This is a genomic window from Kitasatospora sp. NRRL B-11411 (genome assembly GCF_000721345.1).
GTDB lineage: Bacteria > Actinomycetota > Actinomycetes > Streptomycetales > Streptomycetaceae > Kitasatospora > Kitasatospora cineracea.
Window position 1 is genome coordinate 1 of record NZ_JOGH01000024.1, and the last position, 57,671, is coordinate 57,671.

At 72.5% G+C, this 57,671-nt stretch carries 49 protein-coding genes and 2 pseudogenes (1 of these 51 running past the window's edge); 30 read left to right on the forward strand and 21 right to left on the reverse strand.

The genetic code is table 11. The annotated features are described in order from the left end of the window. The 13 genes and pseudogenes from IH44_RS0114270 to IH44_RS0114330 form a co-directional block, all read left to right on the forward strand. The coding region (locus IH44_RS0114270; protein ID WP_030459898.1) for a SpoIIE family protein phosphatase at positions 1-2,608 on the forward strand (2,608 nt) is incomplete at its 5' end. A gap of 156 nt (positions 2,609-2,764) precedes the next feature. After that, positions 2,765-5,230: a SpoIIE family protein phosphatase gene (locus tag IH44_RS0114275; protein WP_369794948.1), complete on the forward strand. Its 2,466-nt coding sequence runs from the start codon at positions 2,765-2,767 to the stop codon at positions 5,228-5,230. 229 nt (positions 5,231-5,459) lie between these two features. Beyond that, complete coding sequence (gene typA, locus IH44_RS0114280) at positions 5,460-7,364, forward strand: translational GTPase TypA (protein WP_030459900.1); 1,905 nt, start codon at positions 5,460-5,462, stop codon at positions 7,362-7,364. Between the two features lie 355 nt (positions 7,365-7,719). Beyond that, on the forward strand, positions 7,720-9,345 hold the full coding sequence (locus IH44_RS0114285) for an ABC transporter substrate-binding protein (protein WP_030459901.1): 1,626 nt from the start codon (positions 7,720-7,722) through the stop codon (positions 9,343-9,345). A 141-nt stretch (positions 9,346-9,486) separates the two neighbouring features. Continuing rightward, positions 9,487-10,416, forward strand: a complete 930-nt coding sequence (locus IH44_RS0114290) for an ABC transporter permease (RefSeq protein ID WP_030459902.1) — start codon at positions 9,487-9,489, stop codon at positions 10,414-10,416. Further along, the gene (locus tag IH44_RS0114295; protein WP_030459903.1) at positions 10,409-11,359 is read left to right on the forward strand and encodes an ABC transporter permease; all 951 of its coding nucleotides are present in this window, start codon (positions 10,409-10,411) and stop codon (positions 11,357-11,359) included. Before IH44_RS0114290 ends, IH44_RS0114295 begins: the two co-directional genes overlap by 8 nt. Positions 11,360-11,376: 17 nt before the next feature. After that, positions 11,377-11,922 (forward strand): annotated as a pseudogene (locus IH44_RS48015) (ATP-binding cassette domain-containing protein); the annotation flags it as partial. A 180-nt stretch (positions 11,923-12,102) separates the two neighbouring features. Continuing rightward, the gene (locus tag IH44_RS48020) at positions 12,103-13,122 is read left to right on the forward strand and encodes an ABC transporter ATP-binding protein (RefSeq protein WP_030459986.1); all 1,020 of its coding nucleotides are present in this window, start codon (positions 12,103-12,105) and stop codon (positions 13,120-13,122) included. 151 nt (positions 13,123-13,273) lie between these two features. Next, positions 13,274-14,899, forward strand: a complete 1,626-nt coding sequence (locus IH44_RS0114310) for an ABC transporter substrate-binding protein (protein ID WP_030459904.1) — start codon at positions 13,274-13,276, stop codon at positions 14,897-14,899. An 82-nt stretch (positions 14,900-14,981) separates the two neighbouring features. Further along, complete coding sequence (locus tag IH44_RS0114315) at positions 14,982-15,908, forward strand: ABC transporter permease (RefSeq protein WP_030459905.1); 927 nt, start codon at positions 14,982-14,984, stop codon at positions 15,906-15,908. Between the two features lie 91 nt (positions 15,909-15,999). After that, a complete protein-coding gene (locus tag IH44_RS0114320) occupies positions 16,000-16,914 on the forward strand; it encodes an ABC transporter permease (protein ID WP_051816904.1) in 915 nt (304 codons plus the stop codon). Between the two features lie 17 nt (positions 16,915-16,931). After that, a pseudogene (locus tag IH44_RS41030) lies at positions 16,932-17,701 on the forward strand (ABC transporter ATP-binding protein). A 55-nt stretch (positions 17,702-17,756) separates the two neighbouring features. Continuing rightward, positions 17,757-18,776 (forward strand): ABC transporter ATP-binding protein, encoded by a 1,020-nt coding sequence (locus IH44_RS0114330; RefSeq protein WP_157852312.1) that lies wholly within the window; start codon positions 17,757-17,759, stop codon positions 18,774-18,776. 61 nt (positions 18,777-18,837) lie between these two features. On the opposite strand, the gene IH44_RS0114335 is transcribed toward IH44_RS0114330, so the two are convergent. The 10 genes from IH44_RS0114335 to IH44_RS0114380 all read right to left on the reverse strand — a co-directional run bounded on the left by IH44_RS0114335 (position 18,838) and on the right by IH44_RS0114380 (position 31,574). Continuing rightward, complete coding sequence (locus IH44_RS0114335) at positions 18,838-19,905, reverse strand: ABC transporter ATP-binding protein (RefSeq protein ID WP_030459908.1); 1,068 nt, start codon at positions 19,903-19,905, stop codon at positions 18,838-18,840. Positions 19,906-19,915: 10 nt separating this feature from the next. Then, positions 19,916-20,983, reverse strand: a complete 1,068-nt coding sequence (locus tag IH44_RS0114340) for an ABC transporter ATP-binding protein (RefSeq protein ID WP_030459909.1) — start codon at positions 20,981-20,983, stop codon at positions 19,916-19,918. Positions 20,984-21,047: 64 nt separating this feature from the next. Beyond that, entirely contained in the window at positions 21,048-22,025 is a 978-nt protein-coding gene (locus IH44_RS0114345) for an ABC transporter permease (RefSeq protein ID WP_030459910.1), read from the reverse strand. A gap of 82 nt (positions 22,026-22,107) precedes the next feature. Continuing rightward, the gene (locus IH44_RS0114350) at positions 22,108-23,874 is read right to left on the reverse strand and encodes an ABC transporter substrate-binding protein (protein WP_051816891.1); all 1,767 of its coding nucleotides are present in this window, start codon (positions 23,872-23,874) and stop codon (positions 22,108-22,110) included. Positions 23,875-23,963: 89 nt separating this feature from the next. Then, the gene (locus tag IH44_RS0114355) at positions 23,964-25,007 is read right to left on the reverse strand and encodes an ABC transporter permease (RefSeq protein ID WP_030459912.1); all 1,044 of its coding nucleotides are present in this window, start codon (positions 25,005-25,007) and stop codon (positions 23,964-23,966) included. Between the two features lie 497 nt (positions 25,008-25,504). Further along, positions 25,505-27,229, reverse strand: coding sequence for an ABC transporter family substrate-binding protein (locus IH44_RS0114360; RefSeq protein WP_035955106.1), 1,725 nt, complete (start codon positions 27,227-27,229; stop codon positions 25,505-25,507). A 188-nt stretch (positions 27,230-27,417) separates the two neighbouring features. Next, positions 27,418-29,682 (reverse strand): peptidoglycan binding domain-containing protein, encoded by a 2,265-nt coding sequence (locus IH44_RS0114365; RefSeq protein ID WP_030459914.1) that lies wholly within the window; start codon positions 29,680-29,682, stop codon positions 27,418-27,420. Between the two features lie 295 nt (positions 29,683-29,977). Next, entirely contained in the window at positions 29,978-30,433 is a 456-nt protein-coding gene (locus tag IH44_RS0114370) for a DUF6113 family protein (RefSeq protein ID WP_063759609.1), read from the reverse strand. Further along, complete coding sequence (mshB, locus tag IH44_RS0114375) at positions 30,430-31,317, reverse strand: N-acetyl-1-D-myo-inositol-2-amino-2-deoxy-alpha-D-glucopyranoside deacetylase (RefSeq protein WP_030459916.1); 888 nt, start codon at positions 31,315-31,317, stop codon at positions 30,430-30,432. Before mshB ends, IH44_RS0114370 begins: the two co-directional genes overlap by 4 nt. A 62-nt stretch (positions 31,318-31,379) precedes the next feature. Further along, positions 31,380-31,574, reverse strand: a complete 195-nt coding sequence (locus IH44_RS0114380; protein ID WP_030459917.1) for a DUF2304 family protein — start codon at positions 31,572-31,574, stop codon at positions 31,380-31,382. Positions 31,575-31,817: 243 nt separating this feature from the next. On the opposite strand from IH44_RS0114380, the gene IH44_RS0114385 reads away from it, so the two are divergent. The 5 genes from IH44_RS0114385 (at position 31,818) to IH44_RS0114405 (ending at position 37,627) form a co-directional block, all read left to right on the forward strand. Beyond that, the gene (locus IH44_RS0114385; RefSeq protein WP_030459918.1) at positions 31,818-33,935 is read left to right on the forward strand and encodes an alpha/beta fold hydrolase; all 2,118 of its coding nucleotides are present in this window, start codon (positions 31,818-31,820) and stop codon (positions 33,933-33,935) included. A 132-nt stretch (positions 33,936-34,067) separates the two neighbouring features. After that, the gene (locus IH44_RS0114390; protein ID WP_035955108.1) at positions 34,068-35,027 is read left to right on the forward strand and encodes an ABC transporter ATP-binding protein; all 960 of its coding nucleotides are present in this window, start codon (positions 34,068-34,070) and stop codon (positions 35,025-35,027) included. Further along, on the forward strand, positions 35,024-35,746 hold the full coding sequence (locus IH44_RS0114395; protein ID WP_030459920.1) for an ABC transporter permease: 723 nt from the start codon (positions 35,024-35,026) through the stop codon (positions 35,744-35,746). The genes IH44_RS0114390 and IH44_RS0114395 overlap by 4 nt, the downstream gene beginning before the upstream one ends. An 8-nt stretch (positions 35,747-35,754) precedes the next feature. Further along, positions 35,755-36,987 (forward strand): sensor histidine kinase, encoded by a 1,233-nt coding sequence (locus tag IH44_RS0114400; protein WP_030459921.1) that lies wholly within the window; start codon positions 35,755-35,757, stop codon positions 36,985-36,987. Between the two features lie 10 nt (positions 36,988-36,997). Continuing rightward, positions 36,998-37,627 (forward strand): response regulator transcription factor, encoded by a 630-nt coding sequence (locus IH44_RS0114405; RefSeq protein WP_030459922.1) that lies wholly within the window; start codon positions 36,998-37,000, stop codon positions 37,625-37,627. Positions 37,628-37,639: 12 nt separating this feature from the next. Here the strand turns inward: IH44_RS0114405 and IH44_RS0114410 are convergent, their stop codons facing one another. Together IH44_RS0114410 and IH44_RS0114415 are read right to left on the reverse strand one after the other, a co-directional pair. Next, complete coding sequence (locus tag IH44_RS0114410; RefSeq protein WP_030459923.1) at positions 37,640-38,509, reverse strand: transglutaminase-like domain-containing protein; 870 nt, start codon at positions 38,507-38,509, stop codon at positions 37,640-37,642. Positions 38,510-38,558: 49 nt separating this feature from the next. Next, positions 38,559-39,566 (reverse strand): GNAT family N-acetyltransferase, encoded by a 1,008-nt coding sequence (locus tag IH44_RS0114415; protein ID WP_030459924.1) that lies wholly within the window; start codon positions 39,564-39,566, stop codon positions 38,559-38,561. A 127-nt stretch (positions 39,567-39,693) separates the two neighbouring features. Here IH44_RS0114415 and fdxA point away from each other — a divergent pair, with 127 nt between their 5' ends. Then, positions 39,694-40,020, forward strand: a complete 327-nt coding sequence (gene fdxA, locus IH44_RS0114420; RefSeq protein WP_030459925.1) for a ferredoxin — start codon at positions 39,694-39,696, stop codon at positions 40,018-40,020. A 22-nt stretch (positions 40,021-40,042) separates the two neighbouring features. Next, a complete protein-coding gene (gene dapC, locus IH44_RS0114425) occupies positions 40,043-41,188 on the forward strand; it encodes a succinyldiaminopimelate transaminase (RefSeq protein WP_051816894.1) in 1,146 nt (381 codons plus the stop codon). Positions 41,189-41,280: 92 nt separating this feature from the next. Here the strand turns inward: dapC and IH44_RS49705 are convergent, their stop codons facing one another. Then, entirely contained in the window at positions 41,281-42,003 is a 723-nt protein-coding gene (locus IH44_RS49705; protein WP_051816895.1) for a hypothetical protein, read from the reverse strand. A gap of 344 nt (positions 42,004-42,347) precedes the next feature. Then, a complete protein-coding gene (locus IH44_RS0114435; protein ID WP_030459928.1) occupies positions 42,348-43,343 on the reverse strand; it encodes a hypothetical protein in 996 nt (331 codons plus the stop codon). Positions 43,344-43,537: 194 nt separating this feature from the next. Between IH44_RS0114435 and dapE the strand changes: the two genes are divergently transcribed. Both dapE and IH44_RS0114445 read left to right on the forward strand, forming a co-directional pair. Beyond that, positions 43,538-44,611, forward strand: a complete 1,074-nt coding sequence (gene dapE, locus IH44_RS0114440) for a succinyl-diaminopimelate desuccinylase (RefSeq protein ID WP_030459929.1) — start codon at positions 43,538-43,540, stop codon at positions 44,609-44,611. 123 nt (positions 44,612-44,734) lie between these two features. Continuing rightward, entirely contained in the window at positions 44,735-45,517 is a 783-nt protein-coding gene (locus IH44_RS0114445; RefSeq protein ID WP_030459930.1) for a TIGR00730 family Rossman fold protein, read from the forward strand. Between the two features lie 42 nt (positions 45,518-45,559). Here IH44_RS0114445 and folP read toward each other — a convergent pair whose 3' ends face one another. Further along, positions 45,560-46,372, reverse strand: a complete 813-nt coding sequence (folP, locus tag IH44_RS0114450; RefSeq protein ID WP_051816906.1) for a dihydropteroate synthase — start codon at positions 46,370-46,372, stop codon at positions 45,560-45,562. A 183-nt stretch (positions 46,373-46,555) separates the two neighbouring features. Between folP and IH44_RS0114455 the strand changes: the two genes are divergently transcribed. Together IH44_RS0114455 and IH44_RS0114465 are read left to right on the forward strand one after the other, a co-directional pair. Continuing rightward, on the forward strand, positions 46,556-47,059 hold the full coding sequence (locus tag IH44_RS0114455; RefSeq protein ID WP_063759610.1) for a DivIVA domain-containing protein: 504 nt from the start codon (positions 46,556-46,558) through the stop codon (positions 47,057-47,059). Then, positions 47,056-47,625: a DNA-3-methyladenine glycosylase I gene (locus IH44_RS0114465; RefSeq protein WP_030459933.1), complete on the forward strand. Its 570-nt coding sequence runs from the start codon at positions 47,056-47,058 to the stop codon at positions 47,623-47,625. The genes IH44_RS0114455 and IH44_RS0114465 overlap by 4 nt, the downstream gene beginning before the upstream one ends. Positions 47,626-47,737: 112 nt before the next feature. Here the strand turns inward: IH44_RS0114465 and IH44_RS0114470 are convergent, their stop codons facing one another. After that, positions 47,738-48,538: an enoyl-CoA hydratase/isomerase family protein gene (locus IH44_RS0114470; RefSeq protein ID WP_030459934.1), complete on the reverse strand. Its 801-nt coding sequence runs from the start codon at positions 48,536-48,538 to the stop codon at positions 47,738-47,740. A 292-nt stretch (positions 48,539-48,830) separates the two neighbouring features. Between IH44_RS0114470 and IH44_RS44255 the strand changes: the two genes are divergently transcribed. Then, positions 48,831-48,998 (forward strand): DUF3117 domain-containing protein, encoded by a 168-nt coding sequence (locus tag IH44_RS44255; RefSeq protein ID WP_014137929.1) that lies wholly within the window; start codon positions 48,831-48,833, stop codon positions 48,996-48,998. 145 nt (positions 48,999-49,143) lie between these two features. Here the strand turns inward: IH44_RS44255 and IH44_RS0114480 are convergent, their stop codons facing one another. Further along, on the reverse strand, positions 49,144-49,818 hold the full coding sequence (locus tag IH44_RS0114480) for an O-methyltransferase (RefSeq protein ID WP_369794946.1): 675 nt from the start codon (positions 49,816-49,818) through the stop codon (positions 49,144-49,146). A 247-nt stretch (positions 49,819-50,065) separates the two neighbouring features. Here IH44_RS0114480 and sigE point away from each other — a divergent pair, with 247 nt between their 5' ends. The 5 genes from sigE (at position 50,066) to IH44_RS0114505 (ending at position 53,878) form a co-directional block, all read left to right on the forward strand. Further along, positions 50,066-50,773, forward strand: a complete 708-nt coding sequence (gene sigE / locus IH44_RS0114485; RefSeq protein WP_078914669.1) for an RNA polymerase sigma factor SigE — start codon at positions 50,066-50,068, stop codon at positions 50,771-50,773. Continuing rightward, positions 50,770-51,639 carry a zf-HC2 domain-containing protein gene (locus IH44_RS0114490; RefSeq protein ID WP_051816896.1) on the forward strand — a complete coding sequence of 290 codons (870 nt, stop codon included), beginning with the start codon at positions 50,770-50,772 and terminating at the stop codon, positions 51,637-51,639. The genes sigE and IH44_RS0114490 overlap by 4 nt, the downstream gene beginning before the upstream one ends. Before the next feature lie 132 nt (positions 51,640-51,771). Next, a complete protein-coding gene (locus IH44_RS0114495) occupies positions 51,772-52,185 on the forward strand; it encodes a sec-independent translocase (protein WP_030459938.1) in 414 nt (137 codons plus the stop codon). 169 nt (positions 52,186-52,354) lie between these two features. Then, positions 52,355-53,044, forward strand: a complete 690-nt coding sequence (locus IH44_RS0114500) for a hypothetical protein (protein ID WP_107066530.1) — start codon at positions 52,355-52,357, stop codon at positions 53,042-53,044. Positions 53,045-53,065: 21 nt separating this feature from the next. Further along, positions 53,066-53,878 carry a hypothetical protein gene (locus tag IH44_RS0114505; protein ID WP_030459940.1) on the forward strand — a complete coding sequence of 271 codons (813 nt, stop codon included), beginning with the start codon at positions 53,066-53,068 and terminating at the stop codon, positions 53,876-53,878. A gap of 57 nt (positions 53,879-53,935) precedes the next feature. Here IH44_RS0114505 and IH44_RS0114510 read toward each other — a convergent pair whose 3' ends face one another. The 4 genes from IH44_RS0114510 to IH44_RS0114525 all read right to left on the reverse strand — a co-directional run. Next, positions 53,936-55,096 (reverse strand): Mrp/NBP35 family ATP-binding protein, encoded by a 1,161-nt coding sequence (locus IH44_RS0114510; RefSeq protein ID WP_030459941.1) that lies wholly within the window; start codon positions 55,094-55,096, stop codon positions 53,936-53,938. A gap of 56 nt (positions 55,097-55,152) precedes the next feature. Then, a complete protein-coding gene (locus IH44_RS0114515; protein WP_369794949.1) occupies positions 55,153-55,755 on the reverse strand; it encodes a DUF1003 domain-containing protein in 603 nt (200 codons plus the stop codon). A gap of 40 nt (positions 55,756-55,795) precedes the next feature. Continuing rightward, positions 55,796-57,082 (reverse strand): magnesium transporter MgtE N-terminal domain-containing protein, encoded by a 1,287-nt coding sequence (locus IH44_RS0114520; protein WP_030459943.1) that lies wholly within the window; start codon positions 57,080-57,082, stop codon positions 55,796-55,798. 129 nt (positions 57,083-57,211) lie between these two features. After that, positions 57,212-57,671: the 3' portion of a hypothetical protein gene (locus IH44_RS0114525; protein WP_030459944.1), read on the reverse strand. It continues 74 nt past the right edge of the window; 460 of the gene's 534 nt are visible here — the last part of the coding sequence; its start codon lies off the right edge, out of view; it ends in the stop codon at positions 57,212-57,214.

Here is a 57,671-nt window from a genome sequence, read left to right on the forward strand (position 1 = left end):
GCCGCCGACCGCCCCCGCCGCAGACACCGCCGGCCCCCCGGCCCGCGGCCGCCCCGCCCGGGCCTTCCCCGGCGGGGCGGAGCCGCCGCCGGGGGCCCGCTCCGACAGCGGCCCGACCCCCCTGCACCCCAGCCGCCGCACCGAGGGCGGCAGCCTGCTGGACGTGGTGCGGGTGGCCATCGTCATCCTGGACACCTCGGGCCGGGTGGTGCTGTGGAGCCCGGCCGCCGAGGAGATGCTCGGCTGGCCCAGCGAGGTGCTGGTCGGCCGCGCCGTCGACGAACTGATCCCGGACCCGGACCAGGCGCAGCGCACCCGCTCCGCCCTCCAGGAGACGCTGCGCCGCGGCTCCTGGCACGGCTTCACCGAGATCGCCGACCGGGACGGCCTGCCGGTCGAGGTGGAGGCCCGGCTCTCGCTGCTGGTCGACGGCGACGGCGCCCCGTACGTGCAGGCCGCGCTCACCGAGGCCGCCGCGCTGCGCGCCGTCGAGCGCGACCTCGCGGTCCGCGACGCGCTGTTCGAGCAGTCCCCGCTGGGCATCGCGGTGCTCGACACCGACCTGCGCTACACCGCCGTCAACCGCACCCTGGCCGACATGAACGGCCTGCCCGCCGAGGAGCACATCGGCCGCACCACCGGCGAGACGCTGCCCGAGCGCTCCGCCGACGAGATCACCGCCGTCCAGCGCCAGGTGCTGGCCACCGGCGAGCCGGTCATCGACGTCACGCTGGCCTCCCCGGCCACCGCCGGCTCCGGGTACCGGTCGATCTCCTACAGCCGGATGACCGACCGCTCCGGCCGGGTGCTGGGCATCTCCGGCACCGTCATGGACGTCACCGAGCGCTACCGGGCGGTCGCCAAGGTCGAGGGCGCCCGGCGGCGGCTGTCGCTGCTCAACGAGTTCGGCTCCCGGGTCGGCGACCTGCTGGACGCCTCGATGATCGCCCAGGAGCTGGCCGGCGCGGTGGTCCCCCGGCTCGCCGACTATGCCGGGGTGATCCTGCTGCAGGCCGTCGCGCACGGTGACGACCTGCCCCGGCACGGCCACGACCGGCACACCTCGCTGCTGCAGCTCGGCGTCGCCGCGATCCAGCACAGCCCCGCGGTGGAGACCATGCTGCGGCACGGCGCCCGGATCACCTTCGAGGAGGACTCGGTCTTCGGCCGGGTGCTGCGCAGCGGCGTCCCCGAGATGCTCTCCGGCGGCAACGGGCCCGAGGAGCTGTCCTTCCCCGGCGACCCCAAGGTCGAAGCCGCCCGCGAGCTCGGCGTGCACTCCCGGCTGGTGGTCCCGCTGCGGGCCCGCGGCATCGTGATCGGCCTGCTGGTGGTCAGCCGGGCCGGCTACCGCGAGGGCTTCGACCGCGACGACCTGGCCTTCACCGTCGAGCTCGCCGACCGGGCCGGCAGCTCGCTGGACAACGCCCGGCTGTACGCCCGCGAGCGCACCGCCGCGCTCACCCTGCAGCGCACCCTGCTGCCCCAGCAGGTCCCGCAGCCGCCCGGCGTCGAGGTCGCCTACCGGTACGTGCCCGGCTCCAGCGGTACCGAGGTCGGCGGCGACTGGTTCGACGTCATCCCGCTGCCCGGCGAGCGCACCGCCCTGGTGGTCGGCGACGTGATGGGCCACGGCCTGCGGGCCGCCGCCACGATGGGACGGCTGCGCACCGCGGTCCGGGTGCTGGCCGCCCTCGACCTGCCCCCCGAGGTGGTCCTGCGGCACGTCCACGAGCTCGCCGACGACCTCGCCCAGGGCCCCGACGAGGCCCTGCTCGCCACCTGCGTCTACGCGGTCTTCGACCCCGCCCGGCGCAGCCTGACCGTCACCAAGGCCGGCCACATCCCGCCGGTCCTGGTGGTGCCCGGCGCCGGCGCCGAGCCGGCCCGCTCCGGCGGCCCGCTGCCCGGCGGCGCCGGCCGGGTCCTCGACCTGCCCTCCGGCGCGCCGCTCGGCGTCGGCGGGGTGCCGTTCGAGTCCGTCGAACTGCGGATCCCGGACGGCAGCCTGCTCGCCCTGTGCACCGACGGGCTGGTGGAGTCCCGGGACAAGGACCTGGACGTGGGACTGGGGAGGTTGATCAGCGTGCTCGAACAGCCGTACGCCTCGATCCAGCAGGCGTGCGAGGCCGTCCTCGGCACCATGGAGCAGGGCCGCGAGCCCGACGACGTCGCCCTGCTGCTGGCCCGGCTCGGCGAGGGCCGGGCCGAGGAGCCCACCGCCGGCTGGACGCTGCCCGCCGAGCCGACCGCCGTCTCCCGGGCCCGCCGGCTGGTCCGCGGCACCCTGGCGGACTGGGGCGCCGAGGAGCTCACCGACACCGCCGAACTGCTGGTCAGCGAGCTCGTCACCAACGCCGTCCGGTACGCCAGCGCCCCGATCGGCGTCCGGCTCACCCTCGGCGACCTGCTGCTGGTGGAGATCTCCGACCCGCTGCCCGACCCGCCCCGGGAGCGCCACGCCGGGGCCGGCGACGAGGGTGGGCGCGGCCTCGAACTGGTCCGCCGGCTCGCCCTGCGCTGGGGCACCAGGGCCGAAGGGCTGGGCAAGGTCGTCTGGTTCGAGCTGTCGAACACCGGGGTTCAACCACCCGATTCGATGTTGTGACGTTGAAGGGCGTGTGCGCCCACGCCCGGATGATGAATACTCGGACAGCGAATACTCGGTCTTCTCGACACCGGATGGGCGCGGGTTGGAGGGGTCGGTCCGTTGAACAGCTTCCCGGCACGGAACGTGACGCACGGCAGCGGCAGTCATGCCGCGGTGCCGGAGCAGCCGGGTGCCCCGACGACCCCCGTCCCGCTGCCGCTCGGCTGGGGACAGGGCACCTCGGGCACCATCTACGACTACATCCGGGTGGCGACCTTCGCCATCGGCCCGGACGGCCGGATCGCGCAGTGGAGCGACCGGGCCGCCGAGTTCTTCGGCGTCCCCGCCGCCGAGGCGGTCGGCGCCGACCCGATCACCGCGTTCATCCCGCGCGAGATGTGGCAGCGCGGCCGGGCCCGGCTGGAACGCATCCTGTCCGGCGAGGAGTGGGTCGGCACCGCCCCCTACCGGGACCAGGCCGGCGCCGAGAGCCTCGCCGAGGTCTACGCGATGCCCGCCAGCGCCGACGGCTCCGCGACCTGCCTGGCCGTCGACCTCGGCCGGCTGCGCGCCATCGAGACCGACCTGGCCGCCTCCGAGGCCGTCATCGGCCAGACCCCCACCGGGTTCTTCCTGTTCGACACCGACCTCAAGCTGCAGCGGGTCAACGCCGCCTTCGCGGCCGGCGTCGGCCGCAGCCCCGCCGCCCTCCAGGGCCTCGCCCCCGGCGACGTGTTCCGCCCCTCCGACGCGGACCGGCTGCTGCTCGCCCTGCGCAAGGTCCTCACCGGCCAGGAGCCCGTCCTCGACCTGCGGCTGTCCGGCCCGGTCCGGGCCGCTCGCCCCAGCGCCGGCCGCGACGAGGACCAGCGCACCTGGGCCGTCTCGCTGTACCGGCTCACCGCCGCCGGCGGCCGCCCGATCGGCGTGGCCGGCCAGGTCCAGGACGTCACCAGCCGGCACATCGCCGAACGCGAGGCGGCCGGCGTGCGCCGCAGCCTCGCCCTGCTGAACGAGGCGTCCACCCACATCGGCTCCACCCTCGACCTGGAGACCACCGCCAAGGAACTGCTCGACGTGATCGTCCCGCAGTTCTGCGACGTCGCCACCGTCGACCTGTACACCGCGCTGCTCACCGGCGACTCCGCCCCGCTCACCGCCAACCCGGAGAGCGGCGAACTGCGCCGGGTCGCCGTCTCCAGCGTGGTCGGCAACGCCCCGTCCGTGCTCGGCAGCGAGCGGGCCGGCGGCGTCCGGGTCGCCGAGGCCGGCGGCACGCTCTGCTACCCGCCGCGCTCCCCGCACGCCCGCGCCCTGCGCACCGGCCGCAGCGTCGTCCCGCAGCCCGGGCCCGACCCGCTGCTGCGCTCCACCCTGGTGGTGCCGCTGGTCGCCCGCGACCAGGTGTTCGGCCTGGTCCAGCTCTCCCGGGCGATCGGCAGCGAGCCGTTCGACGCCCGCGAGGTCGCGATCGCCGAGGAACTCGTCGCCCGCGCCGCGGTCTGCGTCGACAACGCCCGGCTCTACCGCCGCGAGCACGAGCGCGCGCTGATCCTCCAGCGCAGCCTGCTGCCCCCCGGCAACCCGGCCGCCTCCGGCCTGGAGATCGCCCGCCGCTACCTGCCCAGCAACAACAACACCGAGGTCGGCGGCGACTGGTTCGACGTCATCCCGCTGCCCGGCAGCCGCACCGCCCTGGTGATCGGCGACGTGATGGGCCGCGGCCTGCGCGCCGCCGTCGCGATGGGCCAACTACGCACCGCCGTCCGCACCCTGGCGATGCTCGACCTCGACCCCGAAGAGGTGCTCTCCGCCCTCGACGAGATCGCCCGCGGCCTCGGCAACGACGAGGACCCGGACCGCTCCAGCGCCGAGGTCTACCTCGCCACCTGCGTCTACGCCGTCTACGACGCCGTCAAGCAGCGCTGCACCTTCGCCAACGCCGGCCACCTCCCGCCGGTCCTGCTCGCCCCCGGCCAGGGCGCCCGCACCATCACCGTGCCGCCCGGCCTGCCGCTCGGCGTCGGCGGCGAGCCGTTCGAGGAGGTCACCGTCGACCTGCCGGAGGGCGCCGTGCTGGCCCTCTACACCGACGGCCTGGTGGAGTCCCGCAAGCACCAGCTCGACGAGGGCATCGACGCCTTCCGGGCCGCCCTGGAGGCCGGCTCCGAGCGGATCGAGGAACTCTGCGACCAGGTGCTGGACGAGCTCAACCCGCACCACGGCGAGGACGACATCGCCCTGCTGATGGCCAAGGTCAAGGGCCTGCCCAAGGGCTCGGTCGGCGACTGGCGGTTCCCCTCCGAGCCGACCTCGGTCGCCAAGGCCCGCGAGGCCGCCTGCGGCTGGCTGCTGGAACGCGGCCTGGACGAGCTGGTCGACACCTCGGAACTGCTGGTCAGCGAGCTGGTCACCAACGCGCTGCGGCACGGCCGCGGCGAGATCCGGCTGCGCCTGCTGCGCGACAAGACCATGGTCTGCGAGGTCTGGGACGACGCCTACGCCCAGCCCCGCCAGCGCCGCGCCCAGGAGACCGACGAGGGCGGCCGCGGCCTGCAGCTCGTCTCGCTGCTGGCCGAGCGCTGGGGCAGCCGCCGCACCCCCAAGGGCAAGATCGTCTGGTTCGAACTGGCCCTCTGACCCGCCCGGCGGCGGCCCGGCGACGGCCGCCGCCACCGCGGTGCGTACCGGAAGCACCGCCGCCGGAAGGTGATCTCCACCGCTCCGCGGCCGCCCGTTTCGGCTCCATTGGGCCGTTCCCCGTACGATGGGGAGAAGCCGGGGCATGTGCCGTGCCCGGTGGGTGGACCGGTGAATGCTGACGCGGGCCGGGCACCGTGACCCACGATTCCGGGAGAATCAGCGCCGCATGCCCACGCGCAACGACATCCGCAACGTCGCCATCGTCGCCCACGTCGACCACGGCAAGACCACCCTGGTCGACGCCATGCTGAAGCAGGCCGGCGCCTTCGCCGCCCACCAGCACCTCGACGACCGGATGATGGACTCGAACGACCTCGAGCGCGAGAAGGGCATCACCATTCTCGCCAAGAACACCGCGGTCAAGTACCACCCCAAGGACGGTGGCGCGCCGATCACCATCAACATCATCGACACCCCCGGCCACGCCGACTTCGGCGGCGAGGTCGAGCGCGGCCTGTCGATGGTGGACGCGGTCGTCCTGCTGGTCGACGCCTCCGAGGGCCCGCTGCCGCAGACCCGCTTCGTGCTGCGCAAGGCGCTCACCGCCCGGCTGCCCGTCATCCTGTGCATCAACAAGACCGACCGCCCGGACGCCCGGATCGACGAGGTCATCAACGAGACCTACGACCTGTTCCTGGACCTGGACGCGGACGAGGACCAGATCGAGTTCCCGATCGTCTACGCCTGCGCCCGCGACGGCGTGGCCTCGCTGACCAAGCCGGAGAACGGCACCGTGCCGGCCGACTCCGACAACCTGGAGCCGTTCTTCTCCACCATCCTGGAGCACGTCCCGGCCCCGACCTACGACGCCGACGCCCCGCTGCAGGCGCACGTCACCAACCTGGACGCCGACAACTTCCTCGGCCGCATCGCCCTCCTCCGGGTCGAGCAGGGCGAGCTGCGCAAGGGCCAGACGGTGGCCTGGATCAAGCGGGACGGCTCGATCCAGAACGTCCGGATCTCCGAGCTGCTGATGACCGAGGCGCTCACCCGCAAGCCCGCCGAGGTGGCCGGCCCCGGTGACATCTGCGCCGTCGCCGGCATCGGCGACATCATGATCGGCGAGACCCTCGCCGACACCGAGAACCCGATCGCGCTGCCGCTGATCACCGTCGACGAGCCCGCCATCTCGATGACCATCGGCACCAACACCTCGCCGCTGGTCGGCAAGGGCGGCTCCGGCAAGGGCGCCGACGCCAAGTCCGGCGCCAAGGTGGACCGCAAGGTGACGGCCCGTCAGGTGAAGGACCGCCTGGACCGCGAGCTGATCGGCAACGTGTCGCTGCGCGTGCTGGACACCGAGCGCCCGGACGCCTGGGAGGTGCAGGGCCGCGGCGAGCTGGCGCTGGCCATCCTGATCGAGACCATGCGCCGCGAGGGCTTCGAGCTGACCGTCGGCAAGCCGCAGGTGGTCACCCGCGAGGTCAACGGCAAGACCCACGAGCCGGTCGAGCGCCTCACCGTGGACGTCCCCGAGGAGCACATGGGCGCCGTCACGCAGCTCATGGGCATCCGCAAGGGCCGGATGGACAACATGTCCAACCACGGCTCGGGCTGGGTCCGGATGGAGTTCGTGGTGCCGTCCCGCGGCCTGATCGGCTTCCGCACCGAGTTCCTCACCAACACCCGCGGCACCGGCATCGCGCACTCGATCCACGAGGGCTACGAGCCGTGGTTCGGCACCCTGACCACCCGCAACAACGGCTCCCTGGTCGCCGACCGCTCCGGCGTGGTCACCGCCTTCGCGATGACCAACCTGCAGGAGCGCGGCGTGCTGTTCACCGACCCCGGCACCGAGGTGTACGAGGGCATGATCGTCGGCGAGAACTCCCGCTCCGACGACATGGACGTGAACATCACCAAGGAGAAGAAGCTCACCAACATGCGCTCCTCCAACGCGGACGTGGCCGAGTCCATCGTGCCGCCGCGCAAGCTCTCGCTGGAGCAGTCGCTGGAGTTCTGCCGCGAGGACGAGTGCATCGAGGTGACCCCGGAGACCGTGCGCATCCGCAAGGTCGTCCTGGACGCCAAGGAGCGCGGCCGCACCGCCTCGCGCGCCAAGAAGGGCTGACACCCGCCCGGTTCCACCCCGTTCGGCCGACCGGCCGGCGTCCTCGCGGACGCCGGCCGGTCGCGTTTTCGGTGACGCTCCGTCATGGATCTCCGGACGCGGGGCGTTCGTTAATCGGACGTCACTGATCGTCATCCGTGACAACTGTCCGTTTCGCCCGTGTCTGACTATGTCTGCAATGTCCGTTTTCCGGGATTCATCCGTCGTTCATGTGACCAAATTGAAATCCGTATTGGTCATTTCCGTATCCGTGAGTGACCGATAGTGGGTGCAGTCGAGCTCGGGTCGAGGCTCCTGCGCAGGGGTGCGCGCCAGGCCGCGAGCGATCTGCAACACGATTTCAGGAGGCACACCCATGCGCGGTGCCAGCCAGGCCAAGTGGGTTGTCGCAGCCGTCGCGGTCGCCCTCGCCGCTACCGCTTGCGGCAGCTCTTCGGGCAGCTCCAGCACCGGGGCGTCCAACGCCCAGGGCACGTTCAGCTACCAGAGCACCGAGCCGCAGAACCCGCTCCAGCCGGCGAACGCCATGGAGGTCGGCGGCGGCCGCGTGATCAAGACCCTGTTCAAGGGCCTGGTGGACTACGACCCCAGCAACGGCCAGCTGCGCAACCAGGTCGCCGACAAGATCGAGACCACCGACGCGCAGAACTACACCGTCACCCTGAAGTCGGGCTGGACCTTCCACGACGGCACCCCGGTGACCGCCAAGTCCTTCGTGGACGCCTGGAACTGGTCCGCCAACGTCAAGAACAACCAGATCAACTCCGACTGGTTCTCCGACATCCAGGGCTACACGGACGTCCACCCGGACGCGGGCGACCCCACCGCCGCCACCATGTCCGGCCTCAAGGTCGTCGACGACACCCACTTCACCATCGCGCTGACCGGCCCGGTCTCGTACTTCGAGTACAAGCTCGGCTACACCGCCTTCTCGCCGCTGCCCGAGGTCTTCTTCACCGACCCGGCCAAGTACGGCCAGTCGCCGATCGGCAACGGCCCCTACAAGTTCGTCTCGTGGGAGCACAACAAGGCGATCACCGTCGCCGCCTACGACAAGTACGCGGGCGTCGACAAGCCGAAGAACGGCGGCATCGTCTTCAAGAACTACGCGCAGGCCGACGCCGCGTACAAGGACCTGATCTCGGACAACCTGGACGTGCTGGACCAGGTCGACCCGACCGACCTGTCCTCGTACAAGAACGACCTGGGCGACCGCGCCGTCGACCAGGCCCAGGGCGCCATCCAGTCGATCTCCTTCTCGCTGTACGCGGCCGACTGGAAGCCGGAGAACCTGGCGAAGGTCCGCCAGGGCCTGTCGATGGCGATCGACCGCGACACCATCACCAAGACGGTGCTCAACGGCTCCCGCCAGCCCGCCAACTCCTGGGTCGCCCCGGGCGCGATGGGCTACAAGGACAACACCTGCGGCGAGTACTGCTCGTACAACCCGGAGAAGGCCAAGCAGCTGATCACCGAGGGCGGCGGCGTCCCCGGCAACAAGATCACCGTCCTGTACAACGCCGACGGCGGCCACAAGGAGTGGGTGGACGCGGTCTGCAACTCCATCCGCCAGGCCACCGGCGTGGAGTGCACCGGCGACGCCAAGCCGGACTTCAAGTCCTCCCGCGACCTGATCAAGAACAAGAAGGTCGACGGCCTGATGCGCACCGGCTGGGTGCAGGACTACCCGCTGAACGCCAACTTCCTGCGCGACGTGTTCGGCACCGGCGCCGCGGCCAACGACGCCGGCTACTCCAGCCCGGAGTTCGACAAGCTGGCCGCCGAGGCGGACAAGGCCACCTCGGTGGAGAAGACCGCCGAGCTGTACCAGCAGGCCGAGGCCCAGCTGGCCAAGGACATGCCGGCCATCCCGCTCTGGTACTACAAGACCACCGCCGGTTACTCGAAGAACGTGCAGAACGTGAAGTACGACTCCTTCGGTGACCCGGTCTTCACCCAGGTCGAGGTCAAGCAGAAGTAAACGAGCCGGCACCGCACGGCTCGAACAGACACGGCCGGTGCCGTGCCCCGCCCCACCGGGCGGCCCGGCACCGGCCGTTGTCACGTCCAGAACTCTGACACCGGGACAGTCAGCCCGTCAGAGCAGTGAATTGGAGGCACGATGGGGCGCTATGTCGCAAGGCGACTGCTCCAGATGATCCCGGTGTTCCTGGGCACGGTCACGATCATCTTCTTCATGACCCGCTGGTTGCCCGGCGACCCCGCGGCAGCGATGTGGGGCGACAAGGCGGCCGACCCGGCCCAGCTCGCCGCGTTCAGGCACCAGATGGGACTCGACGTCTCTATCTGGCGGCAGTACCTCAACTACATGGGGGACCTGTTCACCGGCGACTTCGGCATGACCATGAGCGGTCGCAAGGTCACCGACGTGATCGGCGAGGCGTTCCCGGTCACCATCCGGCTCGCCCTGATGGCCTTCGTCTTCGAGCTGGTCGTCGGCGTCGCCATCGGCCTGCTCGCCGGCCTGCGCCGCGGCAAGGCGTTCGACAAGTCGACGCTGGTGCTGACCCTGCTGCTGATCTCGATCCCCGTTCCGGTGCTCGGCTTCATCTTCCAGAACATCTTCGCGATCCAGCTCGGCTGGGTCACCCCGACGGTGCAGGCGCAGCACATGACCCTGGACCAGCTGATCCTGCCCGCCGTCGTGCTCGGCTCGATCTCGCTCGCGTACGTCGCCCGCCTCACCCGGACCTCCGTCGCGGAGAACCTGAAGGCCGACTACATGCGCACCGCCATCGCCAAGGGCCTGCCCCGGCGCAAGGTGATCGGCACCCACCTGCTGCGCAACTCGATGATCCCGGTGGTCACCTTCCTGGGCACCGACCTGGGCGCCCTGATGGGCGGCGCGATCGTCACCGAGGGCATCTTCAACGTCCAGGGCGTCGGTAACGCGCTGTACCACGCCATCGGCCGCAGCGAGGGCGCGACCGTCTCCGGCTTCGTCGTGGTGCTGGTGCTGGTCTTCCTCTTCGCCAGCCTGCTCGTCGACCTGCTCTACGCGGTCCTGGACCCGAGGATCCGGTATGCCTGACCTGATCGAGAAGAACGCCCCCGCCGGGGACGGAGAGACCCCCGCCGAGCGGGTCGTCGCTCCCGAGGCCGAGCGGGAGAAGCCCCGCAGCCTCGGCCTGGACGCCTGGCACGACCTGCGCAAGCGCCCGGTCTTCATCATCTCCGCGGTGCTGATCGTCCTGCTGGTGCTGTTCGCCATCGCCCCCAGCCTGTTCACCTCGGTGGACCCGCGGGCCGGCGACCTGCGCAACCACTACCTGGCCAAGCCGAACTACCTGCACTTCTTCCAGGCGGACTGGTTCGGCTACGACGGCCAGGGCCGCTCCATCTACGCCCGGATGATCTACGGCGCCCGCGCCTCGGTGGTCGTCGGCATCTGCGTCACCGCCGGCGTCACGCTCCTCGGCGGCCTGCTGGGCATGATCGCCGGCTACTACGGCGGCTGGGTCGACACGATCGTCTCCCGCTTCACCGACATGGTCTTCGGCATCCCGCTGCTGCTCGGCGCCCTGGTCATCCTGAACGCCTTCCACGTCCGCACGGTCTGGTCGGTGGTCTTCGCCCTGGTCATCCTCGGCTGGACGCAGATGACCCGCGTGATGCGCGGCTCGGTGATCACCGTCAAGCAGTCCGACTACGTGACCGCGGCCAAGGCGCTCGGCGCCGGTACCGGCCGGATCATGTTCAAGCACATCCTGCCGAACGCGATCGCCCCGGTGATCGTGGTGGCGACCATCGCCCTGGGCGGCTACATCGCCACCGAGGCCACGCTGAGCTTCCTCGGCATCGGCCTGCAGGACCCGACCATCTCCTGGGGCATCGACATCAACTCGGCCCAGAAGGTCATCCGCCAGGCACCGTTCGCACTGTTCTTCCCGGCCGGCATGCTCAGCGTCACCGTGCTGGCGTTCATCATGCTCGGCGACGCGGTGCGCGACGCCCTCGACCCGAAGCTGCGCTGAGAGAGGCGGCCCGCATCATGACCACCGCACTTGAGAAGACCACCGCTGCCAAGGACCGTCCGGCCCCCGGCACCCCGCTGCTCGAAGTCCGCGACCTGCACGTCGAGTTCAAGACCCGGGACGGCGTCGCCAAGGCCGTCAACGGCGTCAACTACTCGGTCGCGGCCGGCGAGACGCTGGCCGTGCTCGGCGAGTCCGGCTCCGGCAAGTCCGTCACCGCGCAGACCATCATGGGCATCCTCGACATGCCGCCCGGCCGGGTCACCGCGGGGGAGATCCTGTTCCGCGGCCAGGACATGCTGAAGATGTCGGGCGAGGAGCGCCGGAAGATCCGCGGCCGGAAGATCGCCATGATCTTCCAGGACGCGCTGTCCTCGCTCAACCCGGTGCTCTCGGTCGGCTACCAGCTCGGCGAGATGTTCCGCGTGCACGAGGGCGCCTCCAAGAAGGAGGCCAAGGCCAAGGCCATCGAGCTGATGGACCGGGTCCGGATCCCGGCCGCCGCCCAGCGGGTCGGCGACTTCCCGCACCAGTTCTCCGGCGGCATGCGCCAGCGCATCATGATCGCCATGGCGCTGGCCCTGGAGCCGGACCTGATCATCGCGGACGAGCCCACCACCGCTGCGACGTCGCCACCGACCTGTGCCGCACCGAGATCCCCGCCCTGCACCAGGTCACCGACCGGGAGGGTGCGGAGCTCGCCGGGCGCAAGAGCGCCTGCCACCTCTGGAAGGAGACCCTCCATGGCTGAGCCCATCCTGGAGGTCCGCGACCTGGTCAAGCACTACCCGCTGACCCAGGGCATCCTCTTCAAGAAGCAGGTCGGCGCGGTCAAGGCCGTCGACGGCATCTCCTTCACCCTGCACAAGGGCGAGACGCTCGGGATCGTCGGCGAGTCCGGCTGCGGCAAGTCCACGCTGGCCAAGGTCCTGATGAACCTGGAGCGGGCCACCGCCGGCCAGGTCTTCTACAAGGGCGAGGACATCTCCCGGCTCTCCGGCTCCGCGCTCAAGGCGGTGCGCCGCAACATCCAGATGGTCTTCCAGGACCCGTACACCTCGCTGAACCCCCGCATGACGGTGGGCGACATCATCGGCGAGCCGTACGAGATCCACCCCGAGGTCGCGCCCAAGGGCGACCGCCGCAAGGCGGTGCAGGACCTGCTGGACGTGGTCGGCCTGAACCCCGAGTACATCAACCGCTACCCGCACCAGTTCTCCGGCGGCCAGCGCCAGCGCATCGGCATCGCCCGCGGCCTCGCGCTCAAGCCGGAGGTCATCATCTGCGACGAGCCGGTCTCCGCGCTCGACGTGTCGGTGCAGGCCCAGGTGATCAACCTGCTGGAGCAGCTCCAGACGGACTTCGAGCTCTCCTACATGTTCATCGCGCACGACCTCTCGATCGTCCGGCACATCTCGGACCGGGTCGGCGTGATGTACCTCGGCAAGATGGTCGAGATCGGCACCGACCTGGAGATCTACGACCACGCCACCCACCCGTACACCCAGGCGCTGCTCTCCGCGGTGCCGGTGCCGGACCCGGCGGACCGGGAGAAGCGCGAGCGGATCATCCTCTCCGGCGACATCCCCTCCCCGGCCAACCCGCCGTCGGGCTGCCGCTTCCGCACCCGCTGCTGGAAGGCGGAGGAGCGCTGCTCCACCGAGCTCCCGCTGCTGGCCGTCCCCGAGCTGCTGGCCGGCGGCGCCAAGCACGAGTCGGCCTGCCACTTCGCGGCCGAGCGGGAGTCCGCCGCGGCGGCGTGACACCGCCGAGCAGCGCCGAGGGGGCACCGGGAGACACGCCCGGTGCCCCCTCGGCGTTCCTCCCCCGTCCGGCCCTACTGCGGTCGCGTCGCAACTGCACGGCCCTTCTCATGAGGTGAGATGCGTCATACACCCTCGAGGAGGAAGCTCCATGCCTGCAGGCACCCGTGTGCGCTGGGCCGTTGTCAGTGCGACGTCCGTGGCCCTGGTGGCCACGGGCTGTGGCAGCAGCGGCGGCGGTTCCGGCGGCGGCTCGTCCGACACCAGCAAGACCTTCACCTACCAGAGCAGTGAGCCGCAGAACCCGCTGCAGCCGGCCAATGCCAACGAGACCGGTGGCGGACGCATCGTGCAGAACCTGTTCAAGGGCCTGGCCGACTACGACCCGTCCAACGGCAAGCTGCGGATGCAGGTCGCGGACAAGATCGACACCAGCGACTCGCAGACCTACAACGTGACGCTGAAGTCGGGCTGGACCTTCCACGACGGCACGCCAGTGACCGCGAAGAGCTTCGTGGACGCCTGGAACTGGGCGGCCAACACCAACAACAACCAGATCAACAGCTCCTGGTTCTCCGACATCGAGGGCTACAAGGACGTCCACCCGGAGAGCGGCTCGCCGACCGCCGACAAGATGTCCGGCCTGACCGTCCAGGACGACACGCACTTCACGATCAAGCTGAACAACAAGGTCTCGTACTTCCCGTACAAGCTGGGGTACGTGGCCTTCTCGCCGCTGCCGGAGGGCTTCTTCAAGGACCCGGCGGGCTACGGGCAGAAGCCGGTCGGCAACGGGCCGTACGAGTTCGTGAGCTGGGACCACAACTCGCAGGTGGTCACCAAGACGTTCGCCAACTACCAGGGCGTGGACAAGCCGAAGAACGGCGGCGTCGTCTTCAAGATGTACACCACCGCCGAGGCCGCCTACGCGGACCTGCAGTCGAACAACCTGGACGTGATGGACCAGGTGCCGCCGTCGGCGCTGGCGAACTACAAGAACGACCTCGGCGACCGGGCGATCGACGCCCCGCAGGGCGCGATCCAGAACATCGGCTTCACCCTCTACCAGGCCGACTGGCAGGGCCAGGACAAGGCCAAGGTCCGGCAGGGCCTGTCGATGGCGATCGACCGCGACACCATCACCAAGACGGTGCTCCAGGGTTCGCGCAAGCCGGCCACCGCCTGGGTCGCCGAGGGCGTCGAGGGCTACAAGTCCGGTACCTGCGGCGACTTCTGCACCTACAACGCCGACAAGGCGAAGCAGCTGATCGCCGAGGGCGGCGGCGTCCCCGGCAACGCCATCAAGATCACGTACAACGCGGACGGCGGCCACAAGGAGTGGGTGGACGCGGTCTGCAACTCGATCCGGCAGGCGACCGGGGTGAACTGCAGCGGCGACCCGAAGACCGACTTCAAGACCGCCCGCGCGGCGATCACCGGGCACCAGATCAACGGCCTGTTCCGCACCGGCTGGGTGCAGGACTACCCGCTGAACGCCAACTTCCTGGCGGACGTCTACCGCACCGGCGCGGCCTCGAACGACACCGGCTACTCCAGCCCGGAGTTCGACAAGCTCGCCAACGAGGCCGACCAGGCGGCGTCGATCCAGGACACCGCGACCGGCTACCAGAAGGCCGAGGCCCAGCTGGCGATCGACATGCCGGCCATCCCGCTCTGGTACTACCGGACCAACTCCGGCTTCTCCACCAAGGTGCAGAACGTCACGTTCGACTCCTTCGGCAACCCGGCCTGGACCCAGGTCGAGGTCAAGGGCTGACCGTGCCCGGCGCCGGCCCCGTCCTCCCCGCACGGAGGGCGGGGCTCCGGTACTACGTCACCCCTTCGGAGGGAGGGCTCCCATGGGCCGTTACGTGCTACGCCGCGTGCTCCAGATGATCCCGGTGTTCTTCGGGGCCACGCTGCTGATCTTCCTGATGGTGTACAGCCTGCCGGGCGACCCGATCGCCGCGATGTTCGGCGACAAGGCGGCCGACCCGGCACAGGTGGCCAACCTGCAGCACAAGTACTACCTCGACCAGCCGCTGTGGAAGCAGTACCTGCACTACATGAACAACATCTTCCACCTGGACTTCGGCACCAGCTTCACCGGCCGCCCGGTCTCGGAGATCATGGCGGACGCCTTCCCGGTGACCATCCGGCTGGCCCTGGTCGCCTTCTTCTTCGAGATCTTCATCGGCCTGCCGCTGGGCCTGATCGCGGGCCTCTACCGCGGCAGCGTCGCCGACACCCTGGTGCTGCTGCTGACCCTGATCGTCATCTCGATCCCGGTCTTCGTGCTCGGCTACATCGCCCAGACGATCTTCGCCATCAACCTGGGCTGGGTGACGGCGACCGTCCAGGACTCGCGGGACATCAGCCAGTTGATCCTGCCGGGCCTGGTGCTGGCGTCCCTGTCGCTGGCGTACGTGGCCCGGCTCACCCGCACCTCGATCGGCGAGAACCTGCGCGCCGACTACATGCGCACCGCGGTGGCCAAGGGCCTGCCGCGGCACACCATCATCGGGCGGCACCTGCTGCGCAACTCGCTGATCCCGGTGGTGACCTTCCTGGGCACCGACCTGGGAGCGCTGATGGGCGGCGCGATCGTCACCGAGGGCATCTTCAACATCGCCGGCGTCGGCAACGTCCTCTACAAGGCGATCAGCCAGAAGGAAGGACCGACGGTCGTCGGCATCGTCACCGTGCTGGTGCTGGTCTACCTGGTCGCCAGCCTGGTCGTCGACCTGCTGTACGCCGTCCTGGACCCGAGGATCCGCTATGCCTGACCGGAACGGGGACATCCCCGACGACCACGACCCGCTGCGGAACATCCAGCCGACCGACAGCGACCACCTGGACTACGTGGGGCAGCAGGGGATGGCCGTCGAGCAGCAGACGCTGATCGAGCCCGACCCGGCCAAGCGGGAACAGGCCCGCAGCCTGTGGGGCGACGCCTGGCGGGACCTGCGCAAGCGGCCGACCTTCATCATCTCGGCGGTGCTGATCCTGCTGCTGATCGTGATCGCCGTCTTCCCGGGGCTGTTCACCGACACCGACCCCCGGGCCGCCGACCTGACCAACAACTACCTGCGCAAGCCCGACTACACCGACTTCTTCGGGGCCGGCTGGTTCGGCTACGACGGGCAGGGCCGCTCCATCTACGCCCGGGTGCTCTACGGGGCGCGGGCCTCGATCACCGTCGGCATCTGCGTCACCCTGGCGGTGACCGTCCTCGGCGGGCTGACCGGGATGACCGCCGGGTACTTCGGCGGCTGGGTCGACGCGGTGCTCTCCCGGCTCACCGACATCTTCTTCGGCATCCCGCTGCTGCTCGGCGCCCTGGTGCTGCTGAACGCGTTCGCCACCCGCAACGTGTGGTCGGTGGTCATCGCGCTGGCCGTGCTCGGCTGGACGCAGCTGGCCCGCGTGATGCGCGGCTCGGTGATCACCGTCAAGCAGTCCGACTACGTGGTCGCCGGGCGGGCGCTGGGCGCCGGCACCGGGCGGCTGATGTTCCGGCACATCCTGCCGAACGCGATCGCCCCGGTGATCGTGGTGGCGACCATCGCGCTGGGCGGCTACATCACGGCGGAGGCCACGCTGAGCTTCCTCGGCATCGGCCTGCAGGACCCGACCATCTCCTGGGGCGTGGACATCTCGTCCGCGCAGAAGGTGATCCGGCAGGCGCCGTTCGCCCTGTTCTTCCCGGCCGCCGCGCTCTCCGTCACCGTGCTGGCCTTCATCATGCTGGGCGACGCGGTGCGCGACGCCCTCGATCCGAAGCTGCGTTGAGCGAGGGGACAAGGCACATGACCACCGCCGCCGACCAGGCCCGCACGGCCCGCGAGGAACCCTTCACCGGGCCGCTGTTGGACGTGCGGGACCTGCACGTCGAGTTCAAGACCCGGGACGGCGTCGCCAGGGCCGTCAACGGCGTCAACTACACCGTCAGCGCGGGCGAGACGCTCGCCGTGCTGGGCGAGTCGGGCTCCGGCAAGTCCGTCACCGCGCAGGCCATCATGGGCATCCTGGACATGCCGCCGGCCAGCATCCCGCAGGGGGAGATCCTGTTCCGCGGCCGGGACATGCTCAAGATGCCGAAGGACGAGCGCCGGAAGATCCGCGGGCAGAAGATCGCCATGATCTTCCAGGACGCGCTCTCCTCGCTCAACCCGGTGCTCACCGTCGGGTACCAGCTCGGCGAGATGTTCCGCAAGCACCGCGGCGACAACCGCAAGGACGCCAAGGCCAAGGCCATCGAGCTGATGGACCGGGTCCGGATCCCCGCCGCCAAGGAACGGGTCAACGACTACCCGCACCAGTTCTCCGGCGGCATGCGCCAGCGCATCATGATCGCCATGGCGCTGGCCCTGGAGCCGGACCTGATCATCGCGGACGAGCCCACCACCGCCTGCGGATCCCGCCGGGCTGCGCGTTCAACCCGCGCTGCCCGCGGGCCCAGGACATCTGCCGGCAGGAGGTGCCGCCGCTGGCGCAGGTGACCGACGACGGCGGGACGCCGGTGGCCGGGCGGCGCAGCGCGTGCTTCTTCTGGAAGGAGACCCTCCGTGACGGTTAACGGTGCCACTCCGCTCGGGGCGACCACCCCCGAGGAGGTCGCGTTCGCCCAGGACGTGCCGCGCGGCGAACCCATCCTGGAAGTGCGCGACCTGCTCAAGCACTTCCCGCTCACCAAGGGCATCCTGTTCAAGAAGCAGGTCGGCGCGGTCAAGGCCGTCGACGGCGTCTCCTTCGACCTGATGCAGGGCGAGACGCTCGGCATCGTCGGCGAGTCCGGCTGCGGCAAGTCCACGCTCGCCAAGGTGCTGATGAACCTGGAACCCGCCACCGCCGGGTCGGTGAAGTACAAGGGCGAGGAGATCTCGCACCTGAGCGGCTCCGCGCTCAAGGCGGTGCGGCGCAACATCCAGATGGTCTTCCAGGACCCGTACACCTCGCTGAACCCCCGCATGACGGTGGGCGACATCATCGGAGAGCCGTACGAGATCCACCCCGAGGTGGCGCCCAAGGGCGACCGCCGCAAGGCGGTCCAGGACCTGCTGGACGTGGTCGGGCTGAACCCGGAGTACATCAACCGGTACCCGCACCAGTTCTCCGGCGGCCAGCGCCAGCGCATCGGCATCGCCCGCGGCCTCGCGCTCAAGCCGGAGATCATCATCTGCGACGAGCCGGTCTCGGCACTGGACGTGTCGGTGCAGGCGCAGGTGATCAACCTGCTGGAGCAGCTGCAGAGCGAGTTCAACCTGTCGTACATGTTCATCGCGCACGACCTCTCGATCGTCCGGCACATCTCCGACCGGGTCGGCGTGATGTACCTCGGGCGGATGGTCGAGATCGGCACCGACCTGGAGATCTACGACCACGCCACCCACCCGTACACCCAGGCGCTGCTCTCCGCGGTGCCGGTGCCCGACCCGAGCGCGCGGGAGCACCGGGACCGGATCGTGCTGACCGGCGACGTGCCCTCCCCGGCCAACCCGCCCTCCGGGTGCCGGTTCCGGACCAGGTGCTGGAAGGCGCAGGAGAAGTGCGCGAAGGAGGACCCGGCGCTGACCGTGCGGGACTGGCTGGAGGGGCGGGCCCGGCACGACTCGGCCTGCCACTTCGCCGGCGAGCGGGAGAACCTGGTCTGAGGCAACGGCGAAGGGCCCCACCGCGGAGCGGTGGGGCCCTTCGCCGTACGCGGCCGGGGGCTCAGACCTCGGCGCGCTGCGCGGGGACGGCCGGCGCGGCCTCCTCGGGGAAGTGGCAGGCCGTCAGGTGGCCGCCGGCGTTGCCGGAGAGCTGGATCAGCGGCGGCTCCTCCACCGAGCACTTCTCCTGCGCCTTCCAGCAGCGGGTGCGGAAGCGGCAGCCCGACGGCGGGTTGACCGGGGAGGGCACGTCGCCGGTCAGGCGGATGCGCTCGCGGTCGTCGTCCGGGTCGGCCTCCGGGACGGCGGACAGCAGCGCGTGGGTGTACGGGTGCCGGGGGGACTCGTACAGCGACTTGCGGTCGGCGATCTCGACGATCTTGCCGAGGTACATCACCGCGACGCGCTGCGAGAAGTGCCGCACCACCGACAGGTCGTGGGCGATGAACAGGAAGGCGATGCCCAGCTCGCGCTGCAGCTCCTGGAGCAGGTTGACCACCTGCGCCTGGATCGACACGTCCAGCGCCGAGACCGGCTCGTCCGCGACGATCAGCTTCGGGCTCAGCGACAGCGCGCGGGCCACGCCGATGCGCTGGCGCTGGCCGCCGGAGAACTCGTGCGGGAAGCGGTTGTAGTGCTCCGGGTTGAGGCCGACCGTCTCCAGCAGCTCCTGCACCCGGCGCTGCACGCCGCCCTTCGGGTTGATGCCGTTGATCTCCATCGGCGCGCCGATGATCGAGCCGACGGTGTGCCGCGGGTTCAGCGAGGAGTACGGGTCCTGGAAGATCATCTGGATCTCGGACCGGATCGGCGCCAGCGCCTTGCGGTCGGCGTGCGTGATGTCCTGGCCGGCGTAGCGGATCTCGCCGCCGGTCGGCTCCAGCAGCCGGGTCACCAGGCGGCCGGTGGTCGACTTGCCGCAGCCGGACTCGCCGACCAGGCCCACCGACTCGCCGGGGAAGACGTCCAGGTCCAGGCCGTCCACCGCGTGCACCGCGCCGACCTGGCGCTTGAACAGGAAGCCGTCCATCACCGGGAAGTGCTTCTGCAGGCCCTTGAGCGACAGCAGCGGGTCGCCGGGGGCGACGGCGGCCGGGGAGGCCGGCTTGAGGGTCAGTTCGTTGCTCATGGTGTCCCTCTCAGCCGAGCCGGGGCTTGATCTGGTCGATGAAGATGTCCTGCCGCTGCGCCGCGTTCAGGTGGCAGGCGGCGGCGTGCCCGGTGGCCGGGGAGAGCGCCGGGCGCTCCGAGGTGCAGCCGCCGCCGATGACCTGCTCGCGGTAGTCGCAGCGCGGGTTGAACGGGCAGCCGGACGGCAGGTTGATCAGGCTCGGCGGGGTGCCGCGGACCGGCCGCAGCGGCACGTCCACGTCGCCGGTCAGGCTCGGCATCGAGGCCAGCAGGCCCCATGTGTACGGGTGCTGAGGGGCCTTCAGCACCTCGCGGACGGTGCCGCGCTCCACGGCCCGGCCCGCGTACATCACCATGATGTCCTGGGCGGTCCGGGCGACCACGCCCAGGTCGTGGGTGATCAGGATGATCGCGGTGCCCATCTCCTGCTGGAGGTCCTTGAGCAGGTCCAGGATCTGGGCCTGCACGGTGACGTCCAGCGCGGTGGTCGGCTCGTCCGCGATGACCAGCTTCGGGTCGCAGACCAGCGACATGGCGATCATCGCGCGCTGGCGCATGCCGCCGGAGAACTGGTGCGGGTAGTCGTCGACCCGCAGGGTGGGCTGCGGGATGCCGACCTTGGTCAGCATCTCGATCGCCCGGTCCCGGGCCTCCTGCTTGGAGGCGCCGGTGTGCTTGCGGAAGGTCTCGCCGATCTGCTTGCCGATGGTGTGGAACGGCGACAGCGCGGTCAGCGGGTCCTGGAAGATCATCGACATCTTCTTGCCGCGGAGCTTCTCCAGCTCGCGGTTCGAGGTGCCGATCAGCTCCTGGCCGTCCAGCTTGATCGAGCCGGTGATCTCGGTCCGGTCCGGGTTGTGCAGGCCCAGCACGGCCAGGTTGGTCACCGACTTGCCGGAGCCGGACTCGCCGACGATGCCGAGCGTGGAGCCCGGGGCGACGTCGAAGGAGAGGTTGTCCACGGCCCGGACCACGCCGTCCTCGGTGCTGAAGCGGACCGAGAGGTCGCGGACTGAGAGGAACGGCGTGCCGCCGCTGCCGGCGGATGCCTCCTCGGGCTTGGCCAGGGTGGTCATGGACTGGGCTCCTCGGTGCGGTACGTGAGGTCGGGACTGCTGCTGGTCGGCCGGGGTGTGGCCGTCAGGCCAGGCGGATGCGCGGGTCGATCAGGGCGTAGGCGGCGTCGACGATGATGTTGAAGAAGACGATCAGGGTGGCGGCCACCACGGTGACGCCGACCAGCAGCGACAGGTCGGAGTCGTTGAAGGACTGGATCGCCAGCTGGCCCAGGCCGTGCAGGCTGAAGGTCGTCTCGGTGATGATGGCGCCGCCGAGCAGCACGCCCAGGTCGATGCCGAAGACGGTGACGATGGTGCCCATCGCGCCGCGCCAGGCGTAGCGCATGAAGACCGAGGTGCCGGACATGCCCTTGGCCCGGGCGGTCCGCACGTAGTCCTCGGACAGCTGCTCGACCATCGAGGAGCGGGTCATGCGGGTGTAGTTGGCGGTCCAGATCAGCGACAGCACGATCCACGGCACCAGCAGGCCGCCGGCCCAGCCGATCGGGTCCTTGGTGAACGGGACGTAGGTCGGCAGGTCCAGCAGGTCCGTGCTGTAGCAGAGCACCCAGAGCGCGAGCGGGCCGGCCACGTAGATCTGCATCGAGGAGGCCAGCAGCGAGAAGGAGCTGGCGATCTTGTCGGCGGCCTTGCCCTGCTTGTGCGCGGCCAGCATGCCGGTGCCGATGCCGAAGACCAGGAAGATCACGGCGGAGCCGACGGTCAGCGACAGGGTGGTCGGGAAGCGGTCCGCGAGGATGCCGCCGACCAGCTCCTTCTTGTCGAAGGAGTAACCGAAGCACGGGGCGCCGCAGTGCACGCCGTTGAAGGTGCCGCCGGTGAAGATGGTGCTCAGCCAGTTCCAGTACTGGACCGGCCACGAGTGGTCGAAGCCCATGTCGTGCCTGATCAGGGCGAGGTTCTCGGGCGTGCAGGTCTTGCCGCAGTAGAGCCGCGCCGGGTCCGCCGGGATCGCGAAGAACAGCGCATACGTGACCATCGAGACGATCAGCAGGATGACGAGAGCGCCGAGGGTTCGGCGGACGAGGAATCGGAGCATCGGACGGGGCTCTCCTGATCGGGGCGGGACACCGGCAGATCGTGCCGGTGCCCCGCCGTGAGCTACTGCTCGGTGACGACTACTACTTGACGTAGATGTTGAGCGGGGACTGCAGGCCGGCCAGGGTGTCGAACTTGACGCCGCCCAGGCCCGAGCCGTAGAGGCTCAGCGAACGCTGGTAGACGTCCGGGATCGAGACCGCCTTGTCCTGCAGCTTCTTGTCGATCGCGGCCCAGGCCTTGCCCTGCTCCACCGGGTCGGCGACCTTCACCGCGGCGTCGATCGCCGAGTTGATCTCCGGGTCGTTCAGGTGGGCGTAGTTGGAGGCACCGTCGGCGATGGCGCGGCCGTCCCAGACCGGCTGCAGCGAGGTGTAACCGGTCGGCCAGTCGGCGCCCCAGCCACCCCAGTACAGGTCGTACTCGTTGTTGGTCAGGCCGATGGCGTCGTAGTAGGTCTTCGAGTCCAGCGGCTTCGGGACGAACTTGAAGCCGGCCTTCTCCAGCGCGTCGCGGATCGCCTCGGTGACCTTCTGCTGCACCGGGGTGTTGTTGTACGCGTAGACGATGGGGGTGCCCACCGCGTTCGCCTCGGTCAGCAGCTGCTTGGCGGCGTCCGGGTCGCCCTGCGGCTTCTTGAGGATGCCGTACGGGTCGTAGGACTCGTAGCCCAGGACGGTCGGGCTCATGTACGCGGTGGCGTAGTCACCGTAGGAGGTGCCGCCCTGCAGCTGGCGGGTCTGCTGGTGCGGGAACGCCTTGATGAGCGCCTCGCGGACCTTCTGGTCCTTCACCCGGGTGTTGTTGATGTAGTAGTAGTCGACGTACGGGGTCAGGCCCTCGAGGGTGCGGGGCTTGAGCTTCTCGTCGGCCTTGACCTGGTCGATGTAGGTCGTGTGGACCTGGTTGTGGAACGAGAAGGCGTTCTTGTCGTCGCCGTTGTCCGCCATGAAGCGCTCGGTGGACTGCTGGGCCTGGACACCGAAGGTCATGTGCCACTTGTCCGGGTAGGCGTTCCGGATCGGGTCGGTGGCCGGGTCCCAGTTGGGGTTGCGCTCGAGGTCGAGCGAGCGGTCGGTGACGTGCTCGACGATCTGGTACGGGCCCGAGGAGAACGGCTTCTTGTCGTACTCCTCCTTGGTGTCGTTGGCCCGCGGCACGATGCCGTAACCGGTCATCGCCAGGGTGAAGTTGGCGTCGGTGTGGGCCTCGGGGAAGGTGATCACCACGGTCTTGTCGTCCGGGGTCTGCACCGAGTCCAGGCTCTTGCCGCCGTAGGGGCCCTCGTACGCCTCGCGGTACTTGTCGCCCGACAGCCAGGTCTGGATGTAGGTCGGGCCGGACTTGATGAACGAGGCGTAGGTGCGCTCGATCGAGTACTTGACGTCCGCCGAGGTGATCGGGGTGCCGTCCTGCCACTTCACGCCGTCCTTCAGCGTGAACTTCCAGGTCTTGCCGCCGTCGGTGGTGGTGCCGGTGTCGGTGGCGAGGTCGCCGACCAGCTTCTGCGAGCCGTCCGCGGCGGTCTTGTAGCCCGTCAGCTGACGGGTGAACAGCAGCGAGACCTCGCTGTTGTAGTTCATGTAGATCTGGGCCGGGTCGAGGTGCGAGAAGTCGTCGCGGTCGATCATGTTGACCGTGCCGCCCTTCTTCGCACCCGGCTCGGCGACGGCCGGACCCTTCGAGTCGTCGGCGGTGCCGACCGAGATCGTGGTGGTCTTGACCGGGGCCTTGGAGGCGCCGGCCTTGGTGCCGTCGCTGTTGCTGTGGCCGCTGGAGCACGCCGTGGTGACGGTCAGGGCCCCGGCCACGAGAATGGCGGCCGCGAGCCGCGTCTTGCGAGAGCTCATCTTCATCCTGCCTGGGATAGTTGTGCGGAAATCTTCGTGGGTGTGCCCGGGGCCTGGCTTACCCGTCCCCCCGGAGTCTTGAGGACCTGTCAGCGGTTGGTCTTCGGGTCGAACGCGTCCCGGACGGAGTCGCCGAGCAGGTTGAAGGCCAGAACGAACACCACCATGGCGAGGCCCGGGAAGAGCAGGAAGGTGACGTCGGTCCGGAGGTAGTTGGCGGCGTCGGCGATCATGCGGCCCCAGTCCGGGGTCGGCTCGGAGACACCCACGCCGAGGTAGGAGAGGCCGGCCTCGGCGGTGACGAACGCCGGCAGCGCGAGGGTGGACTGCACCAGGATCGGGGTCCACAGGTTGGGCAGGATCTCCTTGAAGATGATCCGCATCGGGGAGGCGCCGGTGACCTTGGCGGCCTCGATGAACTCCCGCTCGCGGAGCGACAGCGACACACCGCGCAGGATGCGGGCCAGGCCCATCCAGCCGAGCAGCGACAGCACGGTGGTGACCGCCACGAAGGGCAGCCAGCCCGGGTTCTTCTCGTTCGGGCTGACCAGCAGGCTGGTGACCACCGGCATGCAGGCGATCAGGAAGATCTGCGACGGGAACGACATCAGGACGTCGATCACCCGGCCGATGAAGTAGTCGACCTTCCCGCCCAGGTAGCCGGCCGCGATGCCGAGCGCGACACCGATCACGGTGGTCAGCAGCGAGGTGGCGACCGCGATGATCAGCGAGGTGCGGATGCCGTAGATCAGCAGGGTGAGGACGTCACGGCCGAGGCCCGGCTCGAGGCCGAACCAGAAGTCGCCGCTCATGCCGCCGTTGGGGCCGGTGGGCAGGCCCGAGTCGGTCAGCAGGGACACGTCGTCCTGGCCGTAGTGCGTCTCCGGGTTCTTGCCGTACAGCATGGAGATGACCGGGGCGAGGATCGCCACCGCGACGAAGAACAGCACGATGCAGGCGCTCACCACCCCGGTGCGGTCACGGAGGAAGCGGCGCCACATCAGCTTCCCGGGCGAGAGGCCGCGGAAGCCCGGATCGGCGGGCGTGTCGGCCGTGGCGTTGTCCGCGTGGTCCGACGTCGACCCGGGACGGGAGGTGTTCCCGTCCGTCGTGGCCCCAGTAGGCGTCGTCATGGTGCTAAAGCTCCCGACCGTGGTCCGTGCAGAAGCAAGGAGTAAGAACTTGGATGAATGGACTCTTGCAAGTCGTTTATCGAACGTCAAGAGTTCCCCAGTTGTCGGGGGCCCATTTCCTCCTTCGTGCTGGAATGTCAACCACTTCGTAGTTCTCGGACTCTTGACATCGACTCAGCGAGACGGTCAAAACCGGACAAACCCGAGCATGTGGCGTTCACATGTCCGTAACGATGCACGGTCAGCTCCGTTATCTGGACGCCGAGTTCGAACCCGTGATCACTTGACGCGCGTAGATCAAGTGTCCGTTTTGGCGGCCTTCAGGGCAAATGGCAGTCGCAATTGAGTGTCCGATTATCGGACATCGCTGTTTTCGGGCATGGCGGGGCGAATTCATGGGTAGGGGTCACCCAATTCGGGCGGCCCGGGGGGAGTCGCCCGACTGGCATTTTCTCGCCATTGGCGAGACTTCGCCGCGGCCGTTACTGCCGCGGTTGTTACTTCATCAGCCCGATGTTCTCGTAGACCACATCGCCGAGCCCGGTGGCGCCGATGTTGGCCAGCTCCTTGCGCACCCCGTAGATGGCCGGCCGCTGGTACAGCGGGACCAGTCCGGCGACCTGCCAGGCCTCGGTGTCGGCGCGGTTGAGCGCCGCCGTCTCGTCGTCCACCGTGTCGGCCTTCGCGGCGTCCGCCATCGCCTTGTCCAGCGTCTTGCTGCCGACCTGGGCCCAGTTGGAGCCGGAGTCCTGCTGGAAGGTGCTGATCGAGTTGGAGACCGGGAAGGGCGTGCCCAGCAGGGAGAAGGAGGTCAGGTCGAAGTCGTGCTTGTAGATGTAGCCGTCGAAGTACTCGCCGGCCGGCACGGTCTGCACCTGCACGGTCACCCCGACCGCGGCCAGCATCCGGGTGACCTCCTCGCTCTCGTTGGCGGCCAGGTTGTTCGCGGCCGGCGCCACGTAGCGCAGCACCAGCTCCTTGCCGTCCTTGCCGCGCACGCCGTTCGGGCCGGCCTTCCAGCCCAGCGAGTCGAGGGTGGCCCGGGCGGTGTCCGGGTCGAAGCGGCTCAGGCCGTTCGAGTTGTCCTGGTAGCCGTGCTGGGAGGGCACCAGGAAGTGGTTGTTCATCGGCACGTACGGCCAGTCCAGGCCGGCCAGGTCGGTGCGGGTGATCTCGGCCCGGTCGATCGCCTGGATCAGCGCCTGGCGCACCCGGGCGTCCTCCAGCAGCGGGCTCCTGCCGTTCAGCACCAGCTGGCGCAGGTTGGGGCCGCCCGCCCGGCGGACCTCGCCGCCCGCGGTGGACCGGATCAGCTTGTAGCCCTCGGTGTTGGGGCCGTTGTTGTAGAAGTCGACCTCGCCCTTGGCGAACGCCTCCGGCATCGCGCCGGTGTCGTACGCCCTGAAGACGATCTTGTCCAGCAGCGGCTTGTCACCCCACCAGCCCGGGTCGGCGACCGCGGTGACGGTGCGGGTCTTCGGGTCCATCGAGCCCACCTTGAAGGGGCCCGCGGTGACCGGGATGCGGTTCTTGAAGGAGGTGTTGAACAGCTCGGGGGTGGAGACGTACCGCTCGGGCAGCAGCGGGGCGTTGCCGGCGTTGTTGAACATCGCCTGCCACTCCGAGTACGGCTCCTTGAAGGTCATCACGGCCTGGTAGTCGTCCTGGCCGCGGACCACGCTCTCCACCTGGTCGAAGCCGTTGGTGGTGGCGGTCTTGTACGCCGGGTCCTGGCCGCCCAGCGCCTGCCAGTTCGCGCGCAGGTCGCGCCAGGTGATCGGGGTGCCGTCGGACCAGTGCGCCTTCGGGTTCAGCGTCCACACCACGACCTGCTTGCCCTGCTGCAGCTCGCTCCTCACGTCGGTGAGGTACGCCGGGTTCGGGGTCTGCACGCCGCCGGCGTCGGAGCGCCAGAAGGTCGGCAGCAGCGCCTTGACCACGTCGTTGGTGGACGCCTCGGAGCCGTCCGCCTGGACCGGGTTCCACTGGGTGGAGTACTGGTCGATCGCCCAGGTCAGGGTGCCGCCCTGGCGCAGCTCGGCGCGCGGCCGGGCGTTCATCTCCTGCTGGGTCATCCGCGGCGCGTCGCCGCCCGCCCCGGCCGCGGCGGCCGGGGGAGCGCCGGCGGCGGAGCCCGCGGTGGAGCTGCACGAGCAGAGCGCGACGGACAGCGCCGCCACCGTGGCGGTCAGGGCGAGCGGGAGGAAGCGGGGTCTCGGCACGCGGCACATCTTGCGTACCGGTGAACTGACTTGTCGACCTGCGGCGGATCAAGTATTGGTAACGCGACGTGGCCGCCCGGTTGCGGCGTCCGTTTCGTCCCGTTCCGTGACGCCAGTGGCGAGGATTCGCCAGCGCGGCCGGGGCGCCCGGTGGGGCACCCCGGCCGCGCCGGTGCGGTGACGGAGCGTCAGGCCGGGATCTTGACCGTGCGGTCCTTGCCGGTCTTCGAGACGCCCTGGCCGATGGCGTCCGCGACGTCCTGCGCGGTGATCGGCCCCTGCTGGCCGTTGTGGGTCGTCTTCACCTTGTCGAAGACGGTGCCGACGGCGGCGGCCAGCTTGTCCAGGTCCCACTTGAGGACCACGGTGCCGGACGCGTCCGGGGCCAGCACCAGCGCGTCGGCGGCGGTGTTGCGGCCGAAGGCGAACTGCTTGCCGCCCGCGGTGACCGTGACGTTGCCGTTCAGCACCTGCTTGCCCAGGTCGTCGGCGGCGGCCTGGAGCGCGTCCTGGCCGACCTTCGGCTGCGCGTCGGCCACCGGCAGCGCCACCTCGGTGTCCGCCTGGCCGGCCGCCCGGCCGCGGTACGCCTGCTCGACCAGGTCGGCGGCGGCCGCCGAGTCCAGCGCCTTGCCGCCCGCGCCCGGGACCACCTCGGTGCCGCCGCTCTTGGTGAACCGGACGTAGCCCTCCTGGAGGCTCTGCCCGGACTTGGCGCCCAGGTCGTCCAGCGCGGCCTTCAGCTTCGCCCGGTCGACCCGGACCTGCGGCTCGACGGCCTTGGCGCTGCCGGTCAGCGAACCCAGCACCTCGACCGGGTTGTAGCTGTGCTTGGTCAGCGCGTCCACCGTCGCCGTGGTGTCGAAGCTCAGCCCGGCGCTGGCCGGGTCCAGGGTGGCCGACTGGTCGCCGATCTTCACCCGGATCGGCTGCTGCCCGGCCTTGCCGACCGAGCCGTCCAGCGCGGTCACCGCCTGGTCGCGGGAGTCGCCGCCGATGTCGGTGCCCAGCACCGTGGTGCCCTTGGGGATGTCCGACTGGTTCATCATCAGGCCCGCGCCGTACACGGCCGCGCCGAGGAACAGCACGCCGCCGAGACCGGTCACGACCAGCTTCCGGCCCCGGCCGCCCTTCTTCCGGGCCGCGGGCTCCTCCTCCTCGGCGGCCTCCCGGGCCGCAGCCGCCGCGGCCGCCGCCTCGGGCGACGGCTCGCGCTTGGGCGTCGCGGCCCGCGAACCGCCCGGGAACGGCTGCGCCGCGGGCAGGTCGGCGAACCGGCCGCCGCTGCCGTCGCCGGCCGGGCGGGACTGGGCCTGCGCCGGGGACTGGGACTTCGGCTCCTCGGCGAACGGGTCGCCGCCGTTCGGGGACTTCAGGAACAGCTGGGTGGTCGGCGGGTCCGATATGGCGGCGCCCGGGGCGGGCTCCTCGCCGGTGACCGGGTCGAAACCGCCGATCTGGGTGTCCTCCGGCTCCCCGGCGGCCCCCGTCGCCCCGGGGCGCTGCTCGCCGCGCGGACCGGGACCGGCGGCGAACGGGCCGGCCTGGGCCTGGCCCTGGCCGGGGCGCGGGGCGGTGAACGGGTCGTCGGCGGCGGCCGCCGCCCGGTTCGCGCGGCGAGCAGCGTCCTGCGGGTGCTGGGCCTGGGCCTGCCGGCCCGGCTGCTGGGCGAACGGGTCCTGCGCGAACGGGTCCTGCGGGCCGGGCGCGGCCATCGGCTGCTGCTGGGCCCGGCCCGGCCGGCCCGGCTGCTGCCCGAACGGGTCCTGGGCGAACGGGTCCTGCGCGGCGGCGGCCTGGAACGGGTCGCCCTGCTGCGGCAGCGGGTGGCCGCCGGTGCGCGAGGACACCGCCGGGTCGGCCGGGGCGAACGGCGAGGCGGGCGCGCCGGACGGGCGCGGCGCAGGCTGCTGGGCGGCCTGCGGGGCCCCCGCGGCGGGCTGGGCCGGCCCCGCCGGGGCGGCGGCCGGGGCGGGCTCCGGACGGCCCTTCTGGCGCGGCTTGAACCACTCGCCGGTGGAATCCGACTCGGACGCCTTCGCCGCGGCCTTGGGCGCGGCCGGCTCCTGCCACTCCGGCGGCAGGGTCGGCGGGGTGCCGGTGCGGCCCCCGCTGTCCATCACGCCGAGCACCGGGTCGCCGGCGCCGCCGCGGTGGCGCGGCCCGGACGGCTCGGCGGGCTGCTCGTCCTTGACCTTGCTCTGCACCACGACCGGCGGGATCGGCCGGGAACCGGGGATGTTGATCCGCACCCGGGTGGTCAGCGTGGTCTCCGTCGTCTTCGGCGCGTCGGCCTCGTCGGCGCGCGGACCGGGAGCGGTCCGTCCGGCGGCCGGGTCCGCGCCGAGCCCACCGGGCACACCGGTGCCGTACGGCGGGGTGCCCGACGGGTACGCGTCGGGGCCGCCGCGGCGGGGCTGCGGTTGGGCGTTGTCAGATTCGCGGCTGCTCAATGCTGCTCTGCTCCGGGTTCGCGGCCGGGCCGGCCGGGCCGTCCGCTGCGTATGGGGCGGGTGACCACCGGACGACGGCGTGCGGCCGTGCGGCGGGCTACCGGCCCCGGGGACATCAGCTGTTCACGTGTCGGCTGCGGCGAGCGCCCCCGCCACGCGAGTGGTGCCGAAGCTACCGTCCGACCCGGCCGGGCCGGACGGTGGGGTGGCCCGCCGGGGCACCACCTTACCGACAAGGGTTCCGGGCCGGAGGACGACCGGGGGATCCCCTTGGTCCGGATCACCCCGGTATGCGCTAGCGGTCGCCGCCCCTGACGGTCCGTCGGGGCTCCGGCGCCGGTACGCCGAACAGGAAGCCGGAGCGGGTCGGCAGGGTCGCGCAGACCACGCCGAGCACCGCGCCGCCGAACAGGTACAGGTACGCGGACGGCGTCGCGGAGAGCACCAGGTCACCCTCCGGGCGGGGCGCCAGCAGCACCGCCAGCACCAGGAACCAGCCGCCCAGCGCGCACCCCGCGCCGAGCTTGGTGCCGGTCGCCCGCAGCCCGCCGTAGAACAGCCCGGCGCAGGCCGCCAGCGCCAGCACCACGCCGAAGCCGCCCCACAGGGTCTGCACGAAAGCTCCGCACACCGACACCGCGGCGCCGAGCAGGAACAGCAGCACGTACACGGCGACCCGGACGCCGCGCGGCGGCATCCGCTCGGCCAGGCGCTGCTCGCGGGTGCCGAGCAGGGCGTGCAGGAACCTCACAGCTCCACCCCCGCGAACAGGTCGGTCTCCGGGGCGCCGGGGCCGAGCGCGCCGCGCACCAGTTCGTAGTGCTCGGTGGCCAGCAGCGGCTGCCCGAGGTGGTTGCTGAGCGCGAAGTGCCGCCCGGCCACGGTGATCTGGGTGGCGTGCGCGCGCATCGCGGCGGCCTTCGCCCCGGCGTGCGCGGCGTTGTCCAGGACGGTGGTGACCGTCCGGTCGTCCACCACGCCCGGGATCTGGTCGACCGGGGCGGTGCCCTCGAACGGCGCCTCGGCGGCGGTGGTGGCCAGCGCGGCCTCGATCACCGAGCGGGGCATCCGGTTGTAGTAGACCTTGGCGATCCGCCAGGGCGCGCCCAGCTCCGGGCCGAAGGCCGGGTCGGCGGCCAGCTCGTAGCCGCGCAGCGCCACCCGGTGCGCCTGGATGTGGTCGGGGTGGCCGTAGCCGCCGTTCTCGTCGTACGTCACCAGCACCTGCGGCCGGACCTCGCGGATCACCGCGGCCAGCAGGCCGGCCGCCTCGTCCACGTCCGCCCGCCAGAAGCAGGACGGGTCGTCGTTGTCCGCGACGCCCATCATCCCGGAGTCCCGCCAGCGGCCCGGGCCGCCCAGGAAGCGGTGGTCGGTGACGCCCAACTCGCGCATCGCGGCGGCCAGTTCGCCGATCCGGTGCTCGCCCAGGGTGTTGTCGCGGCCCTGCTCCAGGTGGGCCAGCTCCGGCGGGATCACCTCGCCGCCCTCGCCCAGCGTGCAGGTCACCAGGGTGACCCGGACGCCCTCGGCCGCGTACCGGGCCATCGTGGAGCCGTTGTTGATCGACTCGTCGTCGGGATGGGCGTGCACCAGCAGCAGCCCGCGCGCGTCGGCCGGAGGTACGGAGGTCATGTCCGGCAGCTTAACGGCCCGCCCGGAGGGGACTCCCCAGGCAGGCCCACGCGCACCGCGGACTAGAGGTTCAGGCCGTTGAGCATCCCGGCCAGGTTGGCCGTCACCTGCTGGATCGACGGCGCGATCGAGCTGGACGCCAGGTAGAAGCCGAGCAGCGCGCACACCAGCGCGTGGCTCACCTTCAGGCTCGACCGGCGGACCAGGACCACGACCACGACCAGCATCAGCACGACGGCGGAGACGGACAAAGCCATGACGGCTCACACCCTTCCTCGGGTGCGCGGCCCCGGGGACGGGGCAGCGGGCGGAACGATGGTCCACTGATACCCGATCGGTGACGCCGAGGTGACGTTCCGTGAGCCCGCCCGGGGTGTCGCGCCCCGGGCGCGGCCCGCTGCGCCCCCGGTCAGCGGCCCTCCGAACGGCCGTACCCGGCCGTCCGGGCGGGCTGCGCCGTCCGGGTGATCACCGGCGGGCGGGGCCGTAGGGTCGACCGCATGACGACCGAGAAGCCGCACGACACCTTCCCCCGGCAGTACGCCCGCACCGGGCGGTTCACCGCGGGGGCGCCCCGCTCGTTCAGCGTCTCCCCGGACGGCGCCCGGGTGCTGTTCCTGCGGGCCCGCCCCGAGGGCCGGCACGGCAACCTGCTGTGGCGGCTGGACGTCTCCACCGGCGCCGAGAGCGTGCTCGCCGACCCCGAGGTGCTGCTCGGCGGCGGCACCGAGGAGCTGTCCGACGCCGAGCGGGCCCGCCGCGAGCGCAGCCGGGAGACCTCCGCCGGCATCGTCGGCTACGCCCTGGACGCGGCCGGGCGCACCGCCGTCTTCGCGCTCTCCGGACGGCTGTTCGTGGTCGACACCACCACCGGCGCGGCCCGCGAACTGCCCGCCGCCGCCCCGCTGCTGGACCCGCGGCCGAGCCCCGACGGCACGCAGGTCGCCTACGCCACCCCCGGCGGCGAGCTGCGGGTGACCGCCGCCGACGGCAGCGGCGACCGGCTGCTGGCCGGGCCCGAGGGCGACGGGATCAGCTGGGGCCAGGCCGAGTTCATCGCCCAGGAGGAGATGGGCCGCACCCGCGGTTACTGGTGGGCCCCCGACGGCAGCGCGCTGCTGGCCGCCCGGGTCGACGACACCCCGGTGCGCCGCTGGTGGATCGCCGACCCGGCCAACCCCGGCCGCACGCCGGCCGAGATCGCCTACCCGGCGGCCGGCACGCCCAACGCCGAGGTCGGGCTGTGGCGACTCGGCCTGGACGGGGAGCGCACCGAGATCCGCTGGGACCGCGCCGCGCACCCGTACCTGGCCCGGGTGCACTGGTCGGCCGGCGGGCCGCCGCTGCTCCAGGTGCAGGCCCGCGACCAGCGCGAACAGCTGGTGCTGGCGGCCGACCCGGCCACCGGGGAGACCTCGGTGCTGGTCACCGAGCGGGACGCGGACTGGCTGGAGCTGTTCGGCGGGGTGCCGGTGCGCCGGGCCGACGGGGAACTGGTGCGGATCACCGACCGGGACGGCGTCCGGGTGCTGACCGTCGGCGAGAAGGCGCTCACCGACGCCGGGCTGCACGTCCGCTCGGTGCTCGGCACGGACGGCGAGCGGGTGCTGTTCACCGCCTCCGCCGGGGCCGCCGAGTTCGAGCGCCGCCCGCCCGGCTGGCTGGGCGTCTTCGAGGCCGGCCCGGACGGCGTGCGGGAGGTCGGCGAGGGCGCGCTCGGCGCGGTGCGCGGCGGGGGCACCACCGTGCTCACCACCGCCGACCCGATGCGCCCCGGCACCACCGTCACCGTGCACCGCGCGGGCGCCGAACCGCTGGTGGTCGCCTCGCACGCGGCCACCCCGCTGATCGCCGCCCGGCCGGTGTTCCGGTTCGCGGGCGAGCGGCGGATCCCCTGCGCGGTGCTGCTGCCCACCGGCTACGACCCCGACGTCGACGGGGAACTGCCCGTCCTGATGGACCCGTACGGCGGCCCGCACGGGCAGCGGGTGGTGCAGGCGCACAACCCGCACCTGGTGTCGCAGTGGTTCGCCGACCAGGGCTTCGCGGTGATCGTCGCGGACGGGCGCGGCACCCCCGGGCACAGCCCCGGCTGGGAGAAGTCGATCAGCCGGCGCACCGCCGAGGTCTCCGTCGAGGACCAGGTCGACGCGCTGCACGCGCTCGCCGAGGAGTTCCCGCTCGACCTGGCCAGGGTCGCCGTCCGCGGCTGGTCGTACGGCGGCTACCTGGCCGCCGCCGCGGTGCTCCGCGCACCGGACGTCTTCCACGCCGCGGTGGCCGGCGCGCCCGTCACCGAGCACGACCTGTACGACACCCACTACAGCGAGCGCTACTACGGCGACCCGAACACCGAACCCGAGTCGTACGCCGCCAACTCGCTGGTGGAGATGGCCCCTTCGCTGCGCCGGCCGCTGATGATCGTGCACGGTCTGGCCGACGACAACGTGGTGGTCGCGCACAGCCTGCGGCTGTCCACCGCGCTGCTCGCGGCCGGGCGCCCGCACACCGTGCTGCCGCTGTCCGGGGTGACCCACATGACCCCGCAGGAGCAGGTCGCGGAGAACCTGCTGCTGCTCCAGGTGCGGTTCCTGAAGGAGGCGCTCGGCCTGCTGTGACGGCCCTGTCACGGCCCCGCCCGTGACATCCGTCATGCGGACGTCACGACGGCGGGCACTGCCGCGGCCACCCCCGTCCCGGGGAACCTGGAGGAGTCGGAGAGAGACGGCCCTCGAAGGGACTTGGTGCAGATGGCGACGGGAACGGGGGAGGTCGCGGCCTTCCGGAACGTCAGCAAGAGCTACGGCCGGGTGAAGGCGGTGAACGGCCTCGACCTGGTGCTGCGACCGGGCGAGACGGTCGCCCTGCTCGGCCCCAACGGCGCGGGCAAGTCCAGCAGCCTCGACCTGCTGCTGGGCCTGCGCGAGCCGGACAGCGGCACGGTCGAGCTGTTCGGCGGCACCCCGCGGGCGGCGATCGCCGCCGGCCGGGTCGGGGCGATGCTGCAGAGCGGCGGCCTGATGACCGACGTCAAGGTCCGCGAGATCGTCGAACTGGCCTGCAAGGTCCACCCCCGCGGCCACGGCGTCGACGAGGTGCTCACCACCGCCGGGATCACCGAGATCGCCGACCGGCGGGTCGACAAGCTCTCCGGCGGCCAGGAGCAGCGGGTCCGGTTCGCCCTCGCGGTGGCCGGCGCCAACGACCTGATCGTCCTGGACGAGCCCACCACCGGCATGGACGTCTCGGTCCGCCGCCAGTTCTGGGACGCCATGCGCGCCCAGGCCGACGCCGGACGCACCGTGCTGTTCGCCACCCACTACCTGGAGGAGGCCGACTCCATCGCCGACCGGGTCCTGGTCCTGCACAAGGGCCGGCTGATCGCCGACGGCTCCTCCGCCGAGATCAAGGCCCGGGCCGGCGCCCGCCGGATCGGCTTCGAACTCCACCCCTCCGACGGCGGCGGCTTCGACGAGGCCCTGCTGCGCGCCCTGCCCGGCACCGTCGGCCTGGACGTCAGCACCCGCGCCGACGGCGTGAGCACCGTCCGGATCCGCTCCGCCGACGCCGACGCCGGCGTCGCCGCGCTCTACAAGGCGGGCCTGTACCCGCGCGGACTGGAAGTCACCAGCCTCGGCCTGGAACAGGCCTTCCTGACCATCACCGGCGAGCAGGACCGGGCCGAGAACGAAGAGGAGAACGCGCGATGACCACCCTGGTCCGGCTGGAGATCCTGCGCACCCTGCGCAACAAGCGGTACCTGATGTTCACCGTGCTCTACCCGGCGCTGCTGTACGTGTTCTTCATCAGCGCCTACGGCAGCGGCGGCACGGTGGCCGGCGGAGTCTCCGTCAAGTCGTACTTCATGGTCTCGATGGCCACCTTCGGCGCGGTCGGCGCCGTCCTGACCGGCTCCGCGCAGCGGATCTCGCTGGAGCGCAAGAGCGGCTGGACCCGCCAGCTGCGGCTCACCGCCCTGCCCGGCCGGGCCTACACCCTCGGCAAGATCGCCGCCTGCGCGGTCACCACGCTGCCCGCGATCCTGGTGGTCTTCGTGATCGGCGCGATCGAGGGCGTCGACCTCACCGCCGCCCAGTGGCTCGGCCTGGGCGCCGCGCTCTGGCTCGGCAGCTTCGTCTTCGCCGCGCTCGGCGTCGCCCTCGGCTACGCCGCCGAGCCGGACGCCGTCCAGCCCGTGGTGATGATCGTCTACATGCTGATGGCGCTGTTCGGCGGCACCTGGTTCCCGGTCAGCGACTCGCTGAAGGCCTACGCCCGGTTCAACCCGGTCTACGACTACAACCAGCTGGCCTCGTTCATCCACGGCCAGGGCGTGGCCGGCCTCCCGATCGCCGCGCTCGCCGCCTTCCTGGCGCTGTTCACCGCCGCCGCGGCCTACCTGTACCGCAAGGACGCCCGGCAGGCATGATGTCCCGCATGCAGACGTCCGCACCGGCCCGCCACCCCGACCAGACCGGGGAGGACGGGCCGGAGGGCCGTTGGACCACCTACCCCGGCGTGCCGGTGGACACCCGGCGGCAGCTGCTGGCCAAGCTCGCCTGGACCTCCATCTGGGCGCTCTACCTGGCCTACCCCGTCCAGGACCTGACCACCGGTCAGCACACCCCGGCGGCGAGCGTGGCCGGAGCGGTCGCGCTGGCCGTCTTCCTGGCCTGCTACCTGTCGCTGATCGTGATCCGCAACCACCCGGGCTTCCGGCAGGCCAGGCGGTACCTGCCGCTCGCCGCGATGGCCGTGATCGCCGTCACCACCTCGTACACCCTCGGCGAGGCCTGGCTGACCCTGTTCACGTACACCTCGGTGTGCGCCGCGGTGATCCTGCCCGGCCGGCTCGGGCTGGTCGGCGTGCTCGCCACCACCGGCGTCTTCGCCGTCGTCGGGCTCACCAGCCGCTCCGACACCGAGACCCTGGTCAGCATCGGCCTGCCCTGCCTGATGGCCGGACTCGCCATGCTCGCCATGCAGCGCCTGGTCGCCACCATGCGGGAGCTGCGCGAGGCCCGGGCCGCCGTCGCGCACCTCGCCGCCTCCGAGGAGCGGCTGCGGCTCGCCCGCGACCTGCACGACCTGCTCGGCCACTCGCTCTCGCTGATCGCCATCAAGGGCGAACTCACCGGACGCCTGATGGATGCCGGGAAGGCCGAGGCCGCCCGCGCCCAGGTCGCCGACATCGAACAGGTCGCCCGGCAGTCCCTGGCCGACGTCCGCAGCGCCGTCAGCGGCTTCCGCCGCCCCACCCTGCCGGTCGAACTCGCCGCCGCCCGCACCGCCCTGGCCGCCAGCCAGATCGAACTCGACGCCGACCCCCGGCTCGCCGAGGACCGCCCCGGCCTCGGCACCGAGGAGTCCGGCGTGCTCGCCTGGGCGCTGCGCGAGGCCGTCACCAACGTCGTCCGGCACGGCGCCGGGGCCACCCGGTGCGCCGTCCACCTCGACGAGACCTGGGAGGAGGACGGCCGCTACGCCGTCCTGGAGGTCGTCGACAACGGCGCCGGCCCCGGCAAGTCCGCCGCCGGCAACGGCCTCAGCGGCCTCGGCGAACGGCTGGCCCAGGTCGGCGGCCGGCTGGAGACCGCCGCCGCCAACCGCGGCAAGGGCTTCCGGCTGCGCGCCCTGGTGCCGCTGCGGCCCGGACCCAGCGGGGAATAGGCTGCCCGGCGTGACGGACGGAACGGATGCACGACCGGTGCGGGTGCTGCTCGCCGAGGACCAGGGCATGGTGCGGGAGGCGCTCGCCGCCCTGCTCTCGCTGGAGGGCGACCTGGAGGTGGTCGCCCAGGTGGCGCGCGGCGACGAAGTGGCCGCGGCGGTGACCGAACACCGGGTCGACGTCGCCGTCCTGGACATCGAGATGCCCGGCATGACCGGCATCGACGCCTGCGCGGAGGTCCGCAGGGTCCGCCCCGGGACGAAGGTCGTCATCGCCACCACCTTCGGCCGGCCCGGCTACCTGCGCCGGGCGATGGAGTCCGGGGCGGACGCCTTCCTGGTCAAGGACGCCCCCGCGGCCGAACTCGCCGAAGCCATCCGGCGGGTGCTGCGCGGCGAGAAGGTCATCGACCCCACGCTGGCCGCCGCCGCCCTCTCGGAGGGCGCCAACCCGCTCACCGGCCGCGAGCGCGACGTCCTCGCCGCCGCCGCGGACGGCGCGGTCAACGCCGACATCGCGGCCCGGCTGCACCTGTCCGAGGGGACGGTGCGCAACTACCTGTCGATGGCGATCCAGAAGACCGCCGCCCGCAACCGGGCCGAGGCGGTCCGGGTCGCCCGGGAGAAGGGCTGGCTGTAGGGGAGCCGGCGGTCAGTTGAGGCGGTGCCGGGCCGACCTCGCCTCCAGCCGGACCTTCGCCGCGCTCTCCGGGTCGAAGGCGTCCAGGATCTCCGCGTAGGCGTCCATCTCGGCGGCACCGGACAGGAAGTCGCCGGTCTTGACCAGCAACTCGGCCCGCTCCAGCCGGAGTTGGGCGGGGTGGCGGGGCAGCAGCAGGGCGAGCTCGGCCGCCCAGAGCTGGGTCCGGGCGTGCTCGGGGCGGTCGGCGGCCCAGCGCCGGATGTTGCCCAGCACGCGCAGCACGGTGTCCAACGGCTGCGCCGGGGTCAGCAGTTCGGGCGAGAACGGGTGGCCGGAGGCCGCGGACAGCCGCTCCACGTCCGGGATGTCGAGCAGCCGGCCGCCGTGGAACGGGTCGGCCAGCACGTACTCGTCACCGCCGCCCGGGTCGCCCACCGCGACGATGAAGTGCCCCGGCAGCGCGATGCCGTGCACCGTCAGCCCGGCCCGGGCGGCCACCGCCGACCAGACCAGCGAGAGCATGATCGGCAGCCCGCGGCGGCGCCGCAGCACCTCCGGCAGCAGCGAGGACTCCAGCCGCAGGTAGTCGGACTGCCGGCCGTGGAAGCGCTCGCGGCCGCCGAGGACCGCCGCGAGCAGCGCGGCGGTCTCCTCCGGCCCGCGCGGGCGGCGCTCGGCGACCGCCTCCCGGATCGCGGCGGCGTGCCGGTCCAGGGCGGCCTGACAAGCGGTCAGGAGGGCGTCCAGGGACGGCTGTTCGGCGCTGTCGCCGGGGTCGCCGAGGGTGTGCTCGGCGGCGGCGAGCAGGCACAGCAGCACCGGGTCGGGGTTCTCGCCCCGGGCTTCGGTGCGGAAGCGGGTTCTGCTCTGCTCGGTCACTGCGGCCTTCGGTTCAGCAGCGGTCGTGGCTCACTTCAGGTGGTGCACGCTACCGCTGGGGAAGGCGGGCGTAGTGGTAAGTGTGACTGGTCGTGAAGCCCAGCCGGTCGTAGAGCGCGATCGCGCCGTCGTTGTCGGCCTCCACCTGCAGGTATCCGCCGGTGGCGCCCTCCTCGGCGGCCCGGGCGGCCAGCGCGGCCATCACGGCGGTGGCCAGGCCGCGGCGGCGGGCGGCCGGGGCGACCTCGACCGCGCCGAAGCAGGCCCAGGCGCCGTCCACCACCAGCCGGCCGATGGCCAGCGGGGCGCCGTCCGGGCCGGGGACGCGGGCGAACCAGACCGAGGGCCCGCCGTGCACCACCGCGGTGGCGGCCGCCTCCAGGGCCGGGTCGCCGCCCACCCGGCGGTACAGCGCGAGCCACTCCGGCCCGGCGGTGCGGGCGAGGCGGACGTCCGCCGGGCGCCCGGCCCGGGCCAGCTCGCCGAGCGGGGCGGTGCGCACCAGGGTCGGGGCGAGGGCCGCGCCGAGCCGGTCCAGCTCGGCGGCCAGCGCGGGCGGCGCGCCGGGGGAGACCACCTCGACGTACGCGGGCAGCGAACGGGCCGCGTACCAGTCGCGCACCCGGTCCAGCGCCTCGTCCAGCGGCAGGCCCGGATCGCCCAGCGCCTGCACCGAGTTGGCCCGCCGGGTGAACCCGGACGAGGCGCGCAGCGTCCACTCGCCCAGCGGCTCCTGCTCGACGGCGGGCCAGCCGCGGGCGGCGGTGCGCTGCAGCTCCAGCGGGGTGGCCGCGGGGGCCGCCAGCCGCCGGGCCGGGAACGCCGGGACGGGCTTGCCGGCCACCAGCAGCTCGGCCGCGAAGCGCACCGGCGCGCCGGTGCGCGGCTCGACCGTCAACCCCGCGCCGTCCCACGAGGTGAGCACGCCGATCACATCGCGGAACACCGGACGTCCGTCCGCCACGCCGTCGACACGCCGGACCGAGACGCGTCGTCCCACGTCAGACGGGTCTATCCGGACCTCCGGACGGGCCTCCAGCGGCACTGGGCCGACCATCAACCGCACCTCCTGTGCATTTGCGTCCCCCGACCCGCGATACTAGGGGCGGGCATCGACGGCGCCGCGCGCACCGCGCGACCGAGTAAACAGTAGGGCGGCAGCCCTTCCGAGGAGGAACGACAGCGTGACCTACGTCATCGCGCAGCCTTGTGTCGACGTCAAGGACAAGGCGTGCATCGAAGAGTGCCCCGTGGACTGCATCTACGAGGGCGAGCGGTCCCTCTACATCCACCCGGACGAGTGCGTGGACTGCGGAGCCTGCGAGCCGGTCTGCCCGGTCGAGGCGATCTTCTACGAGGACGACACCCCGGAGGAGTGGAAGGACTACTACAAGGCGAACGTCGAGTTCTTCGACGACCTGGGCTCGCCCGGCGGCGCCTCCAAGCTCGGCCTGATCGAGCGCGACCACCCGTTCATCGCGGCGCTGCCCCCGCAGAACGCCGAACACTGAACCGATCGGTGGCATCCACGCTGTGAGCACCAACGACAGCGCGCACGCGCCGCTCCCGGGACACCCGGGGGCGGCGCGCCGCGTCTCCGACCGCCTGCCGGTCTTCCCGTGGGACAAGCTCGAACCGTACAAGCGCACCGCCCTGGCCCACCCGGACGGACTCTGCGACTTCTCCGTCGGCACCCCCGTGGACCCGGTGCCCGAGCTGATCCAGCAGGCCCTGGCCGCGCACACCGACACGCCCGGCTACCCCACCGTGTGGGGCCCGCTGTCGCTGCGCGACGCGATCGCCGGCTGGCTGGGCCGCCGCTGCGGCGCCGAGATCGGCCCCGAGGCCGTCCTGCCCACCGTCGGCTCCAAGGAGCTGGTGGCCTGGCTGCCCGGCCAGCTCGGCCTCGGCCCCGGCGACCAGGTCGCCTACCCGAAGCTCGCCTACCCCACCTACGAGGTCGGCGCGCTGCTGTGCGGCGCCGAGCCGGTCGCCTACGAGGACGTCGCGGAGCTGGACGGCTCCAAGGTCCGGCTGCTGTGGCTGAACTCGCCGTCCAACCCCACCGGGCGGGTGCTGGACGCGGCCGAGCTGCGCCGCGCCGTCGCCTGGGCCCGGGAGCACCGGGTGCTGCTGGTCAGCGACGAGTGCTACCTCGAACTCGGCTGGGAGGCCGAGCCGGTGTCGGTGCTGCACCCGTCGGTCTGCGACGGCTCGCACGAGGGCCTGCTGGCCGTGCACTCGCTGTCCAAGCGCTCCAACCTGGCCGGCTACCGGGCGTCCTTCGTGGCCGGCGACCCGGTGGTGGTCGCCGAGCTGCTGGAGATCCGCAAGCACGGCGGCATGATCGTGCCCGCGCCGGTGCAGGCCGCCACCGCGGCCGCCCTCGCCGACGACGCGCACGTCGCCGAGCAGCGGGCCCGGTACGCCCAGCGGCGCAGCGCGCTGCGGGCCGCGCTGGAGGCGTACGGGTTCCGGATCGAGCACTCCGAGGCGAGCCTGTACCTGTGGGCGACCCAGGACAAGCCGTGCTGGGAGAGCGTGGCCGAACTCGCCGAGCTGGGCATCCTGGTGGCCCCCGGCGACTTCTACGGCCCGGCCGGCGACCGGTTCGTGCGGGTGGCGTTCACCGCCACCGACGAGCGGGTGGCCTCGGCCGTGGAGCGGCTCAAGCGCTGAGCGCGCGCGGCGCACGACGACGGGAGGGGCGGAGCCGGCCGGCTCCGCCCCTCCCGTCGTCGTGCATCGCGCGCCGCGCCGGGCGCCGCGGGTCAGCCGATCGGCAGGCCGCCGCCGCCCACGCCGCCGAGCAGGCCGCCGACCGGGCCCAGCGCGCCGGTCAGGCCGCCCAGCGGGCTGCCGCCGCCCAGCGCGGGCACGCCGCCCAGGCGGTTGGCGGACTCGTGCTCGGTCAGGCCCGCGACGGCGCCCCCGACCGGCAGCGACTGGACGGCGCCGGTGACCGGGCCGAGCTTGTCGGCGGCCGGCAGGCTCTGGGTGAGCTTGTCCGCGGGCAGCGCCTTGGCCACGGTGGCCAGCGGGCTGGCGGCGGCCTTCTGGCCGGCCGGGACGACCTTGTCGGTGACCGCCGGGCCGACCTTCTCCTCGACCGCCGGGGCGACCTTGCCGGTGAGCGTGTCGAGCGAGCCGGTCAGCTGCCCGGCCTTGCCGACCGGGCCGAGCTTGCCGAGCGCGTCGTCGGTGGACGGCAGGTTGTGCGCGACGGTGCTGCCCGCCGCGTCGGCGGCCGCCGGGCCGCCCGCCGCCAGGGTCGCGGCGCCGGTGGTGCCGACCACGTGGCCCAGCTCGTGGGTGGCCCCCTGCACCGTGTCACCCGAGTTGGGGACGTCGGCCAGCTTGGTCACGCCGGCGCCCAGGTCGGTCTGCGGCACCACCTCGGTGGCGGAGGCGGCGCCCGCGGCCGCGAACGGCGCCGCGGTGGCGGCGACGAGCAGCGCGGCCTGGGCGATCCGGCGCGTGAGGGGGAGGGACATGGTGCTCCTAAGAAGTGAGGTCGACGGTCCGCCGGGCGGCCGGCGCGGGGCCGACCCGTCCGGCGGGCGACGTGTATGACCGCAAGAGCACCGGGAAGGTTTCGGCCGGTCAAGGTCAAGGGTTGGCAAAGATCGGACGATCCTTTTTCGGGTCCGGCGGGCGGACCGCCCGGGCGGCGGACCGCGCAGAACCGTCACTTCCCTTGCGGGCCGCGCCCTGCGGCGGACGGCGGCGCACCGGCCCGCGGACCGCCCGCCGACCGGCCCGCCGTCAGCGGGAGTTGACGCGAATCACCCGGTGGGCGGTCACCCGCGCACCAGTGCGTCAACGCACCGCCGGGGCGTCACTTCTTCTTGACCGGCTCGCCCAGCGTCACCAGCACCCGGTCCGAGGGCGCGTCCGCCAGCGGCTTCCAGCCCTGCCCGGGCCGGTCCACCCGCCACACCTTGCCGTCGTACGCGACCTGGCCGATGCCCAGCTCGGCGGCCTGCGCCACCGACCAGTGCGCCAGCGCCCAGCCGGTCTGCCCGGGCCCGCCGGCGCCCGCCGTGCTCGCGGTCGGCTGCGGGGTGAACGCCAGCACCTCGCGCGGGTCCTTGGCCGCCTTCTGGGCGCCCGCCACCGACACCGCCTTGCCGAACTCCCGGCGCACCCGCTCCGAGAGGTTCGCCGCCGTCGGCGCCTGCTCGGCCGGGTCGGTCGGGCTCGGCGCGGGCAGCGCGTGCACCACGCAGTCCAGCGAGGCCGGCTCGCGGCCGGTCAGCACCGAGGACAGCAGCGTCGCGTCGTTCTCGTGCTTGGCGTACGCCTGCGGGTAGCCGCTGCGCTGCACCTGCTGGGCGGCGTCGGTCAGCGGCATCTGCGCGTACCCGTCCACCTTCACCAGCGCGTCCAGGAACTTGTTGGTCGCGTACACCGGGTTCATGATCTGCTCGACGGTGCCCCAGCCCTGCGAGGGGCGCTGCTGGAACAGGCCCACCGAGTCCCGGTCGCCGCCCTCCAGGTTGCGCAGCTTCGACTCCTGGATGGCCGTCGCCAGCGAGATGGTCACCGCCCGCTCCGGCAGGCCGCGGGACATCGCCACCGCCGTGATGGTGGCCGCGTTCGCCGCCGCCGTGAGCTCCAGCGTCCCCGAGCCGGCCGCGGTGGTGATGGTGCAGCCCTCGTCCGGGGGCGAGATCTTGTCCCGGTTCAGCCACACGATCAGGCCGCCGACCACCGCCAGCGCCAGCACCCCGACCAGCACCCGCCGCCACGGCCGCCGGCGCGGCGCCTCGTACGCGGCGTCCGCCGGGTCGTAGTCGGCGTCCTGCGCGTCGTAGTCGGCGTCCTCGGCCACGGGTGGCCCCCTTCCCTGGTTGGTGCGGTCGCAGCGGTCCCGGCCCGGCGCGCGCTGTTCGCGGACACCGTAACCGCTCGGACGGCCGTACGGGTCCGCGCGGTTGCGCGGCCGCCCGCGGCGGGGGCCGGCGGCGGCGGACAGGACCGGCAACCTTACCGATCGGGCCGCGCCGTATCGATAGGGTGGCCGCCATGAGCAGCCCGAACGAGCCCCTCGACCTGACCCTCGACGGCGGCGCCCTGACCGCCCGCCTCGTCGACTTCCCGTCCGTCAGCGGTGAGGAGACCGCCCTCGCGGACGCCGTCGAGACCGCGCTCCGGGCCTTCCCGCACCTCACCGTCGACCGCTACGGCAACAACGTGGTGGCCCGCACCCACTTCGGCCGGGACGAGCGGGTGGTGCTCGCCGGGCACCTGGACACCGTGCCGATCGCCGACAACGTGCCCTCGCACGTCGAGGGCGACCTGCTCTACGGCTGCGGCACCTCCGACATGAAGTCCGGCGTCGCCGTGCAGCTGCGGCTCGCCGCCACCCTCACCGCGGCCAACCGGGACGTCAGCTACGTCTTCTACGACTGCGAGGAGGTGGAGGCCGACCGCAACGGCCTCGGCCACCTGTTCGCCGTCCACCCCGACTGGCTGGCCGGGGACTTCGCCGTCCTGATGGAGCCCAGCGGCGCCGTCGTCGAGGGCGGCTGCCAGGGCAGCCTGCGCGCCGACATCACGCTCACCGGCGTCCGGGCCCACGCCGCCCGCAGCTGGCTCGGCGACAACGCCATCCACAAGGCCGCCGAGGTGCTGCGCCGGCTCGCCGAGTACCAGCCGCGCCGGGTGGAGATCGACGGCCTGGAGTACCGCGAGGGCCTGAACGCCACCCGGATCGACGGCGGCGTCGCCGGGAACGTCATCCCCGACGAGTGCCGGATCCACGTCGCCTTCCGGTTCGCCCCCGACCGCACCCTGGAGCAGGCCGAGGAGCACCTGCGGTCGGTCTTCGAGGGCTACCAGCTGGAGATCGTGGACGCCTCGCCCGCCGCGCTGCCCGGCCTCGGCCTGCCCGCCGCGCGGGACTTCCTGGCCGCCGTCGGCGGCGAGCCCCGGGCCAAGTTCGGCTGGACCGACGTGGCCCGGTTCTCCGCGCACGGCGTCCCCGCCGTCAACTACGGCCCCGGCGACCCGAACCTGGCCCACAAGCGCGAGGAGCACTGCTCGCTCGCCGCGATCGCCGAGGTCGAGCAGCGGCTGCGGGACTGGCTCACCGCGTAGCGCGGCGGGGCCCTCCGGCCGGGCCGGAGGGCCGGTGGAGTCGGGCGGGGTTCGCCCGACTCCCGCCTGGGCGACGGCTGTTATTTACCTCGGATCGCACCTCGTCAGGCGTAGGGTTTCGTCATGACAGCCAACGGAGATGAACCCGTCCGCCGGCAGAAGAAGCCGTGGCCCGAGAAGCGCAAGGGCCCCGTGCTGCTGCGGCGCGACCAGGTCGAGACGAGTACGACGGACCAGCGGCTGCTGGACACCACCGGGCCCACCGACTGGTTGCACACCGACCCGTGGCGGGTGCTGCGGATCACCTCGGAATTCGTCGAGGGCTTCGGCGCGCTCGCCGAACTCCCCACCGCCATCAGCGTGTTCGGATCGGCCCGGACGCCGGTCGGCTCGCCCGAGTACGAGGCCGGGGTGGAGATCGGCCGGGCCTTGGCCGAGGCCGGCTACGCGGTGATCACCGGCGGCGGCCCCGGCGCGATGGAGGCCGCCAACAAGGGCGCCACCGAGGCCGGCGGGCTGAGCGTCGGCCTGGGCATCGAGCTGCCCTTCGAGCAGGGCCTGAACGAGTACGTCGACCTGGGCCTGAACTTCCGCTACTTCTTCGTCCGCAAGACGATGTTCGTGAAGTACGCCCAGGGCTTCGTGGTCCTCCCCGGCGGGCTCGGCACCCTGGACGAGCTGTTCGAGGCGCTCACCCTGGTGCAGACGAAGAAGGTCACCCGGTTCCCGGTCATCCTGTTCGGCAGCGCCTACTGGGGCGGGCTGGTGGAGTGGCTCACCTCCACCCTGGTCGCCCAGGGCAAGGCCAACCCGGCCGACCTCGAACTGTTCCACGTCACCGACGACGTGACCGAGGTGCTGAAGATCCTGGACGCCGCGCGCGGCCCGAAGGGCACCCCCGCGTAGCGCGGGTGGCGACGGGCCGCCGCGGCGCGCGGTGACGGGCCGTCAGGCCAGCCCCCGGCGGGCCGCCGCCGGGGGGCGGGTGCCGCGGATCGAGGCCACCATGTCCAGCACCTGGCGGGTCTCGGCGACCTGGTGCACCCGGTAGACCTGCGCGCCCAGCCAGGCCGAGACCGCCGTGGTGGCCAGGGTGCCGAGCAGCCGCTCGTCCACCGGCTTGTCCAGGGTCTCGCCGACGAAGTCCTTGTTGGAGAGCGAGACCAGCACCGGGAAGCCGGTCGCGGTCATCTCCGGCAGCCGCCGGGTCGCCTCCAGCGAGTGCCGGGTGTTCTTCCCGAAGTCGTGCCCCGGGTCGATGATCAACCCGTCGCGCCGCACGCCCAGTTCGAGCGCCCGCTCGGCCAGGCCGACGGTCACCGCCAGGATGTCCGCCATCACGTCCTCGTACCCCACCCGGTGCGGACGGGTGCGCGGCTCGGCGCCGCCCGCGTGCGTGCACACCAGGCCCGCGCCGTACCGGGCCGCGACCTCCGCGAGCTTCGGGTCGAAGCCGCCCCAGGCGTCGTTCAGCAGGTCCGCGCCGACCTCGCAGACCGCCTCGCCGACCTCGTGCCGCCAGGTGTCCACGCTGATCACCGCGTCCGGGTGGCGCTTGCGCAGCTCCGCCACGAACGGCACCGTGCGGCGCAACTCCTCCTCCACCGTGACCTCTTCGCCCGGACCGGCCTTCACCCCGCCGATGTCCAGGATCGCCGCGCCCTCGGCCACCGCCCGGTCCGCGGCCGCGAACGCCGCCTCGTCCGCGAAGGTCGCCCCCCGGTCGAAGAACGAGTCCGGGGTGCGGTTCACGATCGCCATGACGACCAGCTCGTCCGGGCCGAACTCCCGCGTGCCGAGGCGTAGTGCCACCGGTGTCTCCTCCTCAGCGCTCCCGGGTGCAATGATGGGCCCCGGCCTGTACAGGGACCATGATCCCACCGTAGCCCTCGCGGGCGGGCCGAAGCCGACCGGGAACTGCCGGGAACTGACGGAGGACAGCTCGTGTTCGTGGTGATCGTGATCGCGATGGCCCTGGTGGTCGGCGGCGCCGCAGTGGTGGCGCTGGGCGGCGGCGGAACGCTGCCCGAGGCCGAACACGACCGGCTCGCCGTGCGCCTCCCGCAGGACCGCGCGCTCAGCCGCACCGACGTCGACGAGCTCCGCCTCCCGATGGCGCTGCGCGGCTACCGGATGGACGAGGTCGACGACCTGCTCGACCGCCTCGGCGCCGAACTCTCCCTCCGCGACGCGCGGATCGCCGAACTCGAGGCCGTCGGCGCGGTCCGCGGCTCGGTGGCCGCCACCGAGGGCGCGACCGGCGAACCGCTGCCCGGGCTGGAGTCCTTCACCGCCGTCCTGGAGAAGGCGCCGCAGGGCCCGGCGACCGGCGAGGTCACCGCGGACGCGGAGGGCGGCGTCACCGAGGCCACCGACCTGGTCGCGGACCAGGACGCGGACACCGCCGCGGGCCCGGCCGCCACCGAGCGGAAGGGCGACCGGGCGTGACCGGTGCGGTCCTCGGGGCCGACGGGCTGCGGCGCTGCGGCTGGGGGGACTCGGCCGAGGACTACCGGGCCTACCACGACACCGAATGGGGCCGCCCGGTCCACGGCGACCGGGCCCTGTTCGAGCGGATCACCCTGGAGGCGTTCCAGTCCGGGCTGTCCTGGATCACCATCCTGCGCCGCCGCGAGGGCTTCCGGACGGCCTTCCGGGGCTTCGACCCGGCGGCGGTCGCCGAGTTCGACGACGCCGACGTCGAACGGCTGCTCGCGGACACCGGGATCATCCGCAACCGCGCCAAGATCCTGGCCACCGTGGCCAACGCGAAGGCGGCCCGGGCGCTGGCCGACGGCGAACTCGACACCCTGGTCTGGAGCCACGCCGGCGACCCCGCCCGCCCCGCCCCCCGCACCCTCGCGGACGTGCCCGCGGTGACCCCCGGGTCGACGGCGCTGGCGAAGGACCTCAAACGGGCCGGCTTCCGCTTCGTCGGACCGACCACCGCGTACGCGCTGATGCAGGCCTGCGGACTGGTGAACGACCACCTCGCCGACTGCCACGCCCGGTAGCCCCGCGGCCGCCCGGCCGACCACGGACCTTGCCCGGCCCCCTCCCGCCGCGCGCAGTTCCCTGCGCCCCTGGCAGGCGGGGGCCGGGCGGGGAGCAGGGGCCCGGGGAGGGCTAGCGGCCGGTGAAGGCGGGCTTCTCCTTGGCGAGGAAGGCGTCGACGGCGATGGTGTGGTCCGCGCTGTTGCCGGCGAGGGTCTGGAGTTCGTCCTCCTTGTCGAGGAGTTCGTCGAGGGAGTGCGAGGCGGCGTAGGCGAGGGAGGCCTTGATCGCGCCGTAGGCGACGGTGGGGCCGTTGGCCAGGGTGAGGGCGAACTCGCGGGCGGCGGCGGCGAGTTCGGCAGCGGGGAGGACGCGGGTGGCGAGGCCGAGGGTGAGGGCCTCGTCGGCGCGGACGGTGCGGGGGAGCATCAGGAGCTCGGTGGCCCTCGCGTGGCCGACCAGCCGGGGGAGGGTCCAGGAGGCGCCGGAGTCGGCGGTGAGGGCGACCCCCGCGAAGGAGGTGTTGAAGCCCGCGGTGTCGGCCAGCAGCCGGAAGTCGCAGGCGAAGGCGAGCGAGGCCCCGGCGCCGGCGGCGATGCCGTTGACGGCGGCGACGGTGGGCTTGCGCATCCCGGCCAGGGCGCGGACCAGCGGGTTGTAGTGCTCGCCGACGGTGCGCAGCGCGCCCTCGCCGGTCTCGCGCTGGCGCTGGAGCAGGCCGACGTGCTCCTTGAGGTCCTGGCCGACGCAGAAGGCCTTGTCGCCGGCGCCGGTGAGCAGCACGGCCCGGACGTCGGGGTCGGTGGCGGCGGTGGTGACGGCGTCCCGGAGGGCGACCTTGGTGGGGACGTCGAGGGCGTTCATGGCGGCGGCGCGGTCGATGGTGAGGACGGCGAGGGCGCCGTCGCGCTCGTAGCGGACGGTGTCGGACATGGGTGAGGGCTCCCCGGGTCGCGGTGGCTGTCGTGGGCCAGCATGCCGGTTCGCGGCCGGGCGGGGGAGTGTGAGGTGCCGCACCTCCGGAGGGCGTGTCGGAGTGCGGCGCGATGCGGCTTTCGGCAGGTAATCGGCGCTTTTCGGCTGGTTGGCGAAGGTTGGCGCAGAGAGTGATGTTGGTCATCCAGCGGTTGCATGCGGGATAATGGCTTCCGATCAATGCGTTCGATACCGGCGGTGGACGGACTGTCCGGTGCGTACCTGAACGGTTGCAGGAAGGGGAACGAGCATGGCGGCCATGAAGCCGCGGACGGGTGACGGCCCGCTGGAGGTCACCAAAGAGGGGCGGGGCATCATCATGCGAGTTCCGCTCGAAGGGGGCGGGCGCCTGGTGGTGGAGCTGACGCCGGACGAGGCGGACGCTCTGGGCGAGGCCCTCAAGAAGGCCTGCGGCTGATCTGCAGGTGGTGACCCCGCACCTCCCCGGCGATCGGCGAGGTGCTCGACGGGCCCGGCTCCCCGCTGCGGGGGCCGGGCCCGTTCCGCGTGTCCGGGCTCGTTCCGCGTGTCCGGCCCCGTTCCGCGTGTCCGGCCCGGGGCGGTCAGCGCTTGACGGCGCAGAGCAGCCCGTCCGAGACCGGGAGCAGGGCGGGCAGCAGGGTGTCGCTCTCCCGGATGTCGGCGACCAGGTCGCGCACGGCCCGGGTCTGCGGGTCGTCGGCCTCGGGCTCGGCGAGCCGGCCCTCCTGGAAGACGCCCTCGAAGCAGACCACGCCGCGCGGGCGCAGCAGCCGCACCGCCTCGGTGAGGTGGAAGCCGGAGTCGGCCGGGTCGCCGTCGCAGAACACCAGGTCGTACTGGCCGTCGGCGAGCCGGGGCAGCACGTCCCGGGCCCGGCCGGGGATGCAGCGGGCCCGGTTGCCGGCGAACCCGGCGGCCCGGTACGCCTCGCGGGCGTACTGCTGGCGGACCGGCTCGGCGTCGACGGTGGTGAGCACCCCGTCGGGGCGCATGCCGCGCAGCAGGTAGACGCCGGAGACGCCGGTGCCGGTGCCGATCTCGACCACCGCCTTGGCGTCCAGCGCGGCGGCCAGCAGCCGCAGCGCGGCGCCGCCGCTGGGGCCGATCGCGCGTATGCCGGTGCGGGCCGACTGGGCCCGGGCGTAGGTCAGCACCGCGTCCTCGCCGACGTAGGTGTCGGCGAGGGCCGCTCGCTGGGGCCCGAACTCGGTGATGGCTGCCTCTTCCGGAGCGCCGGTGCCGACCCAAGTCGACAAATTCCAGCGACAGACTACTGGCCGCCCGGGAACCGCGTTCGACGGCTGGCCGTTGAACTGCTACGGGCGGCCGGACCGTCCGGGGCGGTCGCTGTTCGACGGCTCTTATCCGGGCTTGACGGGTGAGGTGGATATGGTGGTGGCTCTGCTGGGCAGAAGAGCCGACCGAGGAGGTGTGGCCGAGGGCGACGTCCCTGTGCAGCGGCACCCCCGCGGCCTCACGTCGATCCGTACGCCGAAGCCCGTGATGAACCAGTCTGTGCACTCCCCCCTGGACAAGTCGACCGCAGCCGACGACTCGGTGGCCGGGGCCGCCGGCACGCTCGCGTCCTTCGCGGAGGGGCCCGACGCGCAGAGCTGGACGCCGCCCAGCTGGGAAGAGATCGTCGAGGCGCACAGCGCCCGGGTCTACCGCCTGGCCTACCGGCTGACGGGCAACCAGCACGACGCCGAGGACCTCACCCAGGAGGTCTTCGTCCGGGTGTTCCGCTCGCTGTCCACGTACACCCCCGGCACCTTCGAGGGCTGGCTGCACCGGATCACCACCAACCTGTTCCTGGACATGGTCCGCCGCCGCCAGCGGATCCGCTTCGACGCCCTCGCCGAGGACGCGGCGGAGCGCCTGGCCAGCCGCGAGCCCAGCCCCGCCCAGCACTTCAGCGACACCCACTTCGACGCGGACGTCCAGCAGGCGCTGGACACCCTCGCCCCGGAGTTCCGGGCCGCCGTGGTGCTCTGCGACATCGAGGGCCTCTCGTATGAGGAGATCGCCGCCACCCTCGGGGTGAAGCTCGGCACCGTCCGCAGCCGGATCCACCGCGGCCGCTCGCACCTGCGCGCGGCCCTCAAGCACCGGGCGCCGAACGCCGCCGCGGGCCGTTCGCGCCGGGGCGGTTCCGCCGAGCCCGTGCCGGTCGGCGCCGAGCAGGCCGTCAGCGACCGGAGGGGGTCATGAGCGATCGCGCCCCCGAGCGCGCGGACACCACCGGCCGCCCGCGCTGGGCGCCGCTGCGCCGCGCCGAGCAGGCGGCGGCGGGGCCCGAGTTGCGTCCGCTGGCGGTCCGTCCGGTCGAACCGGCCGCCGAGGAGCACCACCTGGGCGACCGGCTGTCCGGGTACCTGGACGGCGAGTTGGGCCACGACGCCCGCGAGCGGGTCCAGGCCCACCTGGCGACCTGCCCGGACTGCCTGGCCGAGGCCGAGCAGGCCCGGTCGGTCAAGCGCGCGCTGAGCGAGTCCGCCCCGCCCGGCCCGTCGTCGGCCCTGATGGCCCGGCTGCTGGCCGTCGCCGCGCTGCCCGAGGACGAGCCCGGCCAGGACGGCCCGCCGGGCCCCGGCGGCGGCGTGTTCGGCGCCAGCCGGCTCACCGGCGGCTCGTTCGGCCGCGGATCGGGCTTCGGCGGCGGCGCGCTCGGCGCGGACGCCCCGATACCCGGGATCGACCCGCGGGCCGGCCTGTTCGGCGCCCGCCCGTCCGCCCTGCCGCGCCGCGAACCGGACGCGGACGTCCGCCCGCTGGCCGCCGGCCTCGGCGAGCTGCCGGTCTCCCGGCCGCCCGCGCGCGGGCGCCGGCTGGTGTTCGCCGCCGCCGGGGCGTTCTCGGTCGCCGCGGTCACCCTCGGCGGGGTCGGCGGCGTCACCGCCGGGCAGAGCCCGAGCCGGCAGCCCAGCAGCGTCACCCCGGTCGGCGGCTCGATCGTCCCGGTCAACGCCCAGCAGCCGGTCAACCCCCCGCAGCAGGTCGACGAGTACCCGCTGCGCGCCCGGTACCAGCTCAGTCCGCCCACGCCCACCGGTGACCCGCGCCAGCTCCTGCGCTAGCCTGCCTTCACCGGCACGCCGTCGACGCCGGTCACCCGGGTGGTCTTTACCACGGTTTCATCCTCCGGGGGCCGGGGGAACGGCCGACCGCGTTTACCCTTGGTTCAGCGTTGTCGGGTGCTGGGAGTTCAGGTGTTCGGAGACATAGGCGGACTGGAGGTCGTGACGATCGTCGTCATGGCCATCGTGATCTTCGGCCCGGACAAGCTCCCCAAGCTGATCCAGGACACGATGGGCTTCATCCGCAAGATCCGCTCCTTCGCGGACAGCGCGAAGGAGGACATCCGGAGCGAACTCGGGCCGGAGTTCCAGAACTTCGACTTCGAGGACCTCAACCCGAAGACCTTCGTCCGCAAGCAGCTGCTCGGCGACGGCGACGACCCGCTGGGCCTCAAGGACCTCAAGGACAGCGTCGACCTCAAGTCCGCGCTGAACGGGGACCCCGCCCCGACGCCCACCGCCTCGGTCGACTTCAGCAAGAGCGCCAGCCCCGGCCCGGCCCTGGCCGCCGGCGAGCGCCCCCCGTTTGACCCCGACGCCACCTGAGGACGCCCCTCCTCCCCGCGACGCCCCGTCCTGCTCCGGCAAGGCGGGGCATCGTCGTCCGCGCCGCTAGGGTGTCACTACCCTCCCCGGACGGCGGACCCGTGGGCTCCGTCACGCCGGGCCGCGCACCGGCCCGGTTCCCCGGACGGGAGGGCCCGGGTGCGCGACCATGGGACGCCCGGGGAGCACAGCTGAGGAGAGGCCCGCAGTGGACGCCACGCACCGTACCGGAGGCACTGCCGCCGCCGCCCGCCGCGCCACCGACCCGCTGGCCGGCTACCACGCCGCCGACTTCCCCTGGTACGGGCTCGACGAGGGCTGGACCGGCCGCCGCTGGCTCGGCCAGGTCGGCACCGGCCAGCGCGGCGCCGACACCGGCGCCCCCGACTACGGCACCCTCGGCCACGGCGACGAACCCGCCCGCGGCCCCGAACCCCGCGACACCCGCCGGTTCGCCGTGGTGGTCACCGTCGCCCGCCGCGAGGTGCGCCGCAGCGCCGACAACACCGGCACCCTCGAAGCGACCTCCGCCTCCTCCGCCGCCTGGCTGGCCGGCTCCGGCCTGCTCGCCGCGACCTGGCCCGGCAACCTCGACCGCACCCTGCGGCAGAACTGGCTCGACCAGCAGTCCGCCCTCGCCTGGGACCTGGCCGACGACCTCGACGGCCCCGCCTGGACCTCGCTCACCCTCCCGGTCAACGGCCTCCCGCAGCCCTTCCGCTACCGCGAGTCCGAACACGGCTGGGTCCTGGCCGGCGAGGCCCCCGGCGTGCTGATCGGCGCCTACGGCCGCTCGGTCTCCGCGTACGGCGTCGGCTTCACCGCCGTCACCGACCTGGGCAGCTACGACGGCCGCTGAGGCCCGGCGGAACCGACCCCCGTGCAGATCTCCTTCGCCACCGCCCCCGGCCACCCCGACCGCCCGAACGAGGACCTCGTCCTGGCCGGCCCCGACACCGTCCTGGTCCTCGACGGCGCGGGCCTGCCCGACGGCACCGCGACCGGCTGCGCGCACGGCGTGCCCTGGTTCGTCCGCACCCTCGGCGCCGAACTGCTCCACCGCACCCCGGACGGCGACCGCCCCCTGCCGGACTGCCTGGCCGACGCCCTCGCCGCCACCGCCCGCCGCCACGGCCCCGGCTGCGACCTCGCCCACCCCATGACCCCCACCGCCGCCGTCGCCCTGCTCCGCCGCACCGGGGACGACGCGCAGTGGCTGGTGCTCGCCGACTCCACCGTCCTGCTCGACCTCCCCGACGGCCCGCGCGCCGTCTCCGACCACCGGGTCGGCGACGTGACGGACCGTCAACTCCGCGACCTCGCCGACCGCCTCGACGGCCTCCCCGCCCCCGACCGCCGCGCCCTCCTCACCGCCGCCCAGCGCGAGGCCATGAACACCCCCGACGGCTACTGGGTGGCCGGCCCCGACCCCGCCGCCGCCCGGCACGCCCTCACCGGCACCGCCCCCTGGACCGCCCTGCGCGGCGCCGCCCTGCTCACCGACGGCGCCGCCCGCCCCGTCGACGACTTCGCCACCACCGACTGGCCCGGCCTCCTCACCCTCCTCCGGGACACCGGCCCGCAATCCCTCATCGACCACACCCGCGCCCTGGAACGCACCGACCCCCACCACACCCGCTGGCCCCGCACCAAGACCCACGACGACGCCACCGCCGCCCTGCTCCGCCCCTGAAACGCCGGAACCGGCCCCGGGACACTCGCCCGGAGCCGGTCGCGGCCGGAAGGACCGTCAGAACTTGTTCTTCGGGGTCAGGCCCAGCGAGAGGCCCGAGAGGCCGCGCTGGCGGCCGGAGAGCTTGCCGGCGATGGTGCGCAGGGCGGCGCCGGCCGGGGACTCGGGGTTGGAGAGGACGACCGGGCGGCCGTCGTCGCCGCCCTCGCGGAGGCGGACGTCGATCGGGATGGAGCCGAGGACGGGGACGGTGGCGCCGACGGTGCGGGTGAGGGCGTCGGCGACGGTCTGGCCGCCGCCGGTGCCGAAGACGTCGATCATCTCGTCGCAGTGCGGGCAGGGCATGCCCGACATGTTCTCGATGACGCCGACGATCTTCTGGTGGGTCTGCAGGGCGATGGTGCCGGCCCGCTCGGCGACCTCGGCGGCGGCCATCTGCGGGGTGGTGACGATCAGGATCTCGGCGTTCGGGACGAGCTGGGCGACCGAGATGGCGATGTCGCCGGTGCCGGGCGGCAGGTCGAGGAGGAGGACGTCGAGGTCGCCCCAGTAGACGTCGGCGAGGAACTGCTGGAGGGCGCGGTGCAGCATCGGGCCGCGCCACACCACCGGGGCGTTGCCCGGGGTGAACATGCCGATCGAGATGACCTTCACGCCGTTCGCCGACGGCGGCATGATCATGTCCTGGACCTGGGTCGGCCGGCCCTCGACGCCCAGCATCCGGGGCACGCTGTGGCCGTAGATGTCGGCGTCCACCACGGCGACCTTCAGCCCGTCCGCGGCCAGCGCCGCCGCCAGGTTGACCGTCACCGAGGACTTGCCGACGCCGCCCTTGCCGGAGGCCACCGCGTACACCCGGGTCAGGGTGCCGGGCTTGGCGAACGGGATCTCCCGCTCGGGGGCGCCGCCGCGCAGCAGCTGCGACAGCTCGCGGCGCTGCTCCTCGCTCATCACGTCGAGCTCGACGGAGACGGAGGAGACCCCCGGCACCGCGGAGACCGCGTCGGTGACCCGCTGGGTGATCGTCTCGCGCATCGGACAGCCGGAGACGGTGAGGTACACCGCGACCTTCACCGCGCCGCCGTCGCCGATCTCGACGGATTTCACCATGCCGATCTCGGTGATCGGACGGTTGATCTCCGGGTCGTGGACGGTCGCCAGGGCTTCCTGGACGGACTGCTCCGTCACCCCGGCCGCCACCTCTGTCTCGTTGGCCATGTGTTGATGGTACGGCGCGGCACCTCGCGTCCGACTCGCTGCGGGCGTGCCGCCGGTCACAACGTGTCGGCGGACTCCCGGCGGTCGTCCAGTTCCTTGAGCAGGGCCTGCAGTTCGGCGCGGACGCCGCCCAGTTCGGAGGTGATGAAGGCGCGGGTGGCGACCTCGCCGAGCCCCTGGCGCAGCGCCGCGACCTCGCGGGTCAGGTACTCGGTGTCGGCGATGTTGCGGTCGCTGCGGGCCCGGTCCTGCTCCATGTTGACCCGGTCCCGGTCGTCCTGGCGGTTCTGCGCGAGCAGGATCAGCGGGGCCGCGTACGAGGCCTGCAGGGAGAGCACCAGGGTGAGGAAGATGAACGGGTAGCCGTCGAAGTGGACGGCCGTCGGCAGCAGGGTGTTCCACACCACCCAGACGACGATCACCACCGTCATCCAGACGATGAACCGCCCGGTGCCCAGGAAGCGAGCGATCCGCTCGGACAGCTTGCCGAACGCCTCCGGGTCCCAGGCCGGCAGCCGGATCAGCCCGGGGCGGCCGGTGCGCGGCTGGTCCAGCCGGGAGCGCGGGCCGCCGGCCGCCGGCCGCTCCTCGCGGCGGCCGCGCTGCTCCCGGGCCCGCAGCTCGCGCAGCTGCCGCAGTTCGCGCAGCTCGCCCTGGATCCGCTGGCCCGGGCCGCTGTTCTCGTCGCGCCGCTTGCGGTCACCGTCCACTGTGCACCTCGTCCGTCTCCGTTCCGATGCCGTGCGCGGTGCCCTCGCGCCAGTCCTCGGGCAGCAGGTGGTCCAGCACGTCGTCCACCGTGACGGCGCCCAGCAGGTGGTCGTCCTCGTCCACCACCGGCGCCGCCACCAGGTTGTACGTGGCCAGGTAGGAGGTGATGAGCGGCAGCGGGGTGTTCGGCGGCAGCGGGTCCAGGTCGTCGTCGACCAGCGAGCCGACCAGGGTGTACGGGGGTTCGCGCAGCAGCCGCTGGAAGTGCACGGTGCCCAGGTACGTCCCGGTCGGGGTCTCGTTCGGCGGGCGGCACACGTACACCTGGGCGGCCAGGGCCGGCTTGGTGTCGGAGACCCGGACCCGGGCCAGCGCCTCGGCCACCGAGGCGTCCGGCTCCAGCACGATCGGCTCGGTGGTCATCAGCCCGCCCGCGGTGTCCTCCTCGTAGGAGAGCAGGCGGCGCATCTCCTCGGCCTCGGCCGGTTCCATCAGCCGCAGCAGGCGTTCGGCGTCGGCCTCCGGGAGTTCGGAGAGCAGGTCGGCGGCGTCGTCCGGGTCCATGGTCTCCAGGATGTCGGCGGCGCGTTCCTCCTTCAGCTTGCCGATGATCTCCACCTGGTCGTCCTCCGGCAGCTCCTCCAAGACGTCGGCCAGCCGGTCGTCGTCGAGCGCGGCGGCGACCTCGGCCCGGCGCTTCGCCGACAGGTGGTGCATGACGTTGGCCAGGTCGGCCGGCCGGAGCTGTTCGAAGGTGGCCAGCAGGTTGGCCGCGCCCTGGCCCTCCTCGGTCAGCGAGAACCCGGTCACCGCCGACCAGTCGAGCAGCAGCTGCTCGCCCTTCGCCTTCCGGAGCCGGCTCGGGCGCCCGACCTGCACGAACACCTTGTCGATCTCCCACTCGCGCAGCCGGGTCTGCACCATCGCCACGTCCAGGACGGTCACCTCGGCGGCGGTCTTGGTCCGGGTCACGGTGCGGTCCAGCAGTTCGGCCAGCACCAGCGTCTCGGACGGGCGCTGCTCGAACCGGCGCATGTTCAGCAGCCCGGTGGACAGCACCTGGCCGGACTCCAGGCTGGTCACCCGGGTCATCGGCAGGAAGATCCGCCGCCGCCCGATCACCTCCACCACCAGCCCGAGCACCCGCGGCGGGCGCCCGCCCAGCCGCAGCGAGACCACGACGTCCCGGACCCGGCCCACCTGGTCCCCGTTCGGGTCGAAGACCGCGACCCCGGAGAGGTGGGAGATGAAGACCCGCCCGCCAGGCCCCGCCATACGAGACTCCCTCCGGGAAACGGACACAACCCCCCAAATCTAGCCGCAGCCGGGGAGGGTGACGCGTCGGCACGAGCGGGCGGGCGCGAAGCCGCGGGGAGGGGGACGCGGGACGGCGCCGCGTCGGCGTCAGCGCTTGCGCTTCTTGAGGAGCAGCTTGGGCAGCCCCGCCGGGGCCGGCTGCCGGGTGGTCGCGGCGGTGGGCAGCGGCGCGGCGGCGAGGGCGTCGTCGGGGAGCGGGGCGAGCGGGCCGTCGCCGGGGGTGAGGCGCAGGACGTGGCACTCGCGGGCCCAGCGGTCGCCGATGGTGTCGGTGTCGGGGGCGTTGAGGCGCTTGCCCTTGAGCTCCTCGACGGCGCCGTCCCAGGCGGGGGTGCCGGGTTCGAGGCGGGTGACGGCGGCGGTGAGGGCGGCCAGCCGGCCCCACTTGTCCTTGCTGCGCAGCGTGACCACGGCGGAGGAACTGGCGGCGAGCCCGTGCAGGGGCTGTTCGGAGCCGTCGCCGACGACGACGATCGCGCCGTCGTGCCAGGCGTGCCAGAGCGGGCGGGCGTGCGGCTGGCCGGCGGCCTGGACCCAGAGCAGGCCG

What these genes read in the sequence shown, in the direction of transcription:
- typA (WP_030459900.1), top strand. Translation starts at nt 5,460, where the DNA reads ATGCCCACGCGCAACGACATCCGCAACGTCGCCATCGTCGCCCACGTC.
- IH44_RS0114285 (WP_030459901.1), top strand. Translation starts at nt 7,720, where the DNA reads ATGCGCGGTGCCAGCCAGGCCAAGTGGGTTGTCGCAGCCGTCGCGGTC.
- IH44_RS0114290 (WP_030459902.1), top strand. Translation starts at nt 9,487, where the DNA reads ATGGGGCGCTATGTCGCAAGGCGACTGCTCCAGATGATCCCGGTGTTC.
- IH44_RS0114295 (WP_030459903.1), top strand. Translation starts at nt 10,409, where the DNA reads ATGCCTGACCTGATCGAGAAGAACGCCCCCGCCGGGGACGGAGAGACC.
- IH44_RS48020 (WP_030459986.1), top strand. Translation starts at nt 12,103, where the DNA reads ATGGCTGAGCCCATCCTGGAGGTCCGCGACCTGGTCAAGCACTACCCG.
- IH44_RS0114310 (WP_030459904.1), top strand. Translation starts at nt 13,274, where the DNA reads ATGCCTGCAGGCACCCGTGTGCGCTGGGCCGTTGTCAGTGCGACGTCC.
- IH44_RS0114315 (WP_030459905.1), top strand. Translation starts at nt 14,982, where the DNA reads ATGGGCCGTTACGTGCTACGCCGCGTGCTCCAGATGATCCCGGTGTTC.
- IH44_RS0114320 (WP_051816904.1), top strand. Translation starts at nt 16,000, where the DNA reads ATGGCCGTCGAGCAGCAGACGCTGATCGAGCCCGACCCGGCCAAGCGG.
- IH44_RS0114335 (WP_030459908.1), bottom strand. Translation starts at nt 19,905, where the DNA reads ATGAGCAACGAACTGACCCTCAAGCCGGCCTCCCCGGCCGCCGTCGCC.
- IH44_RS0114340 (WP_030459909.1), bottom strand. Translation starts at nt 20,983, where the DNA reads ATGACCACCCTGGCCAAGCCCGAGGAGGCATCCGCCGGCAGCGGCGGC.
- IH44_RS0114345 (WP_030459910.1), bottom strand. Translation starts at nt 22,025, where the DNA reads ATGCTCCGATTCCTCGTCCGCCGAACCCTCGGCGCTCTCGTCATCCTG.
- IH44_RS0114350 (WP_051816891.1), bottom strand. Translation starts at nt 23,874, where the DNA reads ATGAGCTCTCGCAAGACGCGGCTCGCGGCCGCCATTCTCGTGGCCGGG.
- IH44_RS0114355 (WP_030459912.1), bottom strand. Translation starts at nt 25,007, where the DNA reads ATGACGACGCCTACTGGGGCCACGACGGACGGGAACACCTCCCGTCCC.
- mshB (WP_030459916.1), bottom strand. Translation starts at nt 31,317, where the DNA reads ATGACCTCCGTACCTCCGGCCGACGCGCGCGGGCTGCTGCTGGTGCAC.
- IH44_RS0114380 (WP_030459917.1), bottom strand. Translation starts at nt 31,574, where the DNA reads ATGGCTTTGTCCGTCTCCGCCGTCGTGCTGATGCTGGTCGTGGTCGTG.
- IH44_RS0114385 (WP_030459918.1), top strand. Translation starts at nt 31,818, where the DNA reads ATGACGACCGAGAAGCCGCACGACACCTTCCCCCGGCAGTACGCCCGC.
- IH44_RS0114390 (WP_035955108.1), top strand. Translation starts at nt 34,068, where the DNA reads ATGGCGACGGGAACGGGGGAGGTCGCGGCCTTCCGGAACGTCAGCAAG.
- IH44_RS0114395 (WP_030459920.1), top strand. Translation starts at nt 35,024, where the DNA reads ATGACCACCCTGGTCCGGCTGGAGATCCTGCGCACCCTGCGCAACAAG.
- IH44_RS0114400 (WP_030459921.1), top strand. Translation starts at nt 35,755, where the DNA reads ATGCAGACGTCCGCACCGGCCCGCCACCCCGACCAGACCGGGGAGGAC.
- IH44_RS0114415 (WP_030459924.1), bottom strand. Translation starts at nt 39,566, where the DNA reads ATGGTCGGCCCAGTGCCGCTGGAGGCCCGTCCGGAGGTCCGGATAGAC.
- IH44_RS49705 (WP_051816895.1), bottom strand. Translation starts at nt 42,003, where the DNA reads ATGTCCCTCCCCCTCACGCGCCGGATCGCCCAGGCCGCGCTGCTCGTC.
- dapE (WP_030459929.1), top strand. Translation starts at nt 43,538, where the DNA reads ATGAGCAGCCCGAACGAGCCCCTCGACCTGACCCTCGACGGCGGCGCC.
- IH44_RS0114445 (WP_030459930.1), top strand. Translation starts at nt 44,735, where the DNA reads ATGACAGCCAACGGAGATGAACCCGTCCGCCGGCAGAAGAAGCCGTGG.
- folP (WP_051816906.1), bottom strand. Translation starts at nt 46,372, where the DNA reads ATGGCGATCGTGAACCGCACCCCGGACTCGTTCTTCGACCGGGGGGCG.
- IH44_RS0114470 (WP_030459934.1), bottom strand. Translation starts at nt 48,538, where the DNA reads ATGTCCGACACCGTCCGCTACGAGCGCGACGGCGCCCTCGCCGTCCTC.
- IH44_RS44255 (WP_014137929.1), top strand. Translation starts at nt 48,831, where the DNA reads ATGGCGGCCATGAAGCCGCGGACGGGTGACGGCCCGCTGGAGGTCACC.
- sigE (WP_078914669.1), top strand. Translation starts at nt 50,066, where the DNA reads ATGAACCAGTCTGTGCACTCCCCCCTGGACAAGTCGACCGCAGCCGAC.
- IH44_RS0114490 (WP_051816896.1), top strand. Translation starts at nt 50,770, where the DNA reads ATGAGCGATCGCGCCCCCGAGCGCGCGGACACCACCGGCCGCCCGCGC.
- IH44_RS0114500 (WP_107066530.1), top strand. Translation starts at nt 52,355, where the DNA reads ATGGGACGCCCGGGGAGCACAGCTGAGGAGAGGCCCGCAGTGGACGCC.
- IH44_RS0114510 (WP_030459941.1), bottom strand. Translation starts at nt 55,096, where the DNA reads ATGGCCAACGAGACAGAGGTGGCGGCCGGGGTGACGGAGCAGTCCGTC.
- IH44_RS0114520 (WP_030459943.1), bottom strand. Translation starts at nt 57,082, where the DNA reads ATGGCGGGGCCTGGCGGGCGGGTCTTCATCTCCCACCTCTCCGGGGTC.